Genomic DNA, 57,172 nt, shown 5'->3' with positions numbered 1-57,172 from the left:
TATTCACGCAAGAAGGATGAGAAGACGGGCAAGCGGCGGAACCTGGGCACGTTCGACACGCGCGAGGCGGCGGAAAAGCACGAGAAGGAGGTGCAGTATTTTAAAAGGCATTGAGGGAAATTGCCGAAGCGGCAGCAATGCGCCTCAAGGTGCAGGCCGACCTTCCGGAACGAGCGGAACGACCAGCGGGGTACAGCGGGACCACCGGCTCGAACCAGCTCATCTCGAAAAACGAGGCGGCACGTTTTTCCATGGCACGCCATCCCGGCCCATTTCATAGCCTTTTTCGAACAGAGCCCGCATGAACTTGTTCTCGAACGGGGTTTTCGGCTCATCTGTGAAGTCGGCCGGAACGTCTATGAAGTTGTAGGCGATGCCGTCGCGCCTGGCGATGGCGTAAAGCCTGTAGAGATCGCCGATCCCTTGCGTCTTGATGAGGGACGAGACCGCCTTCTCCGCGATGTCGGGCAGTGTGGCCTTCACGATCCCCGGCACCGGCGTCGTTCGGCCGTTGCGGATGATATAGAGGCGCGCCTTGACCCGGGCGTGGAACGTCCGATCGAGTTCACGCATGCTCAAGCCGGCGGGCATTAGAAAGACCTGGTTGCTGGTTCCGCCGTCGACATGCATTTCGTGGTACGTTTTGCCGGAGGCGGTCACTTGCAGCTCGACGGGAGGGAATACCCCTGGAATGGCGGTCGAGGCCAGCATGACTTGCTTGAAGAGCTTCAGCCGGTCCGGGCGACGGCTCGCCGCGATAGCGCCCATGTCCCAGATCACGGGCCGATCCGCATCAAGATTGGTCGTACCGATGAAGAGCCTGCGTCCCTTGCCGGACTCCCGAGCGATCTGATCGAGCATGTCCTCGGTGACTTCTTCGTCGAGCATTTTGGCAAGGGGAGCGTTGCTTGTGATCGAGGCGCTCGACAGCACGCCGATGAAGCTGTGCTCGGTGTAGATGTTGGCGTCCTTGATCGTCGTAAAGGCATGCTTCAGGCGATCGTCATAGGCCGGGCCAAGGAACGCGAAGGGCGCGATCAACGATCCGGTGCTGATGCCGGTGACGATGTCGAACCTGGGCCTGGTGCCGGCCTTGGTCCAGCCCGCCAGGATTCCGGCGCCGAAGGCACCGCTGCTGCCGCCGCCCGAAATGGTAAGCGCGTCGAGCTCTCGCAGCTTGATGGAAGGGTCGGCCTTTGCCGCCTTGATTCTCTCGTCGCGGAACGCGATGAGACGATCGGGCGGGAAACTTTCGTCGGAATCGCCCCAGACGCGTATGTCTCGGGGATAGCCGCTCACTTCGGCGGCAGCCATGCGTTCTACAGGCACGCCATCGCGTGGATAGGCGGCGATGCAGCCTGTGAGTTGAATTGCACATAGGCAAAGCAGGATGATCCTCAGCATAGCTATCGGGGCCTGACGTGGTTTCTTTTCAAGCTAAGGCGAAGCTGCGAAAAAGCTGTTCGCCTCCGAGCACGGCGAAGGAGACGACGGTCATCAGCAGGGCGCGGTGGAAACGCGCCTGTTTGATCTCCCTTACGCGTGAGGTCTTCAGCAATTCAGCAGCTATCACCGAGGTCCAATCGGATTGCAGGGCCAGGTGGACCAGGTCGCGCACACCGGCGAAGAATCCGGGATCCACATAGTAGACGGGCGGGACGGCGCAGGCACCGGCCACTTTGCGGTTGAGTTCCTTGTCAGCCCGCCTGCGGCTCGGATAGAGCACTTGCCCGAACTGCACGATCGGCATGATGACGATCCCCCAGACCGCCACGTAAAACAGCGGCCCGAGCGGGGCATGCGACGGCAGCAGGTCCCCGAAGCGCAGGATCAGGTTGAGGGCGAGGATGTAGCCCACGCCCACAATCTGCGCCTTGGTGTCGTAGGAACGCGCCACCGACTGCGCCTCCTGCAGCGCTGCGGCCAGCATCTTGTCGACATATTCGCGCGTCGTCCCGTCGGGTTCCGCGCACCTGACGGCATCGGTCGTGAGAAAGCGGTCAAGGAGAGTAGGGCGTGTTTCCAGCATGGCTGCCTCCTTTATCGATCCGACAAGGCCAGGATCGGGATTGCGTCGGCGCTGGGCTCGGGCGCCGCCAACGGCTCGTCGCTTTCCCGGATTCCGTTCACCATCACATAAAGGGCTGGCAGGAAAACCAGCGTCAGCATGGTGGCGACGGCGAGCCCCCCGACGATGGCGTAGGCCATCGGCCCCCAGAAGACGTCGTGCATGATCGGGATCATGCCGAGAATCGCCGCGGCCGCGGTGAGCATGATCGGCCGGAACCGGTGGACGGTGGCATCGATCACCGCCTTCCACGGCTCGACCCCCTGGGCCCGCTCATGTTCGATCTGGTGCACCAGGATCACCGAGTTGCGGATGATCATGCCGGCGAGCGCAATGATGCCGAGCGTCGCGATGAAGCCCATCGGCGTGCTGGTGGTCAGCAGCGCGATGGCAACTCCGATGAGCCCGAGAGGCGCCACGCTGATGACCATGGCGACCTGCCGGAAACTCCCGAGCTGGACCATCAGCACCGTAAGCATCAGGGTGATCATCAGCGGGAACTGGGCCAGCAGGGCAGCGTTGCTGAGCGCGGTCTTTTCCACCGTGCCGCCGGTCTCGATCGACGTTTCTGCCGGCATCGACTTGGAAAGCGCCTCCAGCGCGGCGGCAACGTGCTGGTGCACGAAGGCCGGCTGCAGTCCCGGCAGCGGCTCTGCCTGGACTGTGATCGTGGGCAGGCGCCGGCGCCTCCAGACATAGCCTTCATCGAGGTCGTATTTGAAATCGGCGAGCTCCCGCAACGGAACGGATGCGCCCGTCGGCGTGGTGATCTGAAGGTGGCGCAGGGCTTCGATGCTGGAGCGTTCATCGTTCTGGGCACGTGCGACCACGTCGATCAGGTAGATGGAATCGCGCAGTTGCGTGACCGTCGAGCCGTTGAGCACGCGGTTGAGCGCCTGGGAAAGCTGTTCGGAGCTAAGCCCCGCCTGCCGGACGCGGTCCTGGTCGACGACGATGCGCAACGTCTTGTTCTTCTCGCCCCAGTCGAAGTTGACGGTTTGCACGAGGCCGGAAGCCCGCAGGATATCGGCCACCTGCTCGCCATATTTCCTGGCGTCGTCGGGAGTAGGCGCGCTCACCCGGTATTGCACGGGCCAGCCGACCGGCGGCCCCAGTTCCAGGCGCGAAATGCGCGCGGTCACGTCCGGAAATTTGTCGGCGAACAGCGCCTGCAGTTTGGCCTGCACACGATCGCGCGCCTGAAGGTCCTTGGCCACGACCACGGTCTCGGCCATGAAGTCGTTGTCGAGCTGCACATCCAGGGGCAGGTAGAACCGGATGGCGCCGCCGCCGACATAGGAGGAGAAGTGGTCGATGTCGGCGTCACCCGCAAGCGCCTTCTCCAGCCGTTTGGTTTGCGTCTCGGTAGCGGTGATGGAGGCATTCTTGGGCAGCGTCATCGTCACCAGCAGTTCAGGCCGGTTGGAGGCCGGGAAGAACTGTTGCTGGACGAAGCCCATGCCGTAAAGCGAGAGGCCAAAGGCAACGAGAGATGCGGCGATGGTGAGAAAACGGTGCCGCATGGTGAACGCCAGCAGGCGTCGGAACAGCCGCATGAGTGGCCCTGGCTCCGCCGTCCCATGCGCTTTCATGTGCTTGGGCAAGAGGGTCAGCCCGAGCACCGGCGCGAAGAGGACGGCCACGAACCATGACGCGATGAGCGCCACGCCTATGACGGCGAACAGCGAGAAGGTGTATTGCCCGGTATTGTTGTCCGCGAACCCGATCGGCAGGAAGCCGAGCAGCGTGATCAGTGTCCCCGTCAGCATCGGGAAGGCGGTGGACGTATAGGCAAAGGTTGCCGCCTTGATCTTCGGAATGCCTTCTTCGATCTTTGAGATCATCATCTCGATCGTGATCATGGCGTCGTCGACCAGAAGGCCGAGAGCGATGATCAGCGCACCGAGCGAAATGCGCTGCAGGCTGATTCCCGCCGCTTCCATGAACGCGAAGACGATGGCGAGGACGAGCGGGATGGACAGGGCGACCACCAGGCCGGCGCGCAGGCCGAGGCTGAGGAAGCTCACCACGAGCACGATGGCGACCGCTTCGAGGAGGGCCTTGGTGAATTCGCCGATCGCCTCACGCACGACCTCGGGCTGGTCCGAGACCAGATTGAGCTCGATGCCGACCGGGAAGCGCTGCTTCAGCCGCTCCGCCACCGCGTGCAATCCCTTGCCGAAATCGAGATTGTTGCCGCCGTCGCGCATGTTGATGCCAATGCCGATGGCCGGCTTGCCGTTGACGCGAAACATCTTGCTCGGCGGATCGCTATAGCCGCGCTGCACCTCGGCGATGTCCGAGAGCTTGTAGAAGCGCCCGTTCACGGAAAAATTGAGCTTGGCTATGTCGCCGGGTGCCAACAGGGAGCCGGTCATGTCGACCAGCATGTTCTCGCTGGGCGTGTTGATGATTCCGGAAGGCACGACGGCATTCTGGTGGGCGATCGCCGTCAGCACGTCATCGAGGCTGAGCTTCAGGTTGGCGAGCTTCTGCGGTGAGAAATTCAGATAGACCTTTTCGTCCTGGTCGCCATAGATGTCGACCTTGCCTACGTCGGGAGCACGCAGGAATTCGGCCCGCGCGGTCTCGGCGAAATCACGTGCCTGACGCGGGCTGAAACCGTCATAGCTTATGCCGTAGATCGTACCGAAGACGTCGCCGAATTCGTCGTTGAAGAAGGGGCCGACCACGCCTTGCGGCAGCGTCTGCCTTATGTCGTTCACCTTCTTGCGGACCTGATACCAGATGCCGTCGAGGTCGCGTTTCTTGGTGGACTCCTTAAGGTAGACGAAAATCGTCGCCTGGCCCGGCTTGGTGTAGCTTTTGAGGTAGTCGAGGTTCGGAGTTTCCTCGAGCTTCTTCTCGATTCGGTCCGTCACCTGCTGCATCGTGTCAGCCGCGGTGGCCCCGGGCCAGTTTGCCTGGACCACCATGGTCTGCACGGTGAAATCCGGGTCTTCCTGACGGCCGAGACGCTCGTAGGAGGTGATTCCAGCCGCCACGCAGACGAGCATCAGGAAGACGACGATCGAGCGGTTGTGAACGGCCCATTCGGAAAGGTTGAAGCTGGCCATCACTCGACCTCCGCATTGGGCTTGACCACTTCGCCGTCAGCCAGCGAGTTCACGCCGGCGACCACCACCTGGTCGCCCGCGGCCAGTCCCTGGCTCACGGTGACGGAATTTGCATCGAACTGCAGCAGTTGGACCTTGCGACGCTCCACCTTGTCGTCTTTGCCGACCACCCAAACCTGGGGCTCGTTTCCCGACTGCAGCAGCGCGCTCGGGGGAAGTGTCGCAACCATGTGACCCTGGTCGCTTTCGACCCGACCGACGACGATTGCTCCCAGTCGCATTTGCGGGGGCGGAGCAGGCATGGCAACTTTCACCTGATAGGTGCCCGTGGCGCTGTCGGCCTCGGGCGAAATCTCGCGAACCGTGCCGGTCACCGCGATTTCAGGGTGGGCCTGAAGCGCAACGTTCACCGGCATGCCAAGGCTTGCCCTGATGACGTCCTCGCTCGCGACGGCAAAGACAGCTTCGCGCTCGTCATTGCGCGAAATCTCGATCACCATCTGTCCGGCGACCACCACCTGGCCGGGGTCCGCGCCGGTCGCGGTCACGATGCCGTCGTCGGGCGCCTTGAGCTCCGTATAGGCGAGCTGGTTCTGGGCGATGCGCAGATTGGCGTCGCTCGCCTGAACTTGCGCCTGCGCGCTGCGCAGCGACTTCAGCGCGTCATCATACTGCGAACGCGTGGCGAAGCCCTTCCCGAGCAGGAGCCGAAACCTGTCCTCCTGGGCGGCGGCCTGGGCGAGCGCGGCCTTGGCCGCGTCGAGGTCCGCCGCCGTGGCGGTCACCTTGTTCTGGTAATCCACCGCGCTCAGTGTCGCGAGCTTCTGGCCCTTCTTGACCGTTGCGCCGGCGTCGACATCGCGTGAGACCAACCTGCCGCCGACCTCGAAGCCAACCTGGCTGACATAGCGCGATTGGATGCGCCCGGCGCCTTGCGCCACCAGCATGAACTTGTGGGGCGTCACCACCATCACGCGCGCCGTTCGTGGCGCTGCCGGCGCCTCGGCCTCCTTTTGTGAACAGCCGGCAAGACAAAGGCCGGCGATGCCGGCCAAAAGGGAAAGACGCCACGACAGGCGCATGGGAGCCTCCGCTCGAAAGATCGGGTTGCAGGGAACTGGAAAAGCCGAGCCACGGGCCGAACTGAGTGGCTCATTTCGATTTAGACTACTAAGTCAAATCGACTATGAAAGTCAATATGAGTTACGCGCAATCGTGCCATGCAAAAAGGCCATGGCGAATGGAAGGCCACTTCGAAGGAGATGGGAAGCGAGACCCGCCCAGGGCGCCAAGCCTACCAACTGGCCGACGTCCGCAGCGCTTCACGGCCCCCATGTCTCGTCGCCGGCTCGGTTCCACAGTCGTGGCTACTGCATGGACCATCCGTGGCTGACCACCAGCGACTGGCCGGTCAGCGCGCTAGACGGGAAGGCCGCGAGAAACAACGCTGCTTCCGCCACGTCCTGAACAGTGGTGAACTCGCCGTCGACGGTCTCCTTCAGCATGATGTTTTTGACGACTTCCGCTTCAGATATCCCGAACGCGCGGGCCTGTTCCGGAATCTGCTTTTCCACCAGCGGCGTGCGAACGAAACCGGGGCAGATCACATTGGCACGAACTCCATGTGCGGCCCCCTCCTTCGCTACGACCTTAGCCAGACCGATCAGGCCATGCTTGGCTGTCACATAAGCCGCTTTGAGCGGCGATGCTTCCTTGGAATGTACCGATCCCATGTAGATGATGCTGCCGCTGTTCTGCTTGTACATCTGCCGCAAGGCGGCGCGGGTGGTCAGGAAGGCGCCATCGAGGTGGATGGAAAGGAGTTTCTTCCATTTTGCGAATTCGAATTCGACGAGTGGGCCGACGATCTGGATACCGGCATTGCTGACCAGCACGTCCAACCGGCCGAAGGCCTGGATCGCTTGGCCCATGCCGATTTCGACTTGCTCCTCATCGCCGACGTCCATCGCGACTCCAAGCGCACGTTTGCCCGTGGGATCGATCTCGGCCGCGGTTCTTTGGGCCGCCTGCCGATCGAGATCCGCGATGACCACCATTGCCCCCTCACTGGCAAAGGTGAGTGCAATTTCCCTGCCGATGCCGCTCGCGGCTCCAGTGATCATCACGACCTTGTCCATAAGACGGCCGTCGGGATTTGCAGCCTGCTTCACCGACAACGTTTCATTCAGCGAATGCATGGGTTTTTCCTTTGCTAAACAGTGGCTTCGTGTCGGCAAGATAGTCATGGACGACCGTGCCGAGCGGCAGCGTCAGATCGGCAACGATGTGCATCGCCGATACCACTTCGAGAACCGGCAGCTCTGCCACGGGGGCGAGCGCGTGCGACCAAAGATCGAGCGATGCCGGGCCGTGCCAGGCTTCCTTGAGATCGATGTCTTCCAAACGGTATTCGACCAGTTCACAGATGCGCGGCCTGCCGTCGACATGGGGGATGATCTTGAGCAGGAAATTGGGTCCGCTGAGTGAGGTCCTTACGGATGCGAGTTCGGCAGCCCGATGCTTGTAGCCCATCGTTGCGGTGGCGACGCGGACCGGGCCGTAGTCGAGCGTGCCCACAAGAGTATCGGTCTCCACGCGGAGCGTGGGACTGGCCAGCTTCTTCGGGAAACCCCACAGTTCGCGGCCACCTGCGATTGGCGGGTGATCGTCAAGAAACATGCAATGGGTGTAGCTGCCATGGCGGCCGCGAAAGGAGACAGGAATGACCTGTCCACTTTCCGTGTAGTCGCCAAAGCCCGAAGAGTCGGGCATGCGTATGAACTCGAACTTCACCAACGGGTCGGGCACATCAAGCGGTTCCGGCACAAGCTCGCGCAACTTCCTCGGATCCGTCCGATAGGTGATGATCAGATACTCGCGATTTCGGAAACGATATGGACCGACCGGATAGGCGGGGTTGGTCAGAGGCATGGCAAAGGCCGTTTCCCTGACAGTGTCTTGGTTCATGGCTGGTGTTCCTTGGGTGGAGCGGTCTGCTGGGTTTCAGGAAAAGCCCGTTTGAGCTTGGAGGATTGGAGCACGACCTCGATCTCGATCGCGCAGCCGCGTCGCGGCCGCTACTCCTGTCCGTCCTCGGTGAGATCGTACGTGCTGACTCCCTCCAGATTGTTCGGTCTGCCCAGTGCCTCTGGCTGACGCAGCGTGCGCACCGCGTCGTGGTAACCGGCTTGCCAATGGTCCTCCATCGACAGCCTGGAGAATTCGTAATCCTTCGAGTGCGTCTCGTACTGTCTGGACCGATAGATCAGGTGAACCAATTTGTAGACCTTGTGGTCGGCAAGAGAGCTCAGCATGGTGGCTTCATCGCTGCCGAGCAGGTCGGCGGGAAGCTTTGCGAGCAAGCCCGCAAGCGCGTGCCGGGACCGCTGCTGCTGCTTGAACTGCTCGGTGTTGGCGCGCGTGCGGCTGGAATACTGGATTTCCTTCTGCCTGGTTGCCACGTCGGCAAGATTGCGAGGAAAATCACCCTGGGCGCTCCATAGGTCCACCTGGAAGGCGAGCGTGTCCTGCCGAGGCCCGTTTTCGGCCACCCATTGCAACGGAGTGTTCGAGATGAGGCCACCGTCCCAGTAGAATTCCCCCTCGATCTCAATGGCCGGGAAGCCTGGCGGGAGCGAGCCGCTGGCCATCACGTGCTCTGGACGGATCGTATGGGTTTGATTGTCGAAGTAGACGAAATTACCCGTGCACACGTTGACTGCGCCTGCGCTGAAACGCATACCGCCTGCGTTGATCCGGTCAAAGTCGACGAGCCGCTCAAGCGTGCTCTTCAGGTGGGTGGTTTCGTAAAAACTTGTGCCCTCGATTGCTCCACCCGGGCGGAGCCACGGAGCGGGTTGCCGGAGGCTGAAAAAGCCCGGCGCGCCGGCTATTGCCGCGCAAGCCGCGCTGAACTGATTGAAGATCGCGCGGGACAGGTCGCCTTTGGGAGCCAGCGCATGTGCAGTGCTAGCCCAGTCGAGCAGAGGGTTCGCCGTAATCTCGCGCCAGAACGCACGCAGCTTTGAGACCCGTTCGGAAGGCGCGTTACCGGCAATGATCGCCGCGTTGATGGAACCGATGGACACGCCGGCAACCCAGTCCGGATGAATGTCGGCTTCCGCAAGAGCTTCATAGACTCCCGCTTGGTAGGCCCCGAGCGCGCCTCCACCTTGCAGCACCAGGGCAATGCATTCGAACGGCAGCGGCCTTGATTTGAAGTGCTGGGACTGAACATTCATTGATGCCATTCCTTATTGTCAGATACGCTTGTGTTGCGAACACCGGAGCTCGAGCTGCTGCCCGGCTCGCTGGGCAAGTTTCGTATTGTACAAATGCGTCAAATCGACTATTTGGTCAATATGACATTTGCGTAATGGTGCAATGCAAAAAAGGCAGGACGGATGGCAAAGGTTGATTTGGCGCGCAGGGCGGAGATCGGACGGGAGAAGCGGGAAAGAACGCGTACGCTGATCTTGGATGCCGGGATGATGCTGATGGGAGAACGGCCTCGCGAGGCCGTTACGATCGATGCCGTGGTGGAGGCAGCCGGGATAGCGAAGGGTACCTTCTACTATCACTTCCAGAGCATCGACGAACTGGCCGCGGCTGTAGGGGAGAAACTCGGCGAGAGCTTCGACGCGGTGCTGACGGATGCACGCCTCGCACTTGAAGATCCTGTCAAACGCTTGTCTTTCGCCTTCGCGAAGTTCCTGGAAAAGGCGATCTCGGACCCGAACTGGGCACGGCTGGTCGTTCAGAGTTCTCAGTCGCGCGCCGAGTATGCGCGCGGTATTCGAGCGAATCTGAAGGCGGATATTACGCAGGCAATAGCCCAGGATCGAATGAGCATACGCGACGCGGAGCTCGCGGTGGATATCGTCACGGGTATATGGCTGCAGGTGACGCGAGGCATCCTCGATCGTGGCCCCCGGCCCGAATTGACACAACTGACCATCGAGGCAGTGCTTCGGGCGCTCGGTGCATCGCGGTCGGACCAGCAGAACGCCTGGAAACAATGGGCATGACCGCACGGGCGCCACTGGAAAGGCGACTTTCCAGCCAATCTCCCGAAAGCGGACGTTCCGCTTTGGCCAATGAAGACATTCGCGGCGTCATAGCAGGCATGCGGTACCGGCGCTCGGCCGACCTTGAATTCTCTCCCTGGCTGCCAAGTTGATCGCCTCCATTAACCATTTGTTAACCATTCGGCCGGCACCCTTTAACCATTGAGTAAGGATTCGCCAGCCGTGACCTTTGCCGCCCCCTCGAGGCCAAATCCATTCGTTTCCGCGCCCGCTCCTTCGTCGCGCCGTGACCAACTGGACCAAGGACCAGCTGAAAAAGATGCCCGAGCACCGCGACTGACAATCTGAAGGCCCGGCGACGACCGGGCCGTTCGTCTTTTCGAAGAGGAGAGACCGATGATCAGGAAACTCAGGACGGAAAATACCGGCTCTATTCACGCAAGAAGGATGAGAAGACGGGCAAGCGGCGGAACCTGGGCACGTTCGACACGCGCGAGGCGGCGGAAAAGCACGAGAAGGAGGTGCAGTATTTTAAAAGGCACTGAGGGGCGTCTGGCGATCGCAACGGCTACACCCGATACGCTGTCGCGACCTCGGATTGATTGGAGCCCTTCATTTTCTCAGGGCGGAAGTAGCTCAGCCAGTAGCGTGCCGCATCATTGGTTTCCGGCCGCCTTCGTTCCTGAGGTTACGCCCTTAAAAACAGACAGTGAGGACACTTGGTCCAACATCGAACACATGTTGTTTGGACCGTCGAAATTAAAGCCAAGGCATTTCTGATCCGCCGCGCAAGCGGTCACGCAGTTGGCATAGTTGCTGGGCTCGTTTGAATATGAATCGCCGACGACGACAGTATTTTTATAGAAGACGAGGCTGGAATACTGGACTTTGCTCGCAATCGCGGGTTTTGCTGCCATAGCGGCATCCGGAGCTCTGACCAAGATCGAGGCATCGCCCTTCAGGAAGCACGCAGAGTGTTTCTTGTCATAAGTGATAGCCTGACATTGATCGACACCTTCGCATTTGGTCTGACACTGGTCGAACGAAACGTTCAACAGCGGCATCCCTGGAAGGTCGAAGCCCATCGCGTCCCAACCATCCTGCGCGATGAGTTTCTTGGCAGCTTCGGCTCGTCCAGATGGGAGCTCGAAGTCTGCGGCGTTGAAAGTCTTGCCGTCGAGCCATGCACATTTAGAGGCAAGCTCCCTGGCGGAATCGTCGTTCAATCCGATAGATGCGAGTGTTGCTGGTGGCGCGATTGGGGCTTGGGGCAGAGCCGTCGGCGTCACCCGGTTTGCAAGATCAGCATTGACATCGATCCCATTCACAAGCCGACGGGTATAGCACCACGCCCGATCCCACGTGGGATCGTTCTCCGCAGTAAAATAGTGTCCCGATGTCAGCGTCCAGTGAGCACCTCCGAAGTCGACCTCCTTCGTCAGGAACTTGTTGAAGTCCTCGGTCACCTTGTCAGACATATTGGGCAGCGGCGCTGGTGGAGGATTGGCCGGCTTTGCTTCCTTGGCTGGAGTGGTTCGCTCCGACTTGGGGTGTGTTGTCGTGTCTGAGGGTTCGATTCTGTCGGTGCGCTTCTCTATCGGTTTGTCTGGCGCGACAGACGGCAGTCTGGTCTCTCGTCCGAAGAACAGTGCCGCCCCATAGCCAATGCCGACGGCAGCAACCGCCACGGCTGCGCCTGTCATTATCCTGCGGAAGGCATTAGCGCGGGCCATCCTATCATAGGCTGCAGCTTCAGCCTCGAGAGTGGGAATGGCCGCCTGTTTGACGACTAGGTCGACCGCCCTTTCAAGGAGTGCAGTGTTATGCCGGACCAGCACGTTTGCGACCGCCCTTTGCTGTTACCTTGACCAGATCCACGACCTCAGCCGGCAGCTCTTCGTTCAATGCCCTGTGCAGCGCCTCTGGATCATCGGTAAGGACTGGAACATAGAGGATCTCCTTCACGACTTTTTCGATCGGGACCTCGATGCGCTTTTCCACCTCCCTGTCTACGGGCACTTCGACCGGCACTTTGACCGTTCGCACTCGGCGCCAGCGCCACCTTAGAAGCAGCCGCCTGATCAGTCGCGACAATCGGCTCTCGGAACGAGATTCGGCTTGCGCAGCTATGCGCTGCAGACCGAGAGCCACTATGGCGGTGATCGGTCCGGCAAGCCCTGCGATGACCGCAAGCGAGCCAAACCAGATAGCCGCTATCTTTCCTGCCTCGGCTTCGCTTACCTGTTCAGGCTTCTCACCGTACCAACGCGCTGCAATGCGGCGGATCTGGTCAGTTCGAGCGAGAGGGATTCGCCTCTTTTCAAGATCACTGAGCTGCTTTGCTATCTCGTCACGTCTCGATTGATTTGCAGCTAGGAGCTTGGCTTCTGTCGCTTCAGCGGTCTGTGCCGCGGAGAGGTCTTCTCGTGCCTGAGAGAGCCGCCGTTCCCAATCAGCGGAAATCTCATCCAATGACTTCTCGAGATCTGTGTGCCGATTCTGCAGCACCTGCTTCTGTTCGTCCGTCATTTTAGGGCTTTGCAGCCTGAGGCTATCGAATTCGCTACTCGCGGCCTCAATCTTCTGGTTCTGGTCCTGGATTTGCGGCTCGTACTTTGCCTCGATCTTGCCGCGGGGATTGGCGAGCTTTCCGATCTCGTCTTCCCAGCGCTTCGCAGAGGCCGTATCGCCACCTTCCCTGGCGCCTTTGATCCTCTCGACGTAACTGTCTCTCTGCCGTTCGAATTCCTCGACGGCTTGTCTGATGCTATTGTCTCTTTCGGCCACAAGGTCCGTACGTCTTTGTTTTTGATCCTTAAGCTGGTCCCTTGCCTTGGCCGCCTCAGGCGTCAGCGCGGTCGTTGCCTGCAGTTCGGCATCAATATCGACGATTCGCGCTTGAATTTCTTTGCGGGCCTTATCCGCAAGCGTACTCACCTCCTCAAGATCGACCTTTGACTTCGCAACCTGATCGGTCTGTTTTGCCGCTTCGTCCGAGTCGGCCAGCTTCGTGTTTTCGCGTGTGAGACTGTCGATCTCGTCTGCGATCTCTTCATACTGCAATTCACGTAGCGTGCCGGCGCGCTCAAGGCCAAGCAATACGGTTTCGAATGTGATACCAGCAAGGAGTAGAAGGAAGATTAGAAGTAGGGGCTTCCAGAACCATGAGGCGCTGTACAAAAGCGTAGCTATCGGGATCTTTGTCAGTTCAGCAATCGAGACAATGAAGAACGGAGCGCTCGCGAGAACCAGGTCCATTGCCGTGGCTGACTGGCTTGCCTCGAACGCCTGGACACCTAGAGCCAAACCGGTAGCAAGTCCGATGATAGACGCTGTAATCTCAAGCGCCCAAGCGCCACGGTAGGTCCACTGGCCGTAGCTGGCCAGCTTCTGGCTCATGCTTGCATTCATCAGGCGCCCCGCCCTTTTTTAATTCCCAGTTTACCCTGCCATTTAATTGCTTCGCTTGCATCAGGAAATTCCGGAAATGGAACGGCTTGACCCGTGAACTTGGAAACATCGTTACTTTTGGTCGCGGACGGTTTGCTTCGCCAACCGGCTGCGGCGGAACAGAATCCGTTCGCCCTTAGCTGAGTTGATGATCGTCATGGTGTAATACTTATGTCCGGGCAGATGGCAGATGTGCTCGCCATCTGCTGAAATGTTGCCCTTAATGTTGCTACTGGCCTTCCCATTGCCAATCGCGAAGAGCGGCGCTGATGTCGTGCGGCACCGGCACTCGGCCGACCTTGAATTCTCTCCGTGGCTGCCAAGTTGATCGCCTCCATTAACCATTTGTTAACCATTCGGCCGGCACCCTTTAACCATTGAGTAAGGATTCGCCAGCCGTGACCTTTGCCGCCCCCCTCGAGGCCAAATCCATTCGTTTCCGCGCCCGCTCCTTCGTCGCCTTCACGCTGACGCCGGAGGCGCCGATATCTGATTGGTTGGAGGGGCTGGATCACTGGATCGGCAATTCGCCGGGCTATTTTTCCGGCCGGCCGGTGGTGCTCGATCTCAATGTGCTGAAGCCCGCCGTCGAGGATATCGCGCTGCTGGTCGCCGCGCTTTGGGCGCGCGGCATCCGTGTCTATGCCATCGAGATGGAGGGTGCTTCGCTCGGGCCTGACCTGCCGCCGCTGCTGGCCGGCGCCAAGGAGGCGACGGCGGAGGGGCTGCTTGGCCGGGCCGCGCGCAAGGCGCGGGCGGAAGAGCTGGAAGCGGCGGCCGCCGAGGCGCCGGCCCGGGTGGAACCGTCAGGGCAAAATGCGGTCCATGCTGAGGCCTTGCAGGCCTCGCAGGACGAGATGGCGGATCCCGCGCTGGCAAGGCTCGAAGCGGTCCGGATCGAACCGGCCCGGACGGCGGTGGCCCGGACGGAGGCGGCAACAACGGATGCGGCCGGGACCGAGGCTCCAAGGGCGGGGCAGGGTGCTGTCCAGATGCCCTGCGAGCCCGCCGCTGGCACGCTGATGATCAAGGCGCCGATCCGTTCCGGACAGTCGGTTTTCCATCCGCACGGCGACGTCATCGTGCTGGGCTCGGTGGCGTCGGGTTCCGAGATCGTCGCCGGCGGCTCGATCCATGTCTACGGCACACTGCGCGGCCGGGCGATCGCGGGCTCGGAAGGCAATATTTCGGCGCGCATCTTTTGCCGCAAGAACGAGGCGGAGCTGCTCGCGGTCGACGGCTGGTACACCACGGCCGAGGAAATGGAAGGGGTGTCGCGCGGCAAGGCGGTGCAGGCCTTCCTCGAAAACGATGCGCTGTGCGTGTTGCCGCTCGGCTGAGGCCGGCTCCCGAGGCGCAAGCTTCGGGCCGGCTTCGCGTGCGAGTGTCGGCGGTTCTGATCAGGCGCCGTGCTGGCCACGGCGAAACGAAAACATAAAAACGCCAACGGAGGCTGGATTTATATGGGCAAGGTAGTGGTGGTCACTTCGGGCAAGGGGGGCGTCGGCAAGACGACCTCGACGGCCGCACTCGGCGCTGCCGTGGCCAAGACCGGCAAGAAGGTGGCGCTGGTCGATTTCGACGTCGGCCTCAGGAACCTCGACCTCATCATGGGCGCGGAACGTCGCGTGGTGTTCGACCTCGTCAATGTCATCCAGGGCACCGCCAAGCTGTCGCAGGCGCTGATCCGCGACAAGCGGCTGGAAACGCTCTACCTGCTGCCGGCCTCGCAGACGCGTGACAAGGACGCGCTGACCGAGGAAGGCGTGGCCGAAGTCATCGCCCGGCTGCGCCAGGTGTTCGACTATGTGTTCTGCGACAGCCCGGCCGGCATCGAGCGCGGCGCCCAGCTCGCCATGCGCTTCGCCGACGAGGCGGTCATCGTCACCAATCCGGAGGTGAGCTCGGTGCGCGATTCCGACCGCATCATCGGCCTGCTCGACGCCCGCACCATGCGCGCCGAACAGGGCGAGCACATCGCCAAGCACGTGCTGGTCACGCGCTATGACGCGGCGCGCGCGGCGCGCGGCGAGATGCTGTCGATCGACGACGTGCTCGAGATCCTCTCGGTGCCGCTGCTCGGCATCATTCCCGAGAGCCAGGACGTGCTGAGAGCCTCCAACCTCGGCGCGCCGGTAACGCTCTCCGAACCCACCAACGCCGCCGCCAAGGCCTATCTCGAAGCGGCCCGGCGCCTGGAAGGCGAAGACCTGCCGGTGATCGTTCCCTTCGAGCGCAAGGGCTTCCTCGACCGGCTTCTCGGAAGGAGGGCCGCATGAGCATCCTCGACCTCTTCAAGCGGCGCACCAGCGCGCCGGTGGCGCGCGAGCGGCTGCAGGTGCTGCTCGCCTATGAGCGCCGCAGCCGTGGCCAGCCCGATCTCGTTTCGGTCCTACGCGAAGAGATACTGGCTGTCATCGCCAAGCATGTGCAGATCGACCAGGACTACATCCAGGTCTCGATGGACCGCGGCGAGACCATGTCGACGCTGGAAATCGACATCCAGATCCCCAACAAGAGCGCCGTGCCGCTGGCGATGGCGGGGTAAAAACGCCGTGCTTTTTCCTCGCCCCACGCCAGAGGGGGCGAGGAACCCAGATTCGCCGGGGCCCGGCACCGCCGGCATTCGTCCAGATCAGTTCAGCGAAAATCTCGACCTGAAGCTCTCGGCGGCGTTGCGGTTGGGATAATCCTGATCCGGTATCGCAACGCCGAGATGGCTGCACAGCGGTTCCCAGCCATCGCCGAGTGCATGGACCAGCAGCCGCTCCGGTGCAACCCTGGCGTACACCGCACGGACATTGGCCTCGTAGCAGGCAATGGCATGCGCCCGATCGCCGGGCCGCCCGCCGAACACCTGCCTGGCGATCAGGGCAACGCCCAGCGATTCCTGATCCACGCTTTGCTTAAGTGCCGCCACGATCGTTTTTTCAAAACTCTCCCACCAGCTTTCGGCCGAGCGGTAGGTCAGGATCACTCTGGCATCCGGATAGAATTCGATCAGTTCACGCCAGTAGTACGCCGAGGGCCAGTCCAGACAGGAGGCATATCCCGAGAGCAGCTGGTTCCAGTCCGGCGCGGCACCTTGGGCCAGCGCACGCCACATCCGTTTCTGCTCCTCGTTGCCCATCACTTCATGCATGTGATGACAGGGGCCGAAGCCGAGAATGGCCAGCGCCTCGCGCATTGAATCCGTGCCCGTTCGGCCGAAGCCAGTTCCGATTACCTTGATCGACATCTCCGCGCGCTCCCGTTCGATCCGCAAGCCGTTGCCGGGAGCATATCAGTCCGCACGCCGAAGATGCACGAGAAGTAGACGCCGGTCGCCATCGGCTTCGGGCGGGGCGAACGGCGCCGACGCTCACGCCGCGGCGAACATCACCGTCTGTGCCAGTCCGCCGCCCGTGCGGTTCTCCAGCGTGACCGTGCCGCCGTAGCGCTCGATGATTTCCTTGGCGATGGCGAGGCCCAGTCCGGCGCCGGGAATGGATTGCTGGCGGCCGGGGTCGACGCGGAAGAAGGGCTCGAAGGCCTTGTTGATGAGGTCGGACGGAATGCCCGGGCCGTTGTCGAAAATAGTCAGGACCGCGCGCCTGTCGGTGACGGCAAGGGTGATGGTGCAGGCCTTGCCGTGGGTGGCGGCGTTGACGATCAGGTTGCGCAGCGCGCGCCGCAGGCCGAGCGCGCCGGCGCGGATCGAAACCTTGTCCAGATGCCCGATCGAGACGGCATGGCCGAGCGAGGCCATCTCGGCTGATATGTCGCGCACCATCTTCTCCAGGTCGATTGGCTCGACGGCATCCTGGTTCACCTCCTCGCGCACGAGGCGGATGGCGCTGTCGGCGATGCGGTCGAGCTCGTCGAGGTCGTGGAGCCATTTGTCGCGCTCCTCGTCGAGGAATTCGGCGCGCAACCGCATGCGCGTCATCGGCGTGCGCAAATCATGGCCGGCAGCGGCCACCAGCCGCATGCGGCTTTCCATTGATGTCTTCAGCCGCGACGAGAGCTGGTTAAGCGCGTGCGCCGTCGCCTTGACCTCGGCCGAACCGACTTCCGGCACCGCGGCCAGCATGCCGTCGCTGCCGATCTTGGAGACGGCGGCCTCCAGCATTTCCAGCGGCCGGATCAGCACGGCGGTGAAATAGACCGAGACGGCCGTGGCGCCGGCCACGATCAGTGAGATCCAGCCGGCCAGCACCAGCCATTCGCGCCGCGGCGGCTTGAGGTGCGGCACCTCCATGATCGCCCAGCGGCTGTCGGGCAGTTGCACCGATGCGATCTGGCCGGGTTGGTCCGGCTTCGCGCTGATGATGGCCAGCAAGTCGAGGCCGCGGCGGTGCAGGATATCGTTGAGCATCGCCGTTTCCGCACGGTCGACCTTGCCGCCGGCCGGATGATCGGCAAACTGCACCTTAAGCACGTCCGGGATGGGCCCCGGCAGCAGCCGCGCGACGAGCTCCATCTGCTGGGCGACCCACGGCACGGTCAGCTCCGGCGGCGGCCCGCCGCCGCGCACGCTGAGGATGGCGGCCGTCGCCAGGCCGACGACGCCGACGATCGAGATGACCAGCAGCAGGATGAGGCGGCGGCGCAGCGAATTCACGCCTGCGCCTCCACCGCCTCGACGCGCGCGGTGAGCTGGTAGCCGCCATTGCGAACGGTCTTGAACAGCGGCCCGTCGCCGGCATCGGCGAATTTGCGGCGCAGCCGGCTCATCAGCACGTCGACCGAGCGTTCCAGCGGATCACGCTCGCGCCCCTGGGTGAGATCGAGCAGCTGGTCACGCGACAACAACCTGCCGGGGCGGTCGAGGAAAACCTGCAAGAGATCGAACTCGGCGCCGGTGAGGTCGATAAGCTCGCCTCGGGCATCCGTCACCTTGCGGGTGTCGGGCTCCAGCCGGTAGCTGGCGAAGCGGTAGATGCGCGGGCGGGGGGCCGGCACCTCTTCGGGCACCGCGCGCCGCAGCACGGCGCGGATGCGGGCGATGAGTTCGCGTGGGTTGAAGGGCTTGCCGAGATAGTCGTCGGCGCCGAGTTCCAGGCCGATGATGCGGTCCACATCTTCCTTCAGCGCCGTGAGCAGGATCACCGGGATCTGCGGCTTGCGGTCGCGCAAGGCGCGGCAGATGTCGAGCCCCGAACCGTCCGGCAGCATGACGTCGAGCACGACGAGGTCGAACTGGCCGGAGGCCAGCTTCTGCTCGCATTCGCGCCGGTCCGCCGCCACCGAGACGCGGAAACCCTGGCCGTCGAGATAGCGGCCGAGAAGCGTCCTGATCTCGCGGTCGTCGTCAACGACGAGGATGTGGGGATGTGACTGCATGCTCGTGCCCTTGCTTGACCCGTGATTATAGGAAGAGCGCGCGCCAGCGGCATGGAAAATTGCAACGCAATGTTGCCAGCGGGCCGCTGGAAACATTCGGAAACAAATTGCCCCGTTGCGGAAACCTTCGGCAACATGCCGACGCGAAGCGGACAAACAGCCTTCCTATCGTCATGGCCATCCGATGCATGAGAGAAAGGAACACCGTCATGCGAAGCAGACTTTTTGCGCTCGGCCTGTTTTCCGTCGCCGCTATCCACCCCGCTCTGGCCGCGCAGCCAGATCCCGACGGCGCCCCCGGTGGGCCGCCAGCCATGGCTATGCAGGATGGGCCTGACCATGGGCCGATGGCCTTATGCGGCCAGCCGGGTCCGCAGGGTTTTGGCCCGCATGGGCCGATGCGGCACGGCGCAGGGGCCTGGGGCCCGCAGGGTTGGGGCGGGCAGGGCTTTGGCCCGGAAGGTTTCGGCCCCCGCCGCATGGGATTGCCGCCGGATTTCATGCTGGCGGCAAGGCTGGCGGTGCTGGAGACGCGCCTCGGCATCCGTAGCGAACAGCTCGACGCGTGGCGCGACTATACCAGCGCGCTGCAGGCGGTGCTTGCACGTCGCGATCATGGTCGTGGCGGCTCCGAGGCCAAGGGCCCCGACGCAGGCCTGGGCGGCAAGGCCGATCCCTTCGCCTTCCAGGAGAGGCTGGCCGACGACGTCACGGCGCGCGCGGCCTCGGCCGCCAAGCTGAAGGATGCGATCGCCGTGCTGCGCGCCAAGCTTACGCCCGAACAGCTCGAAATCCTCGCTTCGGCGGAACGCCCGCACGGACCACCCCCCGGTCCCCTCGGCGGCCCGCCGGATGACGCAGCCGGCCAAGGCGGCCTGCCCAATGATGGCCCGCCGCCGCCCCAGCCCGGGAACGGCGGATAATCCTGACCGGCCGCGCCGGCCGGCCCGGTGCCCAACCCGTTCTCGGGCCGGCCGGGCTTGTGGGAAGGCGGTCCTGTACCGCCATCCCACCCTTCGATACCCCAATGGAAGCACGGTGATGTGGGAAGCCCTGATGATGCTGCGGCTGATCGCTTCGGTCAGCCCGAAATTGTCGCTCGGCCGTCCCGGCCGCCGGACGGCGCTGCCCGGGAGCGGCCTGCCGCTGGCCCTGCCGGCCGACACGCTGAAGGGCGCGATCCGCCTGGACTTCGCCGCCTGGCGCCTGTCGCTGCCAGTCTCGCGGCCGCACGGCCACGGACATTATCGCCGCAAGATCGCGTAGGGCGCCCGGCAAGGTGCTTGGCATGTCGTCGATGATCGGCATAATGACATGGATGGGCATCGCGGCCACCACTCGAAATTTATCGGGTGTTCTCTGGCCGAGGAGAAGGAGCGCAGCATGAGCCGCTTCGAAGTCGTGTTCGACGCCGTACCGGCGTGGCCTTTGCCATGACATCGGGCGCCACGACATCGGGCGCCGTGACACCGATCGTCACCACATCGCTCGCCATCACCGGCACTCTCGTCGATCCTTTCAACCCCACCTTCGCGGACAGCCAGACGGCGACCGAAACTCCAGGGAAAGATACAGGCCATGCCGATCCAGTCTAATCATCCGCGCCGCTTCGCCCCCTGGACGGCGGCGCTCACCGGCGCCCTTCTGCTGGCGGCGTGTTCGCAGGAGCAGGGCAAGACACCGGCCGGCATGGGCGGTGTCGGTAAGCCGGAGGTCGGCGTCGTCACGCTGCATCCGCAGTCGGTCGCGATCACCGCCGAATTGCCGGGACGCACGGCGGCTTCGCTGATCGCCGAGGTGCGGCCGCAAGTGGACGGCATCATCCAGCAGCGCCTGTTCAAGGAAGGCGCCGAGGTGGTGGTGGGACAGCCGCTCTATCTCATCGACCCGGCCAGTTACCAGGCCGCCTATGACAGCGCCGTCGCGGCCCAGCAGAAGGCGGAAGCGGCGGTGCCGACCGCGCAGGCCAAGTTCGACCGCTACGCAGGGCTCTTGAAGCAGAACGTTGTTTCCAAACAGGATTATGACGATGCCGCCGCCACGCTGGCGCAGGCCCAGGCGGATGTGGCTTCGGCCAAAGCCAGCGTGGAGACCGCGCGCATCAGCCTCGATCGCACCTCGATCACCGCGCCGATCGCCGGCCGCATCGACAAGTCCACGCTGACGCCGGGCGCGCTGGTCACCACCAACCAGGCAACCGTGCTGACCACCATCCGTTCGCTCGACCCGATCAATGTCGACGTTACGCAGTCGAGCACCAATCTGCTCAATCTGCGCCAGGCGATCACGGAAGGGCGGCTTAAATTCAGCGGTCCCAATGTCAGCGTCAAGCTGAAGCTCGAGAACGGCACCATCTATGCGCAGACCGGCAAGATGGAATTCGCCGGCGCCAATGTCGACCAGACGACCGGCACCTTCGCGCTCAGGGCCGAGTTCCCCAATCCCGATCGCCTGCTTCTGCCGGGCATGTATGTGCGGGCACTGGTCGAGGAGGGCGTCGCCCAGAACAGCTTCCTGGTGCCGCAGCGCGCCGTCACCCGCAACACCAAGGGCGAGGCGACCGCCATGGTCATCAACGCGCAGGGCAAGGTCGAGACGCGCGTGCTCGCGGTGCGCAACAGCGTCGGCAACACCTGGCTGGTGGATTCGGGCGTCGGCGACAACGATCGTGTCATTGTCGAGGGCCTGCAACTGGTGCGGCCCGGCGGCGATGCGACCGGTGTCGAAGTGACAATCGACGAGGCGACCGGCGAGATCAAGGAGCGCGGGCAGACATCGGCCGCATCCGCCCCATCCAAGATGGCCAGCGCCGGCCAGCAACCGGCGCCCGCCGCCTCGACCGGAAACTGAGCCGATGTCCACATTCTTCATCAACCGGCCGATCTTCGCCTGGGTGATCGCCATCGTGATCATGCTGGGCGGACTGCTCGCGCTCACCACGCTGCCGATCTCGCAATATCCGCAGATCGCGCCGACCACGGTCAACATCAGCGCCACCTATCCGGGCGCGGACGCCCAGACGGTGGAAAATTCGGTGACCAAGGTCATCGAGCAAGGCATGACCGGCATCGACAATCTCGATTACATGACGGCCACATCGACCTCGACCGGTTCGGCCTCGATCACGCTGACCTTCACCAGCGCCGCCAATCCCGACACCGCCCAGGTGCAGACGCAGAACAAGCTGCAACTCGTCCAGTCGCAGCTGCCGCAAGTGGTGCAGAGCAACGGCATCACCGTCTCCAAATCCTCGACCGGCTTCCTGATGGTCATCGGTTTCGTCTCCAGCGACGGCAAGATGAACTCGACCGATCTGGCCGATTATATAGACGCCACCATCAATGACACGCTGAAGCGCGTCGAAGGCGTCGGCTCGACGCAGCTTTTCGGCTCGGGCTATGCCATGCGCATCTGGCTCGATCCCGACAAGCTCGCCAAATATGCCTTGATGCCGAGTGACGTGGCGGCCGCGATCCAGGCGCAGAACACGCAGGTCTCGGCCGGCCAGCTCGGCGGTCTGCCGGCGCGCAAGGGCCAGGAACTCAACGCCACGGTGACCGCCAAGAGCCGGTTGCAGACCGCGGAACAGTTCCGCAACATCATCCTGAAGAGCCAGACGGACGGTTCGCTGGTCCGCCTCAACGATGTCGCCACGGTCGAGCTCGGCGCCAAAAGCTACACGACGCAAGCCCACTACAACGGCAAGCCGGCGGCCGGTGTCGCCATCAACCTGGCGACCGGCGCCAATGCCATCAACACCGCGGAGGCGGTGCGCTCGACGATCAATCGCCTGAGCTCGACCTTCCCGCAAGGGGTCGAGGTCGTCTATCCCTACGACACCTCGCCCTTCGTGCGGCTTTCGATCGAGGAGGTGGTCAAGACGCTGGCCGAGGCGATCGTGCTGGTGTTCCTGGTGATGTTCATCTTCCTGCAGAATTTGCGGGCGACCATCATCCCGACCATCGCCGTGCCGGTCGTGCTGCTCGGCACGTTCGGCGTGCTGTCGCTGTTCGGCTATTCCGTCAACACACTGACCATGTTCGCCATGGTGCTGGCCATCGGCCTGCTGGTCGACGACGCCATCGTGGTGGTCGAGAATGTCGAGCGCGTCATGCAAGAGGAAGATCTGTCGCCGAAAGAGGCGACGGAAAAATCGATGAACGAGATCACCGGCGCGCTGGTCGGCATCGCCACCGTGCTTTCGGCCGTGTTCGTGCCGATGGCGTTCTTCGGCGGTTCCACCGGCATCATCTACCGGCAGTTCTCGGTGACCATCGTCTCGGCCATGGTGCTGTCCGTTCTGGTGGCGCTGGTGCTGACACCGGCCCTTTGCGCCACGATCCTGCGGCGGCCGAAGAACCATGCGACGCAGACCGGTCCATTCGGCTGGTTCAATCGCATGTTCGACCGCGGCACGACAGCCTATCGCGATGGCTCGCATGGCATCATCAACCGGTCGGGACGCTTCCTCGCCGTGTTCCTGGCCATCGTCATCGGCGTCGGCTGGTTGTTTGCGCGGTTGCCGAGTTCGTTCCTGCCGGAAGAGGACCAGGGCATCCTGATCACCAGCGTGCAACTGCCGGTCGGCGCCACGCAGGACCGCACCGAGCGCGTGCTGGCGCAGGTGACCGACCACTATCTGAAGGACGAAAAGGACGTGGTCGACGGCGTCTTCACCGCCTCCGGCTTCGGTTTCGGCGGCGCCGGGCAGAATGTCGGCATCGGCTTCGTGCGGTTGAAGGATTTCGCCCAGCGCAAATCGCCGGCCGCGGCGGCTCAGGCGATCGCCGGTCGCGCGATGGGCGCGTTCAGGAAGATCAAGGACGCGCAGGTCTTCGCGCTTGCGCCTCCGGCCATCCAGGGCTTCGGCAACACCAACGGCTTCGACTTCTACCTGCAGGATGTCAACGGCGCCGGTCACGACGCACTGATCCAGACTCGCAACCAGCTTCTGGGCCTCGCCGCGCAGAGCAAGTTGCTTGCCAATACCAGGCCCAACGGCCAGGAGGACCAGCCGCAATTCTCGATCGACATCGACCAGGAAAAGGCAAGCGCGCTGGGCGTCAGCCTCGCCGACATCAACAACACGCTCTCGACCGCCTGGGGCAGCAACTACGTCAACGATTTCATCGATCGTGGACGGGTGAAGCCGGTCTATTTGCAGTCGGACGCCAACTTCCGCATGCAGCCGGAAGACCTGGACAAATGGCAGGTGCGCAATCCGAGCGGCGACATGGTGCCGTTCTCGGCCTTCGCCTCCAGCCACTGGACCTTCGGCTCGCCCCGGCTCGAACGCTACAATGGATCGGCCGCGGTCGAGATCCAGGGCGCCGCGGCGGGCGGCGTGAGTTCGGGCGCGGCGATGGACGAGATCGACAGGCTGGTCGCCCAACTGCCGCCCGGCTATTCGCATGAATGGACCGGGCTGTCGCATCAGGAACGGCTTTCGGGCAACCAGGCGACGTCGCTCTATGCGATTTCGGCGCTGGTTGTGTTCCTGTGCCTTGCGGCACTTTATGAAAGCTGGTCGATCCCGTTCGCGGTCATGCTGTCGGTGCCGATCGGCATCTTCGGCGCGCTGCTGGCGGCAAGCCTGTTCGGCCAGACCAACGACGTCTATTTCAAGGTCGGCCTGCTGACCACGATCGGCTTGGCTGCCAAGAACGCCATCCTGATCGTCGAATTCGCGATCGAGCGGCAAGCGGCGGGCATGGGGCTCGTCGAGGCGACGCTGGAGGCGGCGCGACAACGGTTGCGGCCGATCCTGATGACGTCGCTGGCCTTCATCCTCGGCGTCACACCGCTCGCGATCGCCAGCGGCGCCGGCTCCGGCGCGCAGAACTCGGTCGGCATCGGCGTCATGGGCGGCATGATCGCGGCGACCGTGATCGGCGTGTTCCTGGTGCCGCTGCTGTTCGTGACGGTGCGACGCATTTTCAAGGGCAGGGCGGCCAAACAAGATCCCGGGCAGGATACCGACGAAACGCCGGTGACGGCCACCCAGCAATAGGGAAACGTCCCATGACAGGTTGAAACGTGGCCCGGTGCCACGGGCACCTCATTTCGCCTGTGATATCGGAACGGCTTTGTCGACAGCAACAAGCCCGAAATCATCGACATCAAGACCGGGCCAAGGCTGGCCGGCCAACTCGTCACGCAGTGACTAAAATGTGTAAGCCGAAGCATCAGATGTTCGTTTATAGTATCGTCGAGGCCATGAAATGTCGCGCACCTACGATCTTGCATCCGATGTGATCCGGCGTGTCTACGAAAAACGGATAGACGCGCCGGCTATCCTTGATGTAGCCACCGAATTTCCGAACGCGGCGAAATTCACCAGTGCCTGGCGCGGCATCCGCGACGAAGCGCTTGCCGTGAGACTGAACAAAGTGCCGCGCTTCCACGACATCATGCCGGAGCAGGCCGAAATCTCGGCCAATGACGGTCTCGACTGGCGCATGTTCGTGCTCAAGGCCTATGACCTCGCGGTGCCGGAGAACCTCGCACGGATGCCGGTTCTTGCGCGGCTGCTGGCCGAATGCCCGGAAGTCAAATCGGCGGCGGTTTCGTTCCTGGCACCGCGCAAACACATCCCCAGCCATCGCGGGCCTTTTCGGGGCATCATGCGATTTCACCTTGGCCTGGCCATTCCGCGGCAGGCGGATGGCCGCCCGGCAACCGTCATGATGATCAATCATCAGGAGAGGCGGATCACCGACGGCGAGGGCATGCTGTGGGATGACACCTACCCGCACGAGGTGATGAACAACGCCGATGAGGCCCGGGTGGCGCTGCTGCTCGACGTCTGGCGCCCAAGCATGCCGCTGGACATGGAAATCCTGTCCCGGCTGATCCTGCTTGGCGTGCAGGCCGGGATGCGCCGCAGGGGCGTGTCATTTGCCGGCTGAGGCGGCGGCTGCAGGCTGTTCGCCTCGCGCACCGGTCCTGACCCCATCAAGCCGTTTCCGCTGCCTCACGACAGGCGGGCCGGTTCGGCCTATCCCCAGGCCGCCAGGGAGCTGACGCCCGCGGCATGGAGGATAGCATCAAGTGACATTGACCCCGGTTGCCCGTCGCGAAGCGGCGCCCTTGCCCGTCGCGGCGCTGATGGGCGCCATGGTGTCGATCCAGATCGGCGCCACCTTCGCCAAAACGCTGTTTCCGGTCATCGGCGCGCAGGGCACGACGACGCTCAGGCTGGTCATCGGCGCGCTGATGCTGATCGCGGTGCTGCGGCCGTGGCAGGTGCGGCCGTCGCGCGCCACCCTGCCGTGGCTCATCGCCTATGGCGTGACGCTTTGCGCGCTCAACCTGCTGTTCTATGCGGCACTCGCCAGGATTCCGCTCGGCGTCGCGGTGGCGCTGGAGTTTTCCGGGCCGCTTCTGGTGGCGACGCTGACCTCGCGGCGCGCCAGCGACTTCGCCTGGATCGCGCTGGCCGTGGCCGGCATCGTCCTGCTTTCGCCCTTTGTCCACTCGCTGCAGCCGCTTGATCCGACCGGGGTGATGCTGGCGCTGGCGGCCGGCGGCTTCTGGGCGCTCTACATCGTGCTCGCCCAGAAGGCGGGCGCGGAACTCGGCTCGCGCACCACGGCCTATGGCATGGCTATCGCCGCGGTGCTGGTGCTGCCTTTCGGCGTGGCTGAGGCCGGAACGGGGCTGCTCGCGCCGTCGATCCTGGTCAGCGCGCTGCTGGTCGGCCTGTTCTCCAGCGCGCTGCCGTTCTGGCTCGAGATGGTGGCGCTGACCCGGATGCCGGCCCGCATCTACGGCACGCTGACCTGCCTGGAGCCGGGACTGGGCGCACTCGCCGGCTTCCTGTTCCTGCACGAGAGCCTCACCGTGCCGCAACTCGCCGGCATCGCCGCCGTCATCGTCGCGGCCGCCGGCACCGCGCTGACATCGAAGCCGCCGGTGCCTTCGCCGGAGTAGGATCGACTGACGTGCCGGCTCAGGCTGCAAAAGCCGGCCCTAATCAAAGAGACATGATGTCACACTTTTCGGCATCATGCTCTGGGTCAGAACCGCAGGCCCAGATTGATCTTGGCGCCCTGGTCGACCGTGCCACCGCCGAATTGCCCGGTATAGGAGAGGCCGAGCGTGGCATTGGCCGACATGTCGAGGTCGAGACCGGCCTCGACTACCGCCGCGTCCCTGGCGACAGGCACGCCGGCGATGGTGAAGGCGTCTCCGCCCGCGAAGGCGAAGCTGGACGTCGGCGCGACATCGCCGAAGGCATGGCGCCAGCCGAGCATGCCGCGCGCGGTGGCGTCGACGCCGCCAAGCATGAAGCCCGTCGAGCCTCGCAGGCCCAGCGTGGTGAAGGTGGCGTTGGTGCTTGTGCCGGCGCTGGTCAAAGCCGATGCACCGTCCGTTTCGGTGAAGCCGTCGGTATGCAGACTGACATAGGCCAGATTGGCGAAGGGTTCGACCTTGAAGCGCCCGGCATCGGCCTTGTAGGCGAATTCGCCGAACGCTTGCGCCGTGCCGGCATCGTAATCGGCCGAGAGCTGATCGGCAAAACCGTCGAAGGCGACGGAGCGCCTTGTCGAGAGGCTGCTCCAGCTGTAGGCCGCGCCGCTGCGGAAGGCGATGGCACCCCAATTGGTGCCGCCATAGAGGTCAAGATGATAGCTGTCGCTCTTGCCGGAGGCGTTGCGGGCGTCCGCATCGAAAGAGGAATGGCTGTAGCCGCCGATGAGGCCGACGCGCCAGCCGCCGACCAACGTGTCGGCGCCGGCCAGCAGGCCGCCGGTCGAGCGGTCGAAGGCGGCGGCGTTACCATCGCTGTCCTTGTTGCCCCACGAACCAAAGGCCTGGCCCCAGACGGCGAAGCGATCGGTGTCGGCGGCGACCATCTCCGGTCCACCCTCGCCATAGGCCATGACCGGCAGTGCCGCCGCACCACCATCGCCGAAAGCCGCGGCGATGCGATTGCTGGCGGCGTCGCGGACGAAACGGCTGTCTTCGAGCAGCATGCCCTTGGCCGAGGCATGGATATCACCCGAGAGCTGGTCGAAGGCTGCCTGGGCAGCGGTTTCGCTCGGCAGGCCCATTATGGCATCAAAGAGCGGATTGCCGCCGCCAAGGCTTTCGGCGCCGCCGGTGGCGATCTGGTTGGGCGTCAGGCCGACCGAGGCGAAAGACTTTGCCTGCACCACATCGAGATAGACATGCGTCGGGTCGTAATTGGCGACAAGTCCGATGAAGGGGCCGGCCCCGCTGAGCGTGTAGGTGCCGATGACGCCGGTATCGGCCTGCAGCACGGTGTAGTGTGTGCCCAGCACATAAGGCGCGGCATCCGTCTTGACCACGTCGAGGACCGCGCCGGCGGCGATGGTCGCCGTGCCCGTCGCCTGGACGAGGTCGGACTGGCCGGTCGATGTCAGTTCGACCTGGTAGGTCGAGCCCGCTGCCTGGTCGATGCCGCCCGCGACGTCGAGGGTGCCAATCGAATTGCCCGGTGCGATGATGCCGCCCGACTGTACGACGATGCCGCCAACCGTACCGTTGCCACCAAGTGTGCCACCCGCAACTGTTACCGCCGAATTGGCCAGCGAGCCGTTCACCGCCAGCCGGCCACCCGTGACGTAGGTCGCACCTGTGAAGGCGCTGGAATCGGCGGTCAGGCTCGTCGTGCCGGCGATCTGGTTGATCGTGCCCGCGCCGTTGATCGCCGACGCGAAAGTGTAGTTCGTGTCGGTATGATTGAAGTTGATTGCGCCAGCACCCGGTCCGAACTGGACACTTGCCGCATTGAGCGCGCCCGCGGCCGCCGCGGGCGATCCGCTCGCCGCGCCGATGTTCAACGTGCCGACAGAGCCCGCCATGACGGCGATGTTGACCACGCCGCCGGCCGACACCGTGCCGCCATTCGCGATCGTCAGCATGCCAGTGCCGCTGATGCCGACATTGAGATCTCCGCTATTGGCCCAGGTCGAGCCGGGGCCGTCGACGTCAGCGGTACCGGTGGACCCGGCATAAAAGCCCAGACAGCCATCGGTGTCGGCGACCTTGCCGCCATTCGAGACGATCAATAAGCTCGTGCCGCGCTGACCGACAATAAGGAGGCTGCTGCTGGTCCAGGTTGAGCCCGCGCCGCTGACCGTCGCCGAACCCGTCGACCCGACATCAAAGCCCAGATAGCCGGCATTGCTGGTGACTGTACCGCCGTTCGAGATCGCCAGCGTGCCGGTGCCGTAATCGCCGACAACCAGCAATCCGCCGTTGGCCCATGTCGAGCCCAACCCGTCGACGAATACCATGCCGGTCGAGCCTGCTTTCGCGCCAATGGTCCCCGCGTCATTGCTGACGGTGCCGCCATTCGAAATCGTTAACGTGCCCGTGCCGGCGTCCCCGACAAAGAGGCTCGACGCGATGCTCCAGATCGAACCTATGCCATCGACCGTCGCCGCGCCGGTCGAGCCCGCATTGGCACCGACAAAGCCGATGTTGCTGCTGACGAGGCCGCCGTTCTGGATGCTCAGTATGCCAGTGCCGTCATTTCCAACGTAGAGGCCGTCCGTGTCGCTCCAGGTCGATCCGCTTCCGGTGACCGTAAGGGTGCCGCTCGAACCGGGATTGACGCCGATGTAGCCCGACGCAGCGCTCACTGCGCCGCCGTTTTGGATCGTCAGCGCGCCGTCACCGCGATAGCCGATGGAGAGAAAGCCGGAATTGGTCCAGTGCGAGCCCGCGCCGTCCACCGTCGCGGCGGCAGCCGGGCTGAAATTGGCGCCGATATAGCCGTTGGTATTGCTCACCATGCCACCGCTCTGTACCGTCAGCGTGCCGGCGCCGTCCCAGCCGACATAGAGCTCGCCGGAATTGGTCCAGGACGAGCCGGCGCCGGCGACTGTCACAGCGCCGGTCGTGCCGGATTTGGCGCCGACGATGCCACTGTCGTTGCTTACCGCGCCGCCGTTCTGGATCGTCAGCGTGCCGGCGCCGCCCCAGCCGACAAGGAGATTGCCGGAATTGGTCCAGGACGAGCCGGGGCCGGTGACCGTCGCTGCGCCATTGGAACCGGCCTGCTCACCAATAGAGCCGAAGGAATTGCTGACAGCGCCGCCATTGGAGATCGTCAGCGTGCCGGTGCCGGCATCGCCGATGAAGAGCGCCCCGCTGTTGGTCCAGGTCGAGCCGGCTCCGTCGACCGTCACGGTGGCGGTGCCCAGACCGTAGCCGACATGACCCATGGTGTCGCTGACAGCGCCGCCGTTCGAGATCGTCAAGGTGCCGGTGCTGTTCGTACTCAAGGCAAGGAAAAGGTCGGAACTGTTGCTCCAGACCGAGCCTGCTCCAACGACGCTCACCGTGCCGCTCGCGTTCGAAACGTAGCCGAGATAACCGGCGGTGTCGGAGAGGGTGCCGCCGTTCGTAATCGTCAGCGAGCCAGTGTAACCGGCAATGGTGCCGACAAACACATAGTGCGCAGCTGCATTCGGCGCATTGACCACCGCCGGATGCGGGAACGTGGCATCGAGAGTAACGTCGTCGCTCGATGTCGGAACAGCGGCGGGGTTCCAGTTTCCGGGGGTAAACCAGTTCGTGGAGGCGGCGCCGGTCCAGCTATCGGCGGCCGATGCGGAGATCGACTGGCCAAGGCCGATCAGCGCCGTCGAAGCCAACGCCAGATATTTCAACGCCTTCATCTTGCGGCCTTCAAATCCATTCTGCGGCATTCAATCCCCTGACCTGGCAGTCGTTGCACCCTGAGGCTGACATGTCATCGGCGCCCGGCTGTTGTCTTGGGCAGGGCAGCACTGGAATTGGACTGGAGTGAAATGCCGTGCCTTTTCCGCGCACTGTGGCCGTTTGGTCCCATCGATCACCGCCGGCGCCATGGCTTTTCGGCCTTTCAAGGAGAGGGAATCAGACATGGCGCGCCGGTTTGCCGGTTGCCGGAGGGTGCCCAGGTCTATCTGGCCCCGGTCGGCGTGTGGCCGAAGCGGCGACGGAAGCAGCGGTTGAAATAGGACACATCGCTGAATCCGCTTATCATGGCGATGTCGCTGACCCGCATGTCGTCATTGTGTCTGTGCGAAAGCATCTTGTGGGCTCGCTGCAAGCGCAGTTCGAGAACGCGTTCGGTAAAGCTGGTGCCCGTCTCCTGAAGCAGATCGTGGATGTAGCGCGCCGACAGGCCGAGTTCTTGCGCGACACCTTGGGCGGAGATGCCGGGGTCGGCAAAATTGTCGGCGATCTTGGCCAGGATCGCCTGCAGCCTGGCGGCGCGCAAGCCGCGAAGGCCGGCCAGTTCGGCAGCCTGACCTTTCGCGCCGGTCACCAGGCCAATCAAATCGACGATCGTCTCCGTCGCGTGGGCTATGAGATCGGGTGAGCCGAGCGGGCGGCCGGTTTCAAGAAGCAGGCAATAGCGCTTGAGAAGATCGAGGGCTTCGTTGTCGGCGCCGATCTTCAACGCCAGCTTGTCGTCGATCTGCGGGAAGGCCTTGGAAAGGATGGCGCGCGGGACCACCACATTCGCCCACACATTCCTGTCCGCACCACCCATTTTCAGCGCTTCCGACGCGGTGACCAGGACGGCTTCTCCCTGACCGATGCCATATTCGCGGCCGACCTGAGCCCCGGCCAACACGGTGTCGGCCTTGTTGATCAGCAGCAGATAGCCGTCATTGTCGTCTTCGGCGATGTTGCTCGCCTTCCTCGTCGCATGCCTGATGGTTCCAGACATCTGGCCAAGAACGAGCGGCCCGACAGCCGTGGCTTCGATCGCGGCTTCGAAAGGCAGGTTTTGCGATATGCCGTACTCGACCGACCATATTTCCGCGACATGAATGTCTTGCCAGAGGGAAAATCGTTCGCGTTCGTCAAGATGTGATGGCAATTGAGCCGATGAAAACACCGTCTTTCGCGACAATGTAAGACCTCAACAGAGCACCCAGTTTCAAAAAATCGAACGCGATGCTTTCCATTGTGAGAATAACCGGCAAGAGTGGCCGCGTGGCGTTCAATTGATCGAATTGAACCTTTAATTGACAGCGACCGCGCCTGGCGTCATCCGAAAGTATGACGCCGCAAGATCCGCCAGCGGCGGGATCGGGGGCATGCTTGGAGGCGTGATGGAGAGACCAAGCAGCGAAGTCCTTTCTTCGATTATCGGCGATATCTATGATTGCGTTTTGAACCCCGACGGCTGGGCCGGGGTGATGACCCGGATCACAACGGCTGTCGACGCCGCCTATACCACCATCGCGCTTGCCAGCGCCGACGGCAATCATGGCCGCTTCGCGGCCCAATCGGCCTGGGATCCGGAGCAAATGCGCGTGCTCCAGGATGACTATGACTTCGACACGATTCCGGGGCTGAAGGCCGCGGTCGTCGGCGACGTCGACACCCCTGTCGCCACGCTGACGCGGATGAGCGAGGCCGAACTCCAGCAGACGCCGTTTTTTCAGAATTGGGCCAAACCGCAGGGGTTGCGTGAAGGCTGCATCACCAAATTCGTTCATACATCGGACCGGATCGGGCTCGTGGGCTGCACCACGCGGGCCACGAGGGCGGTCATCTCAGCCGAAGATCAGCGTTTCCTGGCATTGCTCTCGCCGCATCTGCGCCGTGCGTCGCTGATTGGAGACCTGCTCGATCAGACCCGCGTTACCGCCAATCTTTATCGCCAGGCGCTCGACCATTTGGCCGTGCCTGTTGTTCTGACCGGCGCCAATGGCGCGATCCTCCACGCGAACGGGGCCGCCGAACGGATGTTTTCGATGCAGGGCCCGATTCTTTCCAGGAAAGGCCTGCTCCAGGTGCAAAACCCGGCGGTGGCCCGTCCCCTTCTGGATGCGATCGCCAATGCCGCCAGCGCGGATGCCTCGCTTGGCGCCCGAGGCATAGGCCTGCCCATTTCGGCCGCGGGTCAGCCGCCCGCCGTCGCCTATGTATTGCCGTTGACCGAAGGAACCGCCCGCGCGGTTTTCCGGCCCGCATGCGCCGCCGTCTTCGTGTCGACCACGACGTCCGCTTCGCCACTGCCGGAAGCCGTTCTCACCACATTGTTCGAGCTTACGCCTGCGGAGGCGCGGGTGCTGCTGCGCATCGGCAGCGGATTGTCCGCCTCGAAGAGCGCATCGTCGCTCGGCATCGGCGAAACCACGCTGAAGACACACCTCAACCGCATCTTCGCCAAGACCGGCACGAGACGCCAGGCCGATCTCGTCAAACTCGTTTCGGACATCGGCACGCCGCTGGCAGCTGATTGGCGCTGAAGCCGCCGATCTGCTCCGCAGGGGAGACCGGCGGTTGCGCGCGTTCGCGGAACAAGCCTGCTGATTTGCGCTCACTCCTGAAGAGCGTCGCGTCGAACGGATTCACGCGGCGCGCCGAGGGCTGGGATTCTTCGCGCGTCTCCTCTGGCCTGCCCGCCATCTTGCCCTCCCGGCCGTCGCTTCGGCCGTCACGATCGCCGATGTCGCGTCCTCTATGGACTCGCCCAAATACAACCCCATATTGAATCCATGGAGCTTTGAGCGTGACCTTCGCGCGGGTGGCCCTTCTTGCCGCGGCCTTCGTCGTCGCGGCTGTTCTTTGTCCCTTCTCTTCGGCCGGGAGCGAGAGGGTCGCGTTGCGCATTGTCATTGACGGCGCCATCGGGCCGGCAAGCAGCAGGCAGCTTGAGGAGGCGCTTGATGCCGCGGCCAAACGGGACGCCACGGTCCTCATCCTGCAACTTGATACGCCGGGCGGGCTGGTTACCTCGATGCGCGAGATGATCGCCGATATACTGGCGTCGCCGCTGCCTGTCATCGGCTATGTCGCGCCGGCCGGCGGCCATGCGGCGAGCGCCGGCACCTACATCCTCTACGCCACCCATGTCGCTGTCATGGCGCCCGGCACCAATCTGGGTGCCGCGACGCCGGTGGAGATTGGCGGGCTGCCGTCGCTTCCGGGCGGCGAGAAGGGCGACCAGAAGGACGCCAGTGGACGGCCCACGGGCGACGCGATGATGGCCAAGGTGACCAACGATGCCGTCGCCCTGATCCGTTCGCTCGCTGAACTGCGCGGTCGCAATGGCGACTGGGGCGAGAAGGCCGTGCGCGAGGCGGCGAGCCTTTCGGCCAATGCGGCGCTGCAGGAACATGTGATCGACTTCGTCGCCCGCGACACCACCGAACTCCTGCAGATGGCCGATGGGCGCACGGTCGATGTGGCCGGCAGGAAAGTGGTGCTGGCGACGAAAGGGCTGCCGGTCGAGACGCTGGAGCCCGGCTGGTTCATCCGGCTGCTTTTCATAATCACCGATCCCAACACCGCCGTCATCCTGATGCTGGTCGGCGTCTATGGCATCGTCTTCGAGTTCACCAGCCCGGGTGCCGTGGCGCCCGGCGTCATCGGCACCATCTGCCTCGTGCTCGGCCTCTACGCGCTCGACCTCCTGCCGATCAACTATACCGGCCTTGCCCTGATGCTGCTCGGCGTCGTTTTCCTCATCATCGAGGCCTTCAACCCCACCGTCGTGCTTGGGCTCGGCGGCGTCGCCGCCTTTCTGTTCGGCGCAACCATGCTGCTCAGGGTCGAGGGGCCGGGCTTTGCCATGTCATGGGCGGTCATCGGTCCCGCCGCCGCGCTGACGCTTGGATTGGCGCTGCTGAGCGGCACCTATCTCTGGGCGGCGCGCAGGAACCCGCCGCGCGTCGGCGGCGAGGCCATGCGCGGCCAGCCGGCCGAGATCCTCGACTGGCAGGGCGGCGAGGGCCATGTGCTGGCCCTGGGCGAGCGCTGGCGGGCGAAGGCCGACGAACCGATCGCGGCCGGCGACAGCGTCGAGGTGACCGGCATCGTCGACCTCGTGCTGACCGTGCGGCGGCGCGACGCGGGAAGGAATGGAGCAAGACAATGATGATTGGTTACGTGGCCTATCTGATCGTTGCACTGGTCGTGATCATATTCCTGTCCGCGTCCATACGCATCCTCCGGGAATATCAGCGCGGCGTGGTCTTCACGCTCGGCCGCTTCACCGGGGTCAAGGGGCCGGGTCTCATCATCCTTGTCCCCTTCATCCAGCAGATGGTGAAGGTCGACCTGCGCGTGGTGGTGCGGGATGTGCCGCCGCAGGACGTGATTTCGCGCGACAATGTCTCGGTCAAGGTCAACGCGGTGCTCTATTTCCGCATCGTCGACGCCGAGCGGGCGGTCATCCAGGTCGAAGACTTCATGGCCGCCACCAACCAGCTGGCGCAGACCACGCTGCGCTCGGTGCTCGGCAAGCACGAACTCGACGAGATGCTGGCCGAGCGCGACAGGCTCAACAGCGACATCCAGGAAATCCTCGACCAGCGCACCGATGCGTGGGGCATCAAGGTGTCCAATGTCGAGATCAAGCATGTCGACCTCAACGAAAACATGATCCGCGCCATCGCCAAGCAGGCCGAGGCCGAACGGCTGCGGCGCGCCAAGGTGATCAATGCCGATGGCGAGCAGCAGGCGGCGGCGAAACTGGTCGAGGCGGGCCGCATGCTGGCGGCCGAGCCGCAGGCCATGCAACTGCGCTATTTCGAGGCCTTGCACGACATCGCCGGCGAGCGCTCGTCCACGGTGGTGTTCCCGCTGCCGGTGGATCTGCTCAGCCAGTTCCTGAAGGGGCAGGGGACGTGATGGAGTGGGTAATCTCCCCCCTCGAGGGGGGAGATGTCGCCAAAGGCGACAGAGGGGGTCGCCGCGCGTGGAGCGTCAACTCCCTTGCGGCGCATACAAGGCCGAGCCCGGTCGAACCGACCCCCTCTGGCCTGCCGGCCATCTCCCCCTCGAGGGGGAGATTACTCCGTCCTAAATCAGCTTCTCCAGCGTGATCGGCAAATCCCGCACCCTTTTTCCCGTGGCGTGGAACACCGCGTTGGCGATGGCCGGGGCGACGCCGACGATGGCGAGTTCGCCGACGCCCTTGCCACCGAGCACCGAGGAATGTAGGTCGGGGATGCCGACCGAGATCACCTCGATGTCGGGAATGTCGGCATTGGTCGGCACCAGATAATCGGCGAGGTTGTTGTTGACGATGCGGCCGTGGCGGCGATCCATGATGCCTTCCTCGAGCAGCGCTTGGCCGATACCCATGATGATGCCGCCCTTCCACTGGCTTTCGGCGAGTTTCGGGTTGTAGAGCCGGCCGGAATCCAGCGCCGACACCACGCGCGACACGCGCACCGTGCCGAAATCCTCGTCGACGCGCACCTCGACGAAATGCGCGCACCAGGAGTGGCGGGAATAGTCGCCCTCGGTATGCGGCAGCGCCATGGCGATGGTGGTGTAGTTCTTGTAGCGGTCCTCGGCGCTCGAATTGGCCGGCATGGTGTCGCCTGTCGCCTCGATGCGGTCGCGGCCGACGCTTTTGAGCAGTTCGGCGATCGAGACTTCGGGGCCGTCGCCGCGCGGCGCGGTGATACGGCCGTTGGCGACGACCAGCGTGTTGGCCTGCAGGGCGTGGAAGGGCGAGCGCGGATCGCTGATCGCCAGGCCGATCAACTGGTCGAGCGCCGCGGTCGCGGCCTTGTAGACGGCGCCGGTCATGACGCCGGCCAGCCGTGAGCCGCCGGTGACGCCAGCACGGGGAAAGCGGGAATCGCCGAGCCTCACCACCACGTCGTCGGCTGACACGCCGACCGTTTCGGCAGCGGTCTGCGCCAGGATGGTGTAGGTGCCCTGGCCCATGTCGATCGAGGAGCTTTCGACCTCGACCGAGCCGTTGGCCAGGATGCGCACGATCGCCTCGCCATAGGCGCGCCGCACCGGATAGGTGCCGGCGGCGACGCCCCAGCCGATCAACTGGTTGCCGTCGCGCATCGAGCGCGGCTCCGGCGTGCGCCTGGCCCAGCCGAAGCGCTCGGCGCCCACGGCAAAAGCCTCGCGCAACTGCCTGGTCGACCAGGTTTTTTTCGCTTCCGGATCCTGTTCGGCGTAGTTGCGCAGCCGGATCTCCAGCGGATCAATGCCGACCTCGTAGGCGAGTTCGTCGATGGCGCTTTCGATGCCGAAGGCGCTGGGGTTTTCGCCCGGCGCGCGCATGGCGCCCGGCACCACCGAATTCACCCGCACGACATTCTGCCTGGAGGAAAAATTCGGCGTCGCATACATGATCGAGGTGACCGATCCGAGCGGCTCGACCCACATGCCGTCGATTGATGTTTCGTTGACGCCGCGATGCACGATCGACTGGATCAGGCCGTCATGGTTCGCGCCGATCGTCACCGTCTGGCGCGTCGCGGCGCGGCCGCCGTAACCGGTGAAGGTCTGCGGGCGCGTCATCACCAGCCGCACCGGCCTGCCGAGCATCTTGGCGGCACATGCCGCTACCGCGCCATGGCTGAGCGCCAGCGCCTTGGAGCCGAAGCCGCCGCCGATATAGGGCGAGACCAGCCGCACATTCTCGAACGGCACGCCGAACCATTCGGCATAGGTGCGGGCCATGCCGTCCAGCCACTGGCTCGGCTCCCACACGGTCAGCCTGTCGCCCTCCCAGCGCGCGATCAGGCCATGCGGCTCCATCGGCGCTTGGTATTCGCGCGGGGTGTTGTAGGCGGCGCAGATCCGCACCGGGGCCGAGGCGAAGGCGGCCTGCGCATCGCCCCATTCCTTGGTCATGGCGTCGATGGGGATGCCGTCGCCGGCCTTGCCGTCGCTGAGGTCGACGATGGCCGGCGTCTCGTCATAGCTGACCTTGACCAGCGCCGCCGCGGCGACCGCCTGCTCGAAGGTCTCGGCGATGATCGCGGCGACATGCTGGCCCGAGAAGGTGATGTCGCGCGCCAGCGGGCAGTAGGGCTTGTCCGGCGGCGGGGTGCCGAACCAGTCCGAGGCGGTTTTCAGGCTGATGATCGTATCGGGCGTCAGCACTTGCAGCACGCCCGGTGCTGCCTCGGCTTGCAAGGTGTCGATCGCGCGAACCTTGCCCGACGCAATCGTGCTTTCGACCAGCAAGCCATAGGCGAGGCCTTCGAGCTGCTGCTCGACGGCGTATTTCGCCGCGCCGGTGATCTTGGCCGGGCCGTCGACGCGCGATAGCCGGCCGCCGACGGCTTCCGCCAGCGCGCCGTCGGACGCATCGCCATGTCTTGTGTGAACGGTCATGCCGCTTCTCCCAATTTGAGGATGGCGCGCGCGACGACGCGCGGCGCGAGCTCGATCTTGTAATGGTTGGCGCCATGGTCGACGGCGCCTTCGACGGCGAGCAGGCTGGCGGCCCGCACGGCGTCCGGCTCCAGCACCTTGCCTTTCAGTGCGTCTTCCACCGCCCGCGCGCGCCAGGGTTTGCTGGCGACGCCACCGAGCGCCACGCGCAGGTCGCGGATGGTGCGGCCATCGGCTTCCAGTTCGAGCCCGACCGCGGCACTGGCCGCGGCGAATTCATAGGACTGCCGGTCGCGGATCTTCAGATAGGTCGAGCGGCGGGCCGCGGCGGAAGCGGGGATTTCGACGGCGGTGATCATCTCGCCAGGCTCGATCGCATGCTCCCTGTCCGGCGTGGCGCCGGGCAGCAGGAAGAAGTCGTCGACTAAAAGCTGACGCTCGCCGAGACGGACGGTCGCGTCGAAGGCGACCAGCGCGGTGGCGAGGTCACCGGGGTACATGGCGATGCAGGCCTCGCTGGTGCCGAGCACCGCGTGCCCCCTGGTGACGCCGCCGATCGCCGAACAACCGCTGCCGGGCTGCCGCTTGTTGCAGGCCGGAAAGTTCGCGGGATCGCGGAAATAGGGGCAGCGTGTGCGCTGCATCATATTGCCGCCGATGGTCGCCATGTTGCGGATCTGCGCCGACGCCGCTTGCCACAGCGCCTCCGACACGGCGGGGAAGCGGCTCTTGATGTCGGCGTGGTCGGCGACATGGCCCATGCGGGCGAGCGCGCCGATGGTGGCGCCGCGCTCGTCGACCGAGATCCGGTCGAGCCCCTTGAGATGGGTGATGTCGACCAGTGTATCGGGTTCGGCGACGCCGCATTTGGCGAGGTCGATCAGCGTGGTGCCGCCAGCAAGCAGCATGGCGCCGGGCAGGGCGGCCGCCTGGCGCGCGGCGTCCGTCGAGGTGGCGCGAAGATAGGAAAAATCCTTCATGACGCGACCTCCAGGGCTGCTTGGCGCACGGCGGCGACGATGTGCGGATAGGCGCCGCAGCGACAGAGATTGCCGGCCATGTATTCGCGGATCTCATCATCCGAGCCGGCATGGCCCTCGCGGATGCAGGCCACCGCCGACATGATTTGCCCGGGGGTGCAATAGCCGCACTGGAAGGCGTCCTGCTCGAGGAAGGCAGCCTGCACGGGATGCAGTTCGCCCTCCCGTGCAAGCCCCTCTATGGTGGTGATGGCGCGGCCCTCGGCCTGGGCTGCCAGCGTCAGGCAGGCCAGCACGCGCTCGCCGTCGACATGCACGGTGCAGGCACCGCACTGGCCGTGGTCGCAGCCCTTCTTGGTGCCAGTCAGGCCGAGGCGGTCTCGCAAGGCGTCGAGCAGCGTGACACGCGGCTCGAGTTGCAATTCGTGGTGCTGGCCGTTGATGTCGAGATGTACGGGGATTTTGTTCGTCATGGGCGCCTGGCTCCAGTTGCTTGATGCGGGGCGGATAGGGTGAAGACGGCGGAACTGCTGGTCTCCCTCCTTGAGGGGGAGATGCCCGGCAGGGCATAGGGGGTCGGTTCGACCGGATGCAACCTCCTGCGGCGGATGGGGGTTGGCGCTTCATGCGGGGCGACCCCCTCTGTCGCCTTCGGCGACATCTCCCCCCTCGAGGGGGAGATTACACGCTCGGCAGTTTGCGGACGTGACATACCGGTTCCCCTGATTATATGATAAAGGCACTCCACTAAAACGGAGGCGCCTCCGTTTATTACGTGGGGGCTGGCCCGGCCGGGTTCAAGCCCCATATTTCGACAGTGGAGAAAAAATTGGCCGTTGAGCCGTCGATCATTGCTGAACAGACAGCCACGGCGGGCAAGCCGTTGCGCGCGGATGCCCGGCGCAATCGCGACCGGCTGGTCGAGGTGGCGGCGGAGCTGTTTGCCGAGCGCGGTATCGATGCCTCGCTGGAGGAGATCGCACGGCGCGCCGGCGTCGGCATCGGCACGCTCTACCGGCATTTCCCGACGCGCGAGCATCTGGTCGAGGTCGTCTATAGGCGCGAGGCGGAGGGGCTGTGCGCGGCCGCCGGCGAGCTTGCCCAAAAACATTCGTCAGATGTCGCGCTGGAAGAGTGGATGCGGCGTTTTGTCGACTATATCGCCACCAAACGCGGCCTGGCGACCAGCCTGCGCATCCTGCTCACCACCAATTCGACGCTGTTTTCCGACACGTCGGGCCGGGTCTCACAGGCGCTGCGGCAATTGGTCGAGGCGGCGGTGGCCGACGGCACCATCCGCGGCGACGTCGACGCCTCGGACGTTCTGCACGCGCTCGGCGGCATCTACTCCGCGCCGGACACGCCGGAGTGGCGCGACCGCTCGCGCCGGCTGGTCAAGCTGTTGATGGACGGCTTGCGGTTCGGGGCGGGGACGTCGACGAAGGCCGATCGCTGACCGAGGCCAGCAGCGGCCAACGCTGCGATCCGCTCGCCGGGCCACAAGGCTCGCACAAGCGCCGGAGCCCAAAGTGCCACCTGCACATCGTGCAGGCGGCGTGGAGGCTGAACCGGCCGTAACCACCGCGTGGCAGAAGGCTTGATCGCTTTGAAAAGCGCGGCAGTTCAAATCGAGACATTCGACGATCAGAATCTCATCATGGGCAAGGCGCCCATCGTGCGGGCCGTCTTCGAGGGGCGGGATATCTCGCCATTGTGGAACGGGCTGTTCGGGCGCATTTCCGCCGATGTCACCGATGCCGCGGCATTCCTGGACGTGTCCATCCTGCTTCATGCGATCGGCGAGGAAGACAGGGCGGCGCTCAGCCAGAAGGCGGCGCTCGAGATCAGCCGCCAATACCGGGTCCGCAACGGACGCGGCACGGGCCTGAACGTCCTTGTCTTCATGACGGCCGGCGACTTCATGGCCAACACGCCGATCGAATTCCTGCTCGAGGATTCCGACACGAACCTGCTGCTCTATTATGTCGATGCCGACACGGCCGATCTGAAGGACGTGCCCGAGCATGATGTCGCGTTCGTGGCTGTCGGCGAGTCGGCGGCGAACCTGGCCGTGCTGGTGAACCTCGACCGGCTGCTGCGCCATTGGGCCGGACCGATAGTCAACAACGCACCGCGCCGCATCAAGGCGCTGTCCAGGGACGGCGTCGCCGAGGCGCTGAAGGACGAGCCTTCGATCCTTGCTCCGCCCGCCGCGCGCCTTGACCGTGCCGTTATCGAGAGGCTGGCTTGCGGGGAAATCGAGGTCGGGGCAATCCTCGCGGCGAAGGCGTTTCCGGTGATCGTGCGCCCGGCCGGCACGCATGCCGGCAAGGGCATGGAGAAGATCTCCACGCGATCGGAGCTTTCGGCCTATTTGAGTTCGCACGCCGAGGCCGAATTCTATGTCACGCCATTCATCGACTACAGCGGGACGGACCGCAAATTCCGCAAGCAGCGCGTCGCGTTCATCGACGGGCGCCCCTACGCCAGCCATCTCGCGGTTTCCGAACATTGGATGGTCCACTATCTGAACGCCGGCATGACCCAGCACGAAGACAGGCGTGCCGAGGAAGCGGCGTGGATGGCCAGCTTCGACAACGACTTCGCGGTGCGCCACGCACACGCCTTCGAAGCCCTTCACCGGCGCCTCGGGCTGGACTATTTCGCCATCGATTGCGCTGAACTCGCCAATGGCCGGCTGCTGGTGTTCGAGGCGGATGTGGCGATGATCGTCCATTCGATGGATTGGGAGAGTGTCTTTCCCTACAAGAAGAGCGCCATGCGCAAGCTCTTCGCGGCATTCGAAAACGCGCTGGCACGGCGCGCGGCGCGCGTGAACTCGACGCCGCTTTGATCGCAACCAACTCACCACCGCCCTGACTTCGGAGACCATCATGCCTGCAATTCAGCGCGGGATCCTGCCGGTGCCGATGCGCCCGGACCTGGAAACGATCGGCCTCGACCATCGCGTGGATTCGCCGGCATCCGTTTCGTTCCTGCTGCAGACGGGCGGCGACAGGCGCATCTGGCCGGACGCGATTACGCGGCGCAACCGCTATGGCACGCGCACCACCCCGGCGGACGACGAGATCTCATTCTCGTCGACGACGGCAAGCAACATTTCCCGCGAAGGGTTCCAGGCGGCCGGTGCCGAGCTCGCGCGTCTCATCGACATCGCGTCGCCTTCCCCTGTCGCCTCCGAGCAATGGTTCGCCGACATCCGGGACCGGATCGCCGGCAATCTCGGCTGCGCTGGCGCGCATGTGGTGCTCGCGGCATCCGGAACGGATGCGGAGCTTCTCGCTCTCTGCATGGTCGCGGGCGTCTCCAGGCGCCCCTTGACCAATGTGCTTGTCGCGCCCGATGAAACGGGAAACGGCGTTCCACGGGCGGCGGCAGGGTTCCACTATTCGGATTTGACCGCCCTCGGCAGCACCGTCGAGGCTGGTGCGCCGCTCGAGGGCTTGCCGCCGGACCGCATCGAGGTGCGCACGATCGCCATCCGCAACGAGACGGGCGAGCCTCGCCATCAGCATGACATCGATGCCGACATCATCGCCACCGTCGAGATGGAGCTGAGGCGGGATCGCGATGTCCTCGTCCATGTGCTCGATGCGTCCAAGACCGGGCTGCCGGCCGTAACCCGACAGGCGGCGCGCCACGTCGCGGCCCTTGCCCCGGGCCGGGTGCGGGTCATCGTCGACGCCTGCCAATTCCGCGGCTCGATCTCGCGCTTGAGGCAGGACCTCGCGGATGGTTTTCTGGTGGCCTTGACCGGATCCAAATTCGTCGCTGGCCCGCCTTTCTCCGGCGCTCTCCTCATCCCTGCGGCTTTTGCAGAGGGACTTGCCGCGAAATCCGACATTCCAGCGGGCCTTGCGGAATACAGCGCGGCGCAGGACTGGCCCGCCGCCCTTCGCCAACAGATGCGGTTCGGCTTCAAGTCGGAATTGAACCTGGGACTGGGGCTGCGCTGGGTCGCGGCGCTCGCCCATCTCGACCGCTACGCCGCGATCGACGAATCCCGGCAAAGCCTCGTCAAGGAGCAGTTTGTCCGCCTGGTGCGGTCTCGAATCGGTGCGGTGAAAGGCGTCTCGCTGCATCAGGATGATGAAGGCGACCACCTCGGCTCCCGTGCTATGGTCCCGTTGACCGTCATGAACGGGGCCGGCGCTTTCGCGTCGTTCGAGGAGTGCCAGAGCATCCAGCTGTCGATGCGCGGTCTCAACGGGGGGCCGATCTGCCATGTCGGGCAAGCCGTGCGGCTCGGTTCGCGCACGGTCCTCCGCGTTGCCGCCTCCGCTCCCGATGTGATCGGCGTTGCGCAGGCGATGTCGGCCGGACACTCGCTGCATCAGGCCTTCGCTCCGATGGAAGCCAGGCTCGACGTCTTCTTCCACAAACTGTCGGCGGTCCTTCATCATCGCGGAGGCGCCTGATGTCGCGGGCGATCGAGCAGGAGCGCGTGGCGGCAGCAGAAGCGGCCGACACCTCCGGCAGCCTTGATCCATCGGACTGGGATCAGTTTCGCGAGCTCGCGCACGGCTTGCTGGACGACATGATCACCCATGTCGAAACGATCAGGCAGAGACCGGTATGGCAGCGGCCCAGCGATGAGGCGCGCGCCAGGTTTGTCCGCCCGCTGCCGAAGCAGTCCAGCGAACTGGGCGATGTCCTGGACGATGTGCGCACGCACATCGTGCCGTTCGCCACCGGCAACCTGCATCCGGCGTTCATGGGGTGGGTCCATGGCGCGGGCACGCCGATCGGCATGGTCGCGGAAATCGTCGCCAGCGGCCTGAACATGAATTGCGGCGGCCGCGACCATGCCGGTCTCGTGGTCGAACAGCAGATCGTGCGCTGGATGAGCGAGGCGCTCGGCTACCCCGCTGGGGCAAACGGCCTGTTCCTCACCGGCTCGTCAATGGCAAACTTCGTCGCGGTGACGATCGCCAAGACCGAGGCGCTGGGTCAGTCCGTCCGCGAGACCGGGCTGCGCGACTGCGACCGCCAGCTGGTCGCCTATACATCGACCGAGGCCCATTCCTGCATCGCGCAGGCAATGCAGCTGTCCGGTATCGGATCGGCAAATCTGAGGACAGTCGCGGTCGACGATGCCGGGAGGATGCTGTCTGGCGCGCTGTGCGACACTATCGGGGAAGATCGGGCGGAAGGTTTCTTGCCGTTCCTGGTCGTCGGTACGGCGGGAACGGTAAATACCGGGGCGATCGATCCGCTGGCCGAAATTGCTGAAATCGCGTCCCGGGAGAAACTCTGGTTTCATGTCGACGGTGCGATCGGTGCGCTCGCCGTGCTGTCTGAATCCCTGCGCGGACTGTTCAGGGGCATCGAGAATTCGGCATCGGTGGCGCTCGATTTCCACAAATGGGGCCAGGTTCCCTACGATGCCGGCTTCCTGCTGGTGCGCGACGGCGATGCCCAGAAGCGCACGTTCGCGCAGCCGGCCGCCTATCTGCAGCGTGGTGACCGCGGACTCGCCGCCGGAGAAACCTGGCCCTGTGATCTCGGTCCGGACCTGTCGCGCGGGTTCCGCGCCTTGAAAACGTGGATGACGATCGAAGCGCTTGGAACCGATCGCATCGGCGGCTCGATAGCACACACATGCAGGCTCGCCCGCCATCTCGCCGAAACCCTGGAACGCCACCCTGCATTCCAGCTGAAAGCGCCCGTGGCGCTCAACATCGTCTGTTTCGGCATTCGCGGGGCGGACTCTGAATTCATCCGCGACCTGGTGCTGGATCTGCAGGAATCCGGCCTGGCCGCGCCTTCGTGGACGACCCTCAACGGCGAACTGGTGGTGCGCTGCGCCATCGTCAACCATCGCACGACAAAGGCCGACATCGACGGGTTCGTGGACACTCTCGACAGGTATCTGGCCGATCGCGGCTTTCATCCCGCCGCTGCACCGTCAATTCGCCATCGGTGATCGACGATGCCACGGCGCGAAGGGCTCTATCGGACCTGCCGGCCGGAGATCACCCTCAGCCACGGCGCTAGATGGAAAGCGCTCATCAGCAGATACATCGCCGGCATTCCGGTCAGGGTCGGGCCGGTCAGGGTCGGGCCGGTCAGGATTGGGCCGGTCAGCGGCGAGGCGCCCATGCACAGCATGGCTTCGTCACCCCCTTGAAGGCAGGAGAGCAAGGCCATCAGCGCGAAAGTGGGCGCCGCGGCGAGGCACAGCCAGTCGGCGATGCCGAGGGGCGCGGCATTTTCTTCGGGAGTCGCGCTGCCGATGCCGGAATGGGTATCGCTCATGGTCTTTTCCTTGGCGGTTGCGAGCAGTCGGAATATGGTTTCCTCGACCTGCCGAAGGGGAGAGGAAACCAAGCTGCATACCCCTCTACTTGTCGCCCTTGTCGCGGAAGGCGGCTTCGCCGGCGGCGGCCACTTCGGCCCATTTCTTGTCGGCTCCGGCCTCGTAATTGTCGTGCCAGTTCCACCAGCTGTAAAGCGGGGTCTGGGGGTAGCCTTCGGGCGAGTCCTCCCAGATCTCCTGGCGGCCGAGCGGCGTGGCGTCGAGATAGCTCCACACCGTGCCCATCGCCTCGTCGCCACGGTTGTTGATGAAATAGGTGCGGAAGATGCGCTCGCCGTCATGGATGAAGACATTATGGCCGTGCCATTCGTCGACGCCGAAATCCTTGTCGAAGCTGTCGGTGATTGTGTACCAGGGCATGTCCCAGCCCATCCGCGTCTTCAGCCGCGCAATGTCGGCCTGCGGGGCGCGCGAGGCGTAGGCAAGGGTGGTATCGCGGGCGTTGAGATGGGCGAGGTGGCCGACCTGGTCGGCGCCCAGCGAGCAGCCGCGGCAGGCGTGATCGGGCCAGCCATAGACGCCCGGCTCGAAGAAGGCGCGGTAGACGATCAGCTGGCGGCGGCCTTCGAACAGGTCGAGCAGGCTTGCCTTGCCATTAGGGCCTTCGAAGACATAGGCCTTGTCCACTTCCAGCCACGGCATGCGCCGGCGTTCGGCGGCGAGCGCGTCCTTGGCGCGCAGCGTCGCCTTTTCCTTCACCAGCATCTTTTCGTGCGCGGCGTCCCATTCCTGTCGTGAAACGATCGGCGGGGTCTTCATCGTCATGTGCTTGGTCATTGGTCTTCTCCTTTGTCAGTCATGGCGTCGTTGCGGGCTGTCGTTGCCTGGGCATCCTGAGCCATGGTGGAGCCGGGCGAAGCGGGCGATGCAAATGCAATGGCATCCGCATCCTCGGGTCCGGCACAGCAGGGGTGGCGCCGCGTGTGCGCGGTGCTGCCGTTGGTTGCGTCGGTGGACATTCAGTGTTCTCCGTTGTTGCGCCGCGCCGCCGATGCGGCTTGCTGCTTGGCTGCGGTGACTTAAGTTAGGGCGGTGCTTTGCGGGGGTGGGAGTTACAAGTGTGACGGGATTTGAATGGACTCGCTGATCACGGCGGCGGCGCTGGCACTGGCGGGAGGCGATCCGCTTGGCGCGCTTGACCGGGTCGCCTTGCGCGAGGACGCGCCGGCTCTGGCGTTGCGCGGCATCGCCATGGCGCAGCTCGGCGACTTCGAGCGCGCCAAGCAGCTGTTGCGGCGCGCCACGCGCGCCTTCGGCCCGAAAGAGGCTGTCGCGCGCGCCAGATGCGTCGTCGCCGAGGCCGAGATCGCCCTGGTCTCGCGCGACCTCGGTTGGCCGGCGAAGGCGCTCGACGCGGCGCGCGCGACGCTGGAAAAGCATGGCGACCGGCTGAACGCAGCGCATGCAGGCCACCTCAAGGTGCGGCGCCTGCTGCTGATCGGCCGTCTCGACGAGGCCGAGCATGTGCTGGCAGGGCTCGACCCGACGCCGCTTCCGCCGGCCGCCCGGGCCGCGCATGAGCTCGCGGTCGCCGGCATCGCCATGCGGCGCCTGCGGACCCGGCCGGCGCGCGCGGCGCTGGAATGGGCCCGTAACGCCGCCCGCCAGGCCGGCATTGCCGGCCTCATGGCGGAGGTCGACAGCGCATCCCTTGCCTTGGAGACACCCGCGGCAAAGCTGATCTCGCAAGGCACGGAGCGGCCGCTGCTGCTCGAAGAGGTCGAGACATTGCAGGGATCACCAGCGCTGATCGTCGACGCCTTCCGCTATACGGTGCGCAGCGGCGAGACAACGGTTTCGCTGGCGAGCCGGCCGGTGCTGTTCGCGCTGGCGCGTGCGCTCGCTGAAGCGTGGCCTGGGGATGTGTCGCGCGAGGAGCTCGTGGCGCGGGCCTTCGGCGGCAAGCATGCCGATGAATCGCACCGCGCCCGCCTGCGCGTCGAGATCGGCCGGCTGCGCGCCGAGCTTGGCGTGTTGGCGCATATCAACGCCACCAGGCGCGGCTTCACGCTGGCGCCGCTTCAGGCGCGCGCCGTGATGGTGCTGGCGCGGCCGATCGAGGAACGGCACGCGGCCGTGCTTGCCTTGCTTGCCGATGGCGAGGCCTGGTCGAGCTCGGCCCTGGCGCTGGCGCTCGGAACCAGCCAGCGCAGCGTGCAGCGGGCGCTCGAGCCGCTCGCCGAGGCCGGCAAGGTGCAGTTTTTCGGCCATGGCCGTGCGCGCCGCTGGATGACGCCACCGGTGGCGGGATTCACGACCACCTTGTTACTCCCGGCGCCGCTGCCGAACGGCTAGAACATGGTCCTGAAAAGTGGAATCCGTTTTGGGAACGGATCATCTTCCAAAGAAACGGACAGGGAAAATGACCACGGTTGAGGACCAGGACATGAAACATTCAGCGGCCGAAATCCTGCGCGAATACGGACCCTTTTCAGGGGTGGACCAGGTCGCGGGCGTGAGCTTCGACGGCAAGAATGTCTGGTTCGCCTCAGGCGACAGGCTGAACGCGTTCGATCCGGAAAGCGGGCAGACGCTGCGTTCGATCGACGTCGCCGCCCATGCAGGCACCGCCTATGACGGCCGGCATTTCTTCCAGCTAGCCGGCGACCGCATCCAGAAGATCGATCCCGATACTGGCGGGGTGCTCTCCACCATTCCGGCGCCAGGCGGCGGCCGCGACTCCGGGCTGACCTGGGCCGAGGGCACGCTCTGGGTCGGGCAGTACCGGGAGCGCAAGATCCACCAGATCGATCCCGAGAGCGGAAAAATCCTGCGCACGATCGAGTCCAACCGCTTCGTCACCGGGGTGACCTGGGTGGACGGCGAACTGTGGCACGCCACCTGGGAAGGCGACCAGAGCGATATCAGGCGCATCGATCCGGAGACCGGAAAGGTGCTCGAAAGGCTCGACATGCCGGCCGGCAAGAACGTGTCGGGGCTGGAATCCGATGGCGGCGACTGCTTCTTCTGCGGTAGCGGCCCCGCCGGCGTGGTGCGCGCGGTGCGCCGGCCGAGGTGAGGGTGCAGAGACAAAAGGGCGGACTACGAACCAGCGTCGCGTTCCTTCACACTCCCCTCTGTCAGGCAGGACAGAGGGGGTGCTTCGCGCCACTATCCACAATTGGCATAGTTACATCTCACGCGAATTTGCCGCCGGCGACTGGCCGTCGTCCCAGGTCGTGCCTAGATAGGCTGCGTCGGGCGATCGCCCGGACATTTCCTACGCAAAGGACCCCCCATCATGCCCGAACAAATCACGTTGAACGACGGCGCGACCATTCCTCAACTTGGCCTTGGCGTGTGGCAGGTCGATCATGACATCACCGCGCAGGTGGTGGGCTGGGCAATCAAGGCCGGCTACCGGCTGATCGACACGGCCGAGGGTTACCAGAACGAGGAAGGCGTCGGCGAGGCGATCCGTGGTGCCGCCGTGCCGAGAAGCGAGCTGTTCATCACCTCGAAGCTGCGCAACGGCGCGCACCAGCGCGACGCGGCACTTCGCGCCTTCGACGATACGATGACGAAGCTCGGCATCGAGCAGCTCGACCTCTTCCTCATCCACTGGCCGGTGCCCAGCCAGGACAAATATGTCGAGGCCTGGAAGACTCTGATCGAGCTGAAGCAGGCCGGCCGCATCAAATCGATCGGTGTTTCGAATTTCAACAAGGATCATCTGGAGCGCATCATCGGCGAAACCGGCGTGACGCCCGTCGTCAACCAGATCGAGCTGCATCCGCGTTTGCAGCAGCGCGCGCTGCGCGAGTTCCACGAAAGCCATGGTATCCATACCGAAAGCTGGAGCCCGCTCGGCAGCGGCCGGCTGATCGGCGACGCAACCCTGTCAGCCATCGCCAAAAAGCACGGCAAGTCGACGGCGCAGGTGATGATCCGCTGGCACCTGCAGCAAGGGTTGATCGTCATCCCGAAATCGATCCACCAGGACCGCATCGCGGCCAATTTCGATGTCTTCGACTTCGAACTGGACGCCCTGGATTTGAAGGCGATCGACGGCATGGATTCGCGCGACGGCCGGACGGGGCCGAACCCGGCGACGGCTGCATTTTTGTTCTGAGAGGGCGAAGCTGCCAATCTCCCCCCAAGTGGGGGAGATGTCCGGCAGGACAGAGGGGGGCGCGAAGGATCGCCAGCCTATTCCGTCGGTTCAGCCAATCCCGCTGTAATAACAATGTGCTGGCAAGCATTGTCGATGTCGCGGATCACATCTTCATTCCAGAACCGCAGCACAGTCCAGTCGTCTTGTTCCAGGCGTTTCGTCCTAAACGCGTCAGCCGCAGCAAGATCCGCATCGCCGTGCTGTGAACCATCGACTTCCACAATCAGTTTCTTCTCCGGACAGGCAAAGTCGACGATATAGCCGGCGATCGGGAATTGCCTGCGAAAGCCCAGGCCCATCAAACGATCCGCGCGAAGCTCGTTCCAAAGCCTCAACTCTGCGTCGGTCATGACCTTGCGCATCGATTTGACGTTTGCGCGGTTCTGTGGAGGCATGGGCGTATGCGGCATGGCTGTCCGGTCGGTTATTGATGCCGCGCTCTACGGCGCCCCCCTCTGTCCTGCCGGACATCTCCCCCACTTGGGGGGAGATCAGCAGCTCCGCCGATGGCCCTTAAATCCCCGAGCCGTCCAACTGCCCGGCGTCGTCGCCTTCCCAGGGGGCAGGCATGGAGGCGCGGGCGAGGTTGGCCGAGGGCAGGGGCATCCAGCATTTCAGCTCCGGCTCGGCATATTCGATGACGCGGCCCGGGGAAGAATCAGAGGCGCGCCAGCCCTCTTCGGCAAACTGGTCGGCGCGCGACCAGTAGGCGAGGTCGACTTCCGCCGGTCCCTGTTCGGAGGGACGGACCGTAACCAGGATCCGGCTGCCGTCCTTCGGCGCCGTCGACATGTGGCGCCACCGTTCGGGCTCGTCCATCGCATTTCCTCCTCGCACTTGCCTTGCGCAGTCCGGGCTGGCGGTGGGCATTGCCGGAACTGCCCTTCACATGAAGTGTCGCCTTGCGGTCCGGGCCGGTCAACCCCGGCTTTGCCCCGGACAACGGGTTTTGTGCGCCGTCGGCGCGGCGTCGGGGTATGGCAAGGATGAAAGGCGGCGACCGGCGCATACTTGTGGAGAGAACTTGAAAACGCCGGCCGCCATTTGGGGCGTTGGGGTGCATCACATTGGGGTCGCGATGCAGGGTCAGGCTACGCGGATGCCTGACGGCTTCAATCGGAACGCCGGCCCATGGTGAACAGGTGGTTACTATCCACAGGCTCTGCGGCGATCGGTCGGCTGCCCGCCAGTTCCGCCTGGCCTGCTGGCCTCCCCAGGGCAACTCACCGCTCCTCACGGGGCTGTGCGCAACGCGAAGCCTCTGCCCGGTGCGGCTCGACGCGCCGCGATGGGGTTGATAAGCCCGTCTGCGAAGGGAGAGCCTGAGTCGAGACATGACCGTTGCGATCGAGATGGGCCACACCACGGCGGGCGCACTGGCGAACCTTGATCTCGAGGAGCTGCTGGCGACCCGTCTTCTGGTGCAGGGCAATTCGGGCTCCGGCAAGTCGCATCTCTTGCGCCGGCTGCTGGAGCAGAGCGCGCCCTGGGTGCAGCAGACCATCGTCGATCCCGAAGGCGACTTCGTATCGCTGGGCGAACGTTATGGCCATCTGGTGATCGATGCCGAGGAGCATACCGAGCGCGGCCTGCAGGCGGCCGGCGAGCGGGCGCGTATCCATCGTGTCTCCACGGTGCTCAATCTCGAAGGGCTCGATGCCGAGAACCAGATGCGGCGGGCCGCCGCTTTCCTCGGTGGGCTGTTCGAGGTGGCGCGCGACCACTGGTATCCGATGCTGGTGGTGGTGGACGAGGCGCAGCTGTTCGCGCCGGCGGTGGCCGGTGAGGTGTCCGACGAGGCGCGCAAGCTTTCGCTCGGCGCCATGACCAATCTGATGTGCCGTGGCCGCAAGCGCGGGCTGGCCGGCATCATCGCCACACAGCGGCTGGCCAAGCTCGCCAAGAACGTCGCGGCCGAGGCGTCCAATTTCCTCATGGGCCGCACCTTCCTCGACATCGACATGGCGCGCGCGGCAGATCTCCTGGGCATGGAGCGGCGCCAGGCGGAAGCGTTTCGCGACCTGGAGCGCGGGCAGTTCATGGCGCTGGGGCCGGCGCTATCACGGCGGCCGCTCGGCCTGCGCATCGGCCCGACCGATACGAGCCCGCGCAACGGCACGCCGCGGCTGATGCCGCTGCCGGGGGCAGCGCTCGATGACGCGCGCGCGATCATCCTGGCGGCACCGCCGCCCGAGACGGTGCGCGCGCCGCGCCGGACGGCTTCGCCCGACCTGCTGGATCAATTGATGGCGGCGAAATCGGCGGCGCTGGAAATCCGGCCCGAGCCGATGGAACCGCCGATCAGCGCCGAGGATCTGGCGGAGCGGCGCGAGCGGGTCGACCGTGTGCTGCGCGCCATGCTGGCGGAGCCCGATGCGGGGTTTCGCGTCATCGGCGTGCTCTACCAGGAATTCGTCGTGCGCTGCCGCATCGAGGGGCTGGCTTCGGTGGTGCCTGATCTGCCCGCGTTCCGCCGCATGCTGACGCGCGCGCGTGCCGGGCTGGGGTCCGAGACCACCGAGGACGATGCGTGGCGCGACGTTTCGGTCCGCGCCTCCCTGCTGCCCGACGACATGCAGGGCGTGTTCATGATGATCGCGCGTGCGGCGAAAGAGGGCTGGCCGTGCCCGAGCGACGCCGCGATCGCCCGCGCCTATGGTTCGCACTCGCTGCGCCGAGCCCGGCGTCTCCTGACCTATATCGAGGAGCAGGGCCTGATCGTGTGCCAGGTCGATGGTACGGGAAAACGCACCGTGACGCTGGTTGAACTCGCCTGGGCGACGGCGCCGGGCGACCCCAATGCCGAGGAGGCGGAGCAGGGCAGCTTGGCGCTGTGAGGCGATTATGACGCGTTCAGCATCCGGCGGATCGCACAGACTGCCCGACGGCAATGTTGCCCGTCTGCGAGCCGGCTTCCGCAAGAGCTGGCGGAACGGCGCTGGCACGGCGGCGGTCCTGAGGTCGCTCATCGGCTTCCGGTGAGGGTGGCGCGGCCGCCAGTTGTCTCCAACGAGGCCGGACCAGGCCTGTTACATTAGCGAACGCTGATGAAATGGTGTATGGATGCGAAAGCGGTCCCCGGCGATCGCGGTGTCGGGCTCCGCTTCAAAAGATGGGAGGATGCCATGGCCGAAGCTGCAATGAACGTCACGAAACTGGAAGCCAAATCGCATGACAAACCGGACGAGGTGCGCTCGCCCGCCAAGACGCGCGTCGAGGTGGTGCGGCTGCCAGGCTACACGCTCGCGCGGATGAACATGGAGCCAGGCTGGCGATGGTCCGAATGCGTGAAGCCGGTGGTCAAGACCGACAGCTGCCAAGTCTCACATGTCGGCTATGTCGTGTCGGGGACAATCACGATCAAAATGAAGGACGGGACGCAAAAGACCTTCAGTGAAGGCATGTCCTACACGATCCCGCCCGGCCACGACGCCTGGGTGGAAGGCAAGGCACCGTTCCAGTGCATCGAAGTGCTGAGCGCCGAACAGTACGCCAAACCGGTCTAGGCTCGATCTGCGGATATGTCATCGCGTTCAGTCGCACTGGAAGGGCTATAGCGGCCAAAAGGACGACGCGCCGGTCAGACCAATTCGGCCAGCACGGAACTTGGTCGGCCGGCGCCTGGGCTTGGTAAGTGGCCCAAGCCATAAACCAGCGCGAGCGCGGTCTCGGTGCCGATGGCTCGCACCTTGGTAAGCCACGCTTTTTATTAGCATTATGAAACCAATGTGGTCGGCCGTCGTTGAGGGGCGCGAGGGCAATCATGACCGATCTCAGCGCCAAAGTCGCCAAGGACCAAAGCAACGTCTTGGCAAAAGGACCATTTCAGCGCCTCCTGCGGACCATCGGCCCGGGTTTCATCACCGGCGCCTCCGACGACGATCCCTCAGGCATCGGCACCTACAGCCAGGCTGGAGCGCAACTCGGGTTCTCTATCAGCTGGACGCTTCTCTTCACTTTCCCTCTCATGGCGGCGATCCAGGAGATAGCGGCGCGGTTAGGCCGAACCACGGGGCGGGGCATATCCGGCAATCTCTGCCGGCACTACCCGGTTTCGCTATCGTGGTTTGTCGTTACGCTGGTGTTTGTCGCCAACGTCGTCAACATCGGGGCTGATCTCAGCGCCATGGGCGACGCTCTAAAGCTCCTGGTTGGTGGCCCGAGCTCGCTTTATGTCGTCCTTTTCGGTGCGATTTGCATCTCGGCGATCGTGTTCCTGAACTATTCGAAATACGTCACCGTCCTCAAATGGACGACACTCAGCCTGTTCGCTTATGTCGGTGCCCTTTTCCTCGCGCATGTACCATGGGGTGAGGCGGCAAGCGGCATTCTGATTCCCCGCATAAGCTGGAACGAGACCTTTTTCACGACGCTGCTTGCAATCCTGGGCACGACCATTTCGCCTTATCTGTTCTTCTGGCAAGCCTCGGAAGAAGTCGAGGAACAGCAACTCGATCCCAAGGCCAAGCCACTCCGTTGGGCGCCTTGGCAGGCCTCGCCGGCGTTTTCACGCATCCGCGCCGACACGCTGATGGGAATGGCCTTCTCGAATCTGATCGCGATCGCCATTGTCATCACCAGTGCCGCAACCCTGCATAAGGCCGGGGTGACGGATATCGGTTCTTCGACAGACGCCGCAAAGGCCTTGGAGCCGGTGGCCGGCCGTTTCGCATTCGTAATCTTTGCCGCTGGAATCATCGGCACCGGGCTGCTCGCCGTGCCTGTCCTCGCAGGCTCAGCCGCCTATGCGGTGGGCGAAGCTTTTCGCTGGCCAGTCGGTCTTGAGCGCCGGCCCAAGGAAGCTGTCGCCTTCTACGCCACCCTGGCGAGCGCCGGGGCCTTGGGGATGGGGATCACGTTTACACCGATCGACCCCATCAAGGCGCTTTACTGGAGTGCCGTGATCAATGGCGTCTGTGCGGTGCCGGTGATGGCGGTCATGATGCAGATGACGCATCGCCGGGAGATCATGGGAGAATTCCCCGTGCAAGGCTGGCTACGCGCGCTTGGATGGTTATCCACGCTGGTCATGTCGCTCTGTGTCCTGGGTTTGGTCTTGCAATGGGTGCTCTGAGCTTCTCGCCATGGTGAGGCGACTCGATCAGTTCCCGCCAATCGGATCGAGCAAGCCGAAGATCGAGACGAGCAAGATCGCGGCAAGGCCGAGGCCTATCTCGGCCAGCGTGCCTGTCCGGATTGCGGCGAGGGCGGAGGCGCGATGTCGGCCGAGGCGTGGCACGAACCAATAGCGGTTGAGGATCGCTGCCACCGTCATGAGGAAGACGACGACGATCTTTGCCGTCAGCAGCGCCCGGTAGGTAGGGGAGATGCCGAGTGGCCAGCCGACGATGAACAGGCTATTGCCGATGCCGGACAGGATCGCAAGCGCGACAGCCCAGTGGCCGGCAGTCGAGAAGCGGCGCAGCGCCACCGTCGCGTCGGCCTTGAAGGGCGGCTGGCCGAATTGCGCGAGCACAATGAGCAGCGGCGGCAGCGCGCCTATCCATGCGCCGGCGGCAAGCACGTGCAGGACGTCGTTGAGCGGATGAACAACGCCTTGCCAGCCGTCCTGCATGACCGCATGTCCGCTGAAGGCGAGCGCCGCCAGACAGAGCGCTGCCGCGCCGGCGGTCGCCGCCGTCTTGAAGCGGGCAGGAGACAATTGCGAAAAGACAAGGATGACGACAGCCGCGAGCTGCGCCAGCCATGCCGTCCCGACGCTGGTCGTCATCAGCACATCGGTCAGTACCCGCCCGTTCACCGCATCGGTCCAGCCGTCGCCGATCATGGCGGTCTGGATCGGCAGGGCGAGAAGCGTGGTGGCCAGCGCAAGCCCGACCGCAACGAGGCGGGAACCAGCCAGCCGGTCGGCGATCGGCCCGGCCAGGCGCCGAGGCACAAGCGCCGCAAGGTAGCCGAAGCCGCCCCAGAGCATCATCAGCGCCGCATCGTGAACGAAGCGGCAGGCCATGAGGAAAGTGTCCGGCATCATCGGGCGGCCGGGGGAGGCAACATTGGGCGGTCCGTCATCACGAAAGCGAAAAGAGGGGGCATGATCGTGGGCCCCTTTGATCGATCACGGCTTCACGGTGAACTTGTAGTCGCCATGCGTCTTGTGGCCGTCCCGCGACAGCGCATGCCACTCGACCTTGTAGGTGCCGGCGGCGAGCCCGGCGGGAAGATCGACCATGAACGTCTTGTCGCCGTCCATCAGCATGTCGCCGTCGGTCTCGACTTGCTTCTTGTCCGGTCCGGTGACGTTTACGCCGGTGAACTTCAGGTTGAGCTCCTCGCTGAATTTGAGATCAAGTTCGGTAGGAGCATCTTTCACCGTGCCGTTTATCGGCGGCTGGGCAGCTTCCAGATGGGCATGGGCACAGGCGGTGCTCGAAAGCGTGGCGGAGGCGGCGATGAAAGCAGCTGCGAGCAAGATGTTGCGCATGGATCTGTTCCTTGGTGTCCTAAGAACGGGATAACGCGACATTTCCAAGCCCAAGAGCAAGGCATTTAAGGCCAAGGCGTCAAACAAACGCGTGATCCGGGCCTGCACCGCCCCTCGCGAATTGCAGCCATCGGGCGGCAGGTGTCGGCTTCCGGCTCGAATCAGCCGTTTGTTCTCTATCGCTCCTCCACAATCCGCAGATACGCCGCCGTCACGAACAGCACGATCAGCCCGAACAGGATCCGTCTCGCACCTTCCGGCATCTGCAAGATCGTCAGCAGCGTCGTCAAAACGGTCAGGATGAGTGCGCCGATGATGGTGCCGGTGTAGCCGCCGCGGCCGCCGAAGATGGAGGTGCCGCCGATCACCGCGGCGGCGACCGAGGGCAGAACCAGCGGTTCGGCGAGCGACAGGGACGGGGCCTTGATCAGGCCGATATAGAGCAGGCCGGTTATGCCGGCGAGCACGCTCGAGGTGATGTAGAGCGCGGTGATCACCTGCCAGTATTGCACGCCGGAGAGGCGCGTGGCGTGCTCATTGTCGCCGACGGCGTAGAGCAGACGGCCGAAGCCGGTGCGCGCCAGCGTGAAGACGATGAGGGCGGCCAGCGGCACGTATAGCAGCAGGGCGTTTGGGAAACCCCAGGTGACGCCGGTGCCCAGCCAGTTGAGGAAATCCGGTATCCTGGCGCCCGACGCGATCACCGTGCGCTGGTAGACCTGCAGGCAGCCGGTGCCGATCAGGCTGGTGCCCAGCGTCATGATCAGCGGGTGGACGCGGAAGACGCCGACGCCGATGCCGTTGACCAGGCCGATCAGCACCGCCGGCATCATCGCCAGCAGGAACGCCACGGCAGGGTCCTGGTTGACGATTTGCGTCGCCATGATGAAGGCGCTCATCGTCGCCACGGTGCCCACCGACAGGTCGATGCCGCCGGTCAGCATGGTCATGGTCTGGCAGCCGGCGAGGATCGCCAGCGGAATGGCGAATTTGATGGTGTTGGCGATCCAGCGCTCGTTGACGATGCCGGGGCGCAGGATCTGCAGGATCACCACCAGGATGACGAGCAGGATGACCAGCGGGACCAGCGGCCGGTCGGCCATGAAGCGCTTTATCCGGCGGCCAAAGGGAACGGGCTGGGGCGTGATCGCGGTGGTGCTCATGCGGCGGCTCCTGTTCGCGATTAGGTTGGGCCGATGGTGTTCTTGGAGGAAGGCGCTCTACGGCGCCCCCCTCTGTCCTGCCGGACATCTCCCCCACCAGGGG

Annotated in this window: 49 protein-coding genes; 24 read left to right on the top strand and 25 right to left on the bottom strand. The window is 64.2% G+C overall.

All coding sequences use genetic code 11. The annotated features are described in order from the left end of the window. Nucleotides 1-219: 219 nt before the first annotated feature. From FJ934_RS21235 to FJ934_RS21205, 7 genes are all read right to left on the bottom strand, one after another. Nucleotides 220-1,404: a patatin-like phospholipase family protein gene (locus tag FJ934_RS21235; RefSeq protein WP_140612082.1), complete on the bottom strand. Its 1,185-nt coding sequence runs from the start codon at nt 1,402-1,404 to the stop codon at nt 220-222. Nucleotides 1,405-1,432: 28 nt separating this feature from the next. Beyond that, nucleotides 1,433-2,029 carry a hypothetical protein gene (locus FJ934_RS21230; RefSeq protein ID WP_140612080.1) on the bottom strand — a complete coding sequence of 199 codons (597 nt, stop codon included), beginning with the start codon at nt 2,027-2,029 and terminating at the stop codon, nt 1,433-1,435. A gap of 11 nt (nt 2,030-2,040) precedes the next feature. Then, the gene (locus FJ934_RS21225; RefSeq protein ID WP_281407623.1) at nt 2,041-5,145 is read right to left on the bottom strand and encodes an efflux RND transporter permease subunit; all 3,105 of its coding nucleotides are present in this window, start codon (nt 5,143-5,145) and stop codon (nt 2,041-2,043) included. Continuing rightward, complete coding sequence (locus FJ934_RS21220; RefSeq protein WP_140612076.1) at nt 5,145-6,227, bottom strand: efflux RND transporter periplasmic adaptor subunit; 1,083 nt, start codon at nt 6,225-6,227, stop codon at nt 5,145-5,147. The genes FJ934_RS21225 and FJ934_RS21220 overlap by 1 nt, the downstream gene beginning before the upstream one ends. A 285-nt stretch (nt 6,228-6,512) precedes the next feature. Further along, the gene (locus FJ934_RS21215) at nt 6,513-7,283 is read right to left on the bottom strand and encodes a 3-hydroxybutyrate dehydrogenase (RefSeq protein ID WP_348642500.1); all 771 of its coding nucleotides are present in this window, start codon (nt 7,281-7,283) and stop codon (nt 6,513-6,515) included. Between the two features lie 43 nt (nt 7,284-7,326). Continuing rightward, a complete protein-coding gene (locus FJ934_RS21210) occupies nt 7,327-8,112 on the bottom strand; it encodes an acetoacetate decarboxylase (protein ID WP_140612072.1) in 786 nt (261 codons plus the stop codon). A gap of 110 nt (nt 8,113-8,222) precedes the next feature. After that, nucleotides 8,223-9,386, bottom strand: coding sequence for a patatin-like phospholipase family protein (locus FJ934_RS21205; protein WP_140612070.1), 1,164 nt, complete (start codon nt 9,384-9,386; stop codon nt 8,223-8,225). Between the two features lie 162 nt (nt 9,387-9,548). Here FJ934_RS21205 and FJ934_RS21200 point away from each other — a divergent pair, with 162 nt between their 5' ends. After that, on the top strand, nt 9,549-10,172 hold the full coding sequence (locus tag FJ934_RS21200) for a TetR/AcrR family transcriptional regulator (RefSeq protein WP_140612068.1): 624 nt from the start codon (nt 9,549-9,551) through the stop codon (nt 10,170-10,172). Between the two features lie 656 nt (nt 10,173-10,828). On the opposite strand, the gene FJ934_RS21190 is transcribed toward FJ934_RS21200, so the two are convergent. Then, nucleotides 10,829-11,875: a PAN domain-containing protein gene (locus FJ934_RS21190; RefSeq protein ID WP_210241973.1), complete on the bottom strand. Its 1,047-nt coding sequence runs from the start codon at nt 11,873-11,875 to the stop codon at nt 10,829-10,831. Nucleotides 11,876-11,993: 118 nt separating this feature from the next. Next, nucleotides 11,994-13,571, bottom strand: a complete 1,578-nt coding sequence (locus tag FJ934_RS21185) for a hypothetical protein (RefSeq protein ID WP_140612064.1) — start codon at nt 13,569-13,571, stop codon at nt 11,994-11,996. 449 nt (nt 13,572-14,020) lie between these two features. On the opposite strand from FJ934_RS21185, the gene minC reads away from it, so the two are divergent. The 3 genes from minC (at nt 14,021) to minE (ending at nt 16,170) form a co-directional block, all read left to right on the top strand. Next, nucleotides 14,021-14,962 (top strand): septum site-determining protein MinC, encoded by a 942-nt coding sequence (gene minC, locus FJ934_RS21175; protein WP_140612062.1) that lies wholly within the window; start codon nt 14,021-14,023, stop codon nt 14,960-14,962. A gap of 123 nt (nt 14,963-15,085) precedes the next feature. Then, a complete protein-coding gene (gene minD, locus FJ934_RS21170) occupies nt 15,086-15,901 on the top strand; it encodes a septum site-determining protein MinD (protein WP_140612060.1) in 816 nt (271 codons plus the stop codon). After that, the gene (gene minE / locus FJ934_RS21165; RefSeq protein WP_140612058.1) at nt 15,898-16,170 is read left to right on the top strand and encodes a cell division topological specificity factor MinE; all 273 of its coding nucleotides are present in this window, start codon (nt 15,898-15,900) and stop codon (nt 16,168-16,170) included. Before minD ends, minE begins: the two co-directional genes overlap by 4 nt. A gap of 87 nt (nt 16,171-16,257) precedes the next feature. Here the strand turns inward: minE and FJ934_RS21160 are convergent, their stop codons facing one another. The 3 genes from FJ934_RS21160 to FJ934_RS21150 form a co-directional block, all read right to left on the bottom strand. Continuing rightward, on the bottom strand, nt 16,258-16,887 hold the full coding sequence (locus FJ934_RS21160; protein ID WP_246671583.1) for a sulfotransferase family protein: 630 nt from the start codon (nt 16,885-16,887) through the stop codon (nt 16,258-16,260). Nucleotides 16,888-16,983: 96 nt separating this feature from the next. Next, entirely contained in the window at nt 16,984-18,225 is a 1,242-nt protein-coding gene (locus FJ934_RS21155) for an ATP-binding protein (RefSeq protein WP_140612056.1), read from the bottom strand. Continuing rightward, nucleotides 18,222-18,947, bottom strand: coding sequence for a response regulator (locus FJ934_RS21150; RefSeq protein WP_140612054.1), 726 nt, complete (start codon nt 18,945-18,947; stop codon nt 18,222-18,224). Before FJ934_RS21150 ends, FJ934_RS21155 begins: the two co-directional genes overlap by 4 nt. Before the next feature lie 209 nt (nt 18,948-19,156). Here FJ934_RS21150 and FJ934_RS21145 point away from each other — a divergent pair, with 209 nt between their 5' ends. The 7 genes from FJ934_RS21145 to FJ934_RS21120 all read left to right on the top strand — a co-directional run bounded on the left by FJ934_RS21145 (nt 19,157) and on the right by FJ934_RS21120 (nt 26,879). Further along, on the top strand, nt 19,157-19,870 hold the full coding sequence (locus FJ934_RS21145) for a hypothetical protein (protein ID WP_140612052.1): 714 nt from the start codon (nt 19,157-19,159) through the stop codon (nt 19,868-19,870). A 118-nt stretch (nt 19,871-19,988) separates the two neighbouring features. Next, complete coding sequence (locus FJ934_RS21140) at nt 19,989-20,213, top strand: hypothetical protein (RefSeq protein WP_140612050.1); 225 nt, start codon at nt 19,989-19,991, stop codon at nt 20,211-20,213. 167 nt (nt 20,214-20,380) lie between these two features. Further along, nucleotides 20,381-20,542 carry a hypothetical protein gene (locus FJ934_RS28095; RefSeq protein WP_181165706.1) on the top strand — a complete coding sequence of 54 codons (162 nt, stop codon included), beginning with the start codon at nt 20,381-20,383 and terminating at the stop codon, nt 20,540-20,542. Continuing rightward, nucleotides 20,526-21,797 (top strand): efflux RND transporter periplasmic adaptor subunit, encoded by a 1,272-nt coding sequence (locus FJ934_RS21135; protein WP_140612048.1) that lies wholly within the window; start codon nt 20,526-20,528, stop codon nt 21,795-21,797. The genes FJ934_RS28095 and FJ934_RS21135 overlap by 17 nt, the downstream gene beginning before the upstream one ends. 4 nt (nt 21,798-21,801) lie before the next feature. Next, a complete protein-coding gene (locus FJ934_RS21130) occupies nt 21,802-24,957 on the top strand; it encodes an efflux RND transporter permease subunit (RefSeq protein WP_140612046.1) in 3,156 nt (1,051 codons plus the stop codon). Nucleotides 24,958-25,168: 211 nt separating this feature from the next. After that, nucleotides 25,169-25,855, top strand: a complete 687-nt coding sequence (locus FJ934_RS21125; protein WP_140612044.1) for an aspartyl/asparaginyl beta-hydroxylase domain-containing protein — start codon at nt 25,169-25,171, stop codon at nt 25,853-25,855. A gap of 142 nt (nt 25,856-25,997) precedes the next feature. After that, entirely contained in the window at nt 25,998-26,879 is an 882-nt protein-coding gene (locus FJ934_RS21120; RefSeq protein WP_140612042.1) for a DMT family transporter, read from the top strand. Nucleotides 26,880-26,965: 86 nt separating this feature from the next. On the opposite strand, the gene FJ934_RS21115 is transcribed toward FJ934_RS21120, so the two are convergent. Together FJ934_RS21115 and FJ934_RS21110 are read right to left on the bottom strand one after the other, a co-directional pair. Then, nucleotides 26,966-30,631 (bottom strand): autotransporter domain-containing protein, encoded by a 3,666-nt coding sequence (locus tag FJ934_RS21115; protein ID WP_140612040.1) that lies wholly within the window; start codon nt 30,629-30,631, stop codon nt 26,966-26,968. Nucleotides 30,632-30,867: 236 nt separating this feature from the next. Beyond that, on the bottom strand, nt 30,868-31,830 hold the full coding sequence (locus FJ934_RS21110) for an AraC family transcriptional regulator (RefSeq protein WP_140612038.1): 963 nt from the start codon (nt 31,828-31,830) through the stop codon (nt 30,868-30,870). 289 nt (nt 31,831-32,119) lie between these two features. Between FJ934_RS21110 and FJ934_RS21105 the strand changes: the two genes are divergently transcribed. The 3 genes from FJ934_RS21105 (at nt 32,120) to FJ934_RS21095 (ending at nt 35,564) form a co-directional block, all read left to right on the top strand. Beyond that, nucleotides 32,120-33,178 carry a helix-turn-helix transcriptional regulator gene (locus FJ934_RS21105; RefSeq protein WP_246671582.1) on the top strand — a complete coding sequence of 353 codons (1,059 nt, stop codon included), beginning with the start codon at nt 32,120-32,122 and terminating at the stop codon, nt 33,176-33,178. Between the two features lie 263 nt (nt 33,179-33,441). Further along, nucleotides 33,442-34,809: a nodulation protein NfeD gene (locus FJ934_RS21100; protein WP_140612034.1), complete on the top strand. Its 1,368-nt coding sequence runs from the start codon at nt 33,442-33,444 to the stop codon at nt 34,807-34,809. Next, nucleotides 34,806-35,564, top strand: coding sequence for a slipin family protein (locus FJ934_RS21095; RefSeq protein ID WP_140612031.1), 759 nt, complete (start codon nt 34,806-34,808; stop codon nt 35,562-35,564). The genes FJ934_RS21100 and FJ934_RS21095 overlap by 4 nt, the downstream gene beginning before the upstream one ends. 171 nt (nt 35,565-35,735) lie before the next feature. On the opposite strand, the gene FJ934_RS21090 is transcribed toward FJ934_RS21095, so the two are convergent. Genes FJ934_RS21090 through FJ934_RS21080 form a run of 3 tightly spaced genes read right to left on the bottom strand, consistent with a single transcriptional unit; the run spans nt 35,736 to nt 39,483 of the window. Then, nucleotides 35,736-38,030, bottom strand: coding sequence for a xanthine dehydrogenase family protein molybdopterin-binding subunit (locus FJ934_RS21090; protein WP_140612029.1), 2,295 nt, complete (start codon nt 38,028-38,030; stop codon nt 35,736-35,738). Beyond that, on the bottom strand, nt 38,027-39,010 hold the full coding sequence (locus tag FJ934_RS21085; protein WP_140612027.1) for a xanthine dehydrogenase family protein subunit M: 984 nt from the start codon (nt 39,008-39,010) through the stop codon (nt 38,027-38,029). The genes FJ934_RS21090 and FJ934_RS21085 overlap by 4 nt, the downstream gene beginning before the upstream one ends. Beyond that, nucleotides 39,007-39,483 (bottom strand): (2Fe-2S)-binding protein, encoded by a 477-nt coding sequence (locus tag FJ934_RS21080; protein WP_140612025.1) that lies wholly within the window; start codon nt 39,481-39,483, stop codon nt 39,007-39,009. The genes FJ934_RS21085 and FJ934_RS21080 overlap by 4 nt, the downstream gene beginning before the upstream one ends. A gap of 356 nt (nt 39,484-39,839) precedes the next feature. Here FJ934_RS21080 and FJ934_RS21075 point away from each other — a divergent pair, with 356 nt between their 5' ends. The 4 genes from FJ934_RS21075 to FJ934_RS21060 all read left to right on the top strand — a co-directional run bounded on the left by FJ934_RS21075 (nt 39,840) and on the right by FJ934_RS21060 (nt 44,957). Beyond that, entirely contained in the window at nt 39,840-40,466 is a 627-nt protein-coding gene (locus FJ934_RS21075) for a TetR/AcrR family transcriptional regulator (protein WP_140612023.1), read from the top strand. A gap of 141 nt (nt 40,467-40,607) precedes the next feature. Further along, nucleotides 40,608-41,864, top strand: coding sequence for a tetratricopeptide repeat-containing protein (locus tag FJ934_RS21070; RefSeq protein WP_140612021.1), 1,257 nt, complete (start codon nt 40,608-40,610; stop codon nt 41,862-41,864). Between the two features lie 40 nt (nt 41,865-41,904). Further along, nucleotides 41,905-43,449, top strand: coding sequence for a hypothetical protein (locus tag FJ934_RS21065; RefSeq protein ID WP_140612019.1), 1,545 nt, complete (start codon nt 41,905-41,907; stop codon nt 43,447-43,449). Continuing rightward, entirely contained in the window at nt 43,449-44,957 is a 1,509-nt protein-coding gene (locus FJ934_RS21060) for a pyridoxal-dependent decarboxylase (protein WP_140612017.1), read from the top strand. The genes FJ934_RS21065 and FJ934_RS21060 overlap by 1 nt, the downstream gene beginning before the upstream one ends. 26 nt (nt 44,958-44,983) lie before the next feature. Here FJ934_RS21060 and FJ934_RS21055 read toward each other — a convergent pair whose 3' ends face one another. The 3 genes from FJ934_RS21055 to FJ934_RS21045 form a co-directional block, all read right to left on the bottom strand. Continuing rightward, entirely contained in the window at nt 44,984-45,289 is a 306-nt protein-coding gene (locus FJ934_RS21055) for a hypothetical protein (protein ID WP_140612015.1), read from the bottom strand. An 85-nt stretch (nt 45,290-45,374) separates the two neighbouring features. After that, entirely contained in the window at nt 45,375-46,127 is a 753-nt protein-coding gene (locus FJ934_RS21050; RefSeq protein WP_140612013.1) for a thioredoxin family protein, read from the bottom strand. Beyond that, the gene (locus tag FJ934_RS21045; RefSeq protein WP_140612011.1) at nt 46,124-46,309 is read right to left on the bottom strand and encodes a hypothetical protein; all 186 of its coding nucleotides are present in this window, start codon (nt 46,307-46,309) and stop codon (nt 46,124-46,126) included. The genes FJ934_RS21050 and FJ934_RS21045 overlap by 4 nt, the downstream gene beginning before the upstream one ends. A gap of 115 nt (nt 46,310-46,424) precedes the next feature. On the opposite strand from FJ934_RS21045, the gene FJ934_RS21040 reads away from it, so the two are divergent. From FJ934_RS21040 to FJ934_RS21030, 3 genes are all read left to right on the top strand, one after another. Continuing rightward, on the top strand, nt 46,425-47,645 hold the full coding sequence (locus tag FJ934_RS21040; protein WP_140612009.1) for a helix-turn-helix domain-containing protein: 1,221 nt from the start codon (nt 46,425-46,427) through the stop codon (nt 47,643-47,645). Nucleotides 47,646-47,736: 91 nt separating this feature from the next. Further along, a complete protein-coding gene (locus FJ934_RS21035; RefSeq protein WP_140612006.1) occupies nt 47,737-48,369 on the top strand; it encodes a PQQ-binding-like beta-propeller repeat protein in 633 nt (210 codons plus the stop codon). A gap of 222 nt (nt 48,370-48,591) precedes the next feature. Continuing rightward, entirely contained in the window at nt 48,592-49,422 is an 831-nt protein-coding gene (locus FJ934_RS21030) for an aldo/keto reductase (protein ID WP_140612004.1), read from the top strand. Between the two features lie 77 nt (nt 49,423-49,499). Here the strand turns inward: FJ934_RS21030 and FJ934_RS21025 are convergent, their stop codons facing one another. Both FJ934_RS21025 and FJ934_RS21020 read right to left on the bottom strand, forming a co-directional pair. Then, nucleotides 49,500-49,874, bottom strand: a complete 375-nt coding sequence (locus tag FJ934_RS21025) for an endonuclease domain-containing protein (RefSeq protein WP_140612001.1) — start codon at nt 49,872-49,874, stop codon at nt 49,500-49,502. A 103-nt stretch (nt 49,875-49,977) separates the two neighbouring features. Next, entirely contained in the window at nt 49,978-50,283 is a 306-nt protein-coding gene (locus FJ934_RS21020; protein ID WP_140611998.1) for a hypothetical protein, read from the bottom strand. 515 nt (nt 50,284-50,798) lie between these two features. Between FJ934_RS21020 and FJ934_RS21015 the strand changes: the two genes are divergently transcribed. From FJ934_RS21015 to FJ934_RS21005, 3 genes are all read left to right on the top strand, one after another. Beyond that, nucleotides 50,799-52,301 (top strand): ATP-binding protein, encoded by a 1,503-nt coding sequence (locus tag FJ934_RS21015; protein WP_140611995.1) that lies wholly within the window; start codon nt 50,799-50,801, stop codon nt 52,299-52,301. 288 nt (nt 52,302-52,589) lie between these two features. Next, entirely contained in the window at nt 52,590-52,970 is a 381-nt protein-coding gene (locus FJ934_RS21010; protein ID WP_140611992.1) for a cupin domain-containing protein, read from the top strand. A gap of 257 nt (nt 52,971-53,227) precedes the next feature. Next, nucleotides 53,228-54,538: a divalent metal cation transporter gene (locus FJ934_RS21005; protein WP_140611990.1), complete on the top strand. Its 1,311-nt coding sequence runs from the start codon at nt 53,228-53,230 to the stop codon at nt 54,536-54,538. Nucleotides 54,539-54,565: 27 nt separating this feature from the next. Here the strand turns inward: FJ934_RS21005 and copD are convergent, their stop codons facing one another. The 3 genes from copD to FJ934_RS20990 form a co-directional block, all read right to left on the bottom strand. Then, entirely contained in the window at nt 54,566-55,456 is an 891-nt protein-coding gene (gene copD / locus FJ934_RS21000) for a copper homeostasis membrane protein CopD (protein ID WP_140611987.1), read from the bottom strand. A gap of 84 nt (nt 55,457-55,540) precedes the next feature. Next, complete coding sequence (gene copC, locus FJ934_RS20995) at nt 55,541-55,906, bottom strand: copper homeostasis periplasmic binding protein CopC (RefSeq protein ID WP_140611984.1); 366 nt, start codon at nt 55,904-55,906, stop codon at nt 55,541-55,543. Between the two features lie 176 nt (nt 55,907-56,082). After that, the gene (locus tag FJ934_RS20990; RefSeq protein ID WP_140611981.1) at nt 56,083-57,069 is read right to left on the bottom strand and encodes an ABC transporter permease; all 987 of its coding nucleotides are present in this window, start codon (nt 57,067-57,069) and stop codon (nt 56,083-56,085) included. Nucleotides 57,070-57,172: the final 103 nt, after the last annotated feature.

This window comes from Mesorhizobium sp. B2-4-12, from assembly GCF_006441575.1.
Classification (GTDB): Bacteria; Pseudomonadota; Alphaproteobacteria; order Rhizobiales; family Rhizobiaceae; genus Mesorhizobium.
Note: the sequence above shows the minus strand (reverse complement) of the source record. Positions and strands in the feature narration are given on the sequence as shown.

What these genes read in the sequence shown, in the direction of transcription:
- FJ934_RS21235 (WP_140612082.1), bottom strand. Translation starts at nt 1,404, where the DNA reads ATGCTGAGGATCATCCTGCTTTGCCTATGTGCAATTCAACTCACAGGC.
- FJ934_RS21230 (WP_140612080.1), bottom strand. Translation starts at nt 2,029, where the DNA reads ATGCTGGAAACACGCCCTACTCTCCTTGACCGCTTTCTCACGACCGAT.
- FJ934_RS21225 (WP_281407623.1), bottom strand. Translation starts at nt 5,145, where the DNA reads ATGGCCAGCTTCAACCTTTCCGAATGGGCCGTTCACAACCGCTCGATC.
- FJ934_RS21220 (WP_140612076.1), bottom strand. Translation starts at nt 6,227, where the DNA reads ATGCGCCTGTCGTGGCGTCTTTCCCTTTTGGCCGGCATCGCCGGCCTT.
- FJ934_RS21215 (WP_348642500.1), bottom strand. Translation starts at nt 7,283, where the DNA reads ATGGACAAGGTCGTGATGATCACTGGAGCCGCGAGCGGCATCGGCAGG.
- FJ934_RS21210 (WP_140612072.1), bottom strand. Translation starts at nt 8,112, where the DNA reads ATGAACCAAGACACTGTCAGGGAAACGGCCTTTGCCATGCCTCTGACC.
- FJ934_RS21205 (WP_140612070.1), bottom strand. Translation starts at nt 9,386, where the DNA reads ATGAATGTTCAGTCCCAGCACTTCAAATCAAGGCCGCTGCCGTTCGAA.
- FJ934_RS21200 (WP_140612068.1), top strand. Translation starts at nt 9,549, where the DNA reads ATGGCAAAGGTTGATTTGGCGCGCAGGGCGGAGATCGGACGGGAGAAG.
- FJ934_RS21190 (WP_210241973.1), bottom strand. Translation starts at nt 11,875, where the DNA reads ATGACAGGCGCAGCCGTGGCGGTTGCTGCCGTCGGCATTGGCTATGGG.
- FJ934_RS21185 (WP_140612064.1), bottom strand. Translation starts at nt 13,571, where the DNA reads ATGAGCCAGAAGCTGGCCAGCTACGGCCAGTGGACCTACCGTGGCGCT.
- minD (WP_140612060.1), top strand. Translation starts at nt 15,086, where the DNA reads ATGGGCAAGGTAGTGGTGGTCACTTCGGGCAAGGGGGGCGTCGGCAAG.
- minE (WP_140612058.1), top strand. Translation starts at nt 15,898, where the DNA reads ATGAGCATCCTCGACCTCTTCAAGCGGCGCACCAGCGCGCCGGTGGCG.
- FJ934_RS21150 (WP_140612054.1), bottom strand. Translation starts at nt 18,947, where the DNA reads ATGCAGTCACATCCCCACATCCTCGTCGTTGACGACGACCGCGAGATC.
- FJ934_RS21145 (WP_140612052.1), top strand. Translation starts at nt 19,157, where the DNA reads ATGCGAAGCAGACTTTTTGCGCTCGGCCTGTTTTCCGTCGCCGCTATC.
- FJ934_RS21140 (WP_140612050.1), top strand. Translation starts at nt 19,989, where the DNA reads ATGTGGGAAGCCCTGATGATGCTGCGGCTGATCGCTTCGGTCAGCCCG.
- FJ934_RS28095 (WP_181165706.1), top strand. Translation starts at nt 20,381, where the DNA reads ATGACATCGGGCGCCACGACATCGGGCGCCGTGACACCGATCGTCACC.
- FJ934_RS21135 (WP_140612048.1), top strand. Translation starts at nt 20,526, where the DNA reads ATGCCGATCCAGTCTAATCATCCGCGCCGCTTCGCCCCCTGGACGGCG.
- FJ934_RS21130 (WP_140612046.1), top strand. Translation starts at nt 21,802, where the DNA reads ATGTCCACATTCTTCATCAACCGGCCGATCTTCGCCTGGGTGATCGCC.
- FJ934_RS21125 (WP_140612044.1), top strand. Translation starts at nt 25,169, where the DNA reads ATGTCGCGCACCTACGATCTTGCATCCGATGTGATCCGGCGTGTCTAC.
- FJ934_RS21115 (WP_140612040.1), bottom strand. Translation starts at nt 30,631, where the DNA reads ATGCCGCAGAATGGATTTGAAGGCCGCAAGATGAAGGCGTTGAAATAT.
- FJ934_RS21105 (WP_246671582.1), top strand. Translation starts at nt 32,120, where the DNA reads ATGACCCGGATCACAACGGCTGTCGACGCCGCCTATACCACCATCGCG.
- FJ934_RS21095 (WP_140612031.1), top strand. Translation starts at nt 34,806, where the DNA reads ATGATGATTGGTTACGTGGCCTATCTGATCGTTGCACTGGTCGTGATC.
- FJ934_RS21090 (WP_140612029.1), bottom strand. Translation starts at nt 38,030, where the DNA reads ATGACCGTTCACACAAGACATGGCGATGCGTCCGACGGCGCGCTGGCG.
- FJ934_RS21085 (WP_140612027.1), bottom strand. Translation starts at nt 39,010, where the DNA reads ATGAAGGATTTTTCCTATCTTCGCGCCACCTCGACGGACGCCGCGCGC.
- FJ934_RS21080 (WP_140612025.1), bottom strand. Translation starts at nt 39,483, where the DNA reads ATGACGAACAAAATCCCCGTACATCTCGACATCAACGGCCAGCACCAC.
- FJ934_RS21065 (WP_140612019.1), top strand. Translation starts at nt 41,905, where the DNA reads ATGCCTGCAATTCAGCGCGGGATCCTGCCGGTGCCGATGCGCCCGGAC.
- FJ934_RS21060 (WP_140612017.1), top strand. Translation starts at nt 43,449, where the DNA reads ATGTCGCGGGCGATCGAGCAGGAGCGCGTGGCGGCAGCAGAAGCGGCC.
- FJ934_RS21055 (WP_140612015.1), bottom strand. Translation starts at nt 45,289, where the DNA reads ATGAGCGATACCCATTCCGGCATCGGCAGCGCGACTCCCGAAGAAAAT.
- FJ934_RS21050 (WP_140612013.1), bottom strand. Translation starts at nt 46,127, where the DNA reads ATGACCAAGCACATGACGATGAAGACCCCGCCGATCGTTTCACGACAG.
- FJ934_RS21045 (WP_140612011.1), bottom strand. Translation starts at nt 46,309, where the DNA reads ATGTCCACCGACGCAACCAACGGCAGCACCGCGCACACGCGGCGCCAC.
- FJ934_RS21040 (WP_140612009.1), top strand. Translation starts at nt 46,425, where the DNA reads ATGGACTCGCTGATCACGGCGGCGGCGCTGGCACTGGCGGGAGGCGAT.
- FJ934_RS21035 (WP_140612006.1), top strand. Translation starts at nt 47,737, where the DNA reads ATGAAACATTCAGCGGCCGAAATCCTGCGCGAATACGGACCCTTTTCA.
- FJ934_RS21030 (WP_140612004.1), top strand. Translation starts at nt 48,592, where the DNA reads ATGCCCGAACAAATCACGTTGAACGACGGCGCGACCATTCCTCAACTT.
- FJ934_RS21025 (WP_140612001.1), bottom strand. Translation starts at nt 49,874, where the DNA reads ATGCCGCATACGCCCATGCCTCCACAGAACCGCGCAAACGTCAAATCG.
- FJ934_RS21020 (WP_140611998.1), bottom strand. Translation starts at nt 50,283, where the DNA reads ATGGACGAGCCCGAACGGTGGCGCCACATGTCGACGGCGCCGAAGGAC.
- FJ934_RS21015 (WP_140611995.1), top strand. Translation starts at nt 50,799, where the DNA reads ATGACCGTTGCGATCGAGATGGGCCACACCACGGCGGGCGCACTGGCG.
- FJ934_RS21010 (WP_140611992.1), top strand. Translation starts at nt 52,590, where the DNA reads ATGGCCGAAGCTGCAATGAACGTCACGAAACTGGAAGCCAAATCGCAT.
- FJ934_RS21005 (WP_140611990.1), top strand. Translation starts at nt 53,228, where the DNA reads ATGACCGATCTCAGCGCCAAAGTCGCCAAGGACCAAAGCAACGTCTTG.
- copD (WP_140611987.1), bottom strand. Translation starts at nt 55,456, where the DNA reads ATGATGCCGGACACTTTCCTCATGGCCTGCCGCTTCGTTCACGATGCG.
- copC (WP_140611984.1), bottom strand. Translation starts at nt 55,906, where the DNA reads ATGCGCAACATCTTGCTCGCAGCTGCTTTCATCGCCGCCTCCGCCACG.
- FJ934_RS20990 (WP_140611981.1), bottom strand. Translation starts at nt 57,069, where the DNA reads ATGAGCACCACCGCGATCACGCCCCAGCCCGTTCCCTTTGGCCGCCGG.